Here is a 45,127-nt window from a genome sequence, read left to right as displayed (position 1 = left end):
TGTTACATCTTCAGCTGTTGGCGTTACAGCTGTTACAGTTGGTGTGTACTTAGCTGTTGCTGGAGTTCCGTTCGCGTCTTTCGCTTGAACAGTAATTCCATCTGGAGTTCCAACAAAGTCTTTGTTTGGTGTGAATGTTACTTCACCTGTTAATGGGTTAATTGTGTAAGTACCAACTTGTTTACCATCTTTCATCGCTGGTAATTCAGTCGCATCTGTTGGTTCTCCTGTGGCTGGATCAATGAATTTAGCTGGTTGATCAGCATCGATCTTCATTGGTACTTCAGAGTCGCCTTCTGTAAACTTAGGAGTTTCTTTTTGAGTTTGTCCTTGTTTACCTGTTGTAGTCTTATCTTCACCAGTTGGAGTTACTGGAGTAACTGTTGGTGTGTACTTAGCTGTTGCTGGAGTTCCGTTCGCATCTTTTGCTTGAACAGAAATTCCATCTGGAGTTCCCACGAAGTCTTTGTTTGGTGTGAATGTCACTTTACCAGTCGCAGGGTCAATTGTGTACGTACCTACTTGTTTACCATCTTTCATTGCTGGTAATTCAGTCGCATCTGTTGGTTCACCAGTTGCTGGGTCGATGAATTTCGCTGGGTTTTCAGCGTTCACAACCATAGGGATTTTTTCTTCTGCACCAGATTGTTGTTTAAATGTTACTGTATCAGATTGTGGTTGCCCTTGTTTACCAGTTGTTTCTTTGTTTTCACCTACTGGAGTTACAGGATTTACAGTTGGAGTGTATTTAATTCCGGCTAAAGAACGGCCAGTCGCTTCGTCCACCACTTGGATTAAGATTGGATCTGGAGTTCCAATAAAGTCTTTATTTGGCGTAAATTTCACCGTTCCATTTACTGGATCAATCTCATATAATCCAACTACCTTACCATCCTTCATCGCTGGAGCTTCATTACCAATGAGACCACCCGTTTCCGGATTCACAATAACCATTGGTGTTGTAGCAGAAGGTTTTACTTCGCCTTCTCCATTTGTAAATGTAAGTTTTTTGTCGTGTTCTAACCCTTGTAAATCTTCTGTAGTTACTTCTTCAGACAATGGAGTTACTGTTGGGATATAACGACCATCCATTGTGTTCGTTTGATCGCTGATGACAGGTTGAGAATTATCTTTTGTATTCCAACCAGTATCTACAGCATTGTTGTCAAGACGACGGATTGTAATACCCGCTGCAGTTCCAACAAAGCCGTTTTCTGGAATGAATTCCACTTGAACGTCTTTACCAGCACCTGTTACACGGTATTTACCTTCACCTGGTACTACATAAAATCCGTCAGCGTCTAATTCAACTTTATTTCCTTGCTCGTCAACAATATATGGAGCCACAGTTTCATCAATCACTGCATCTTCAGTTCTTGAGTAACGTTGTTTACCTTGAGCTGTGAATTCCACTGTTGCAGTTTGTTTCACGCCTTGTAGATTTGTAGTTTCTTTTTTGCTTCCTTTTGGTGGGAAGATTACTTGTGTTTCAAAGTCTTCTACTTCCCCTGACATTGACATACCTGTTGGGCTTTCAATATCTGGAGCATAAGTAGATACACGAACACGCACGCCTAGTTTATCTAATTGAAGATCGCTTAAGATTGGACCGTTGTTAAATTGTAATGTTACATTACCATCTTTAGTGATTGTTGCTTTTTCAGAGCGTTCGTTTTCGTCAAATTTACCATTTTGGTTAAAGTCAACCCATGCGTAAGCATAAGCTTCAGGAGCTCCACCAGTGTTTGCTTGTACTGTTAACGTATAGTTACCTGGACGTGTACGATCTAATGCGATCATTCCGTTTGTGTTGCCTTTTAAGTCTGTTGGTAAGATTTGGTCGATACCTTCATCGCCTGTACCGTCCTTATCGTCACCTTTCCAGTCTGTACGTTCTAAGTTTTCATCCATATCTGGACGAGTATCTCCAAAGTATGGTTGGTTAACGGCAGCGCCTGTTACCCCATTGACTTGGTTCATCGCGTGAGTTGCGATTCCGTATGAATCAGGTGCATCCCCTTCATCTAACGGTAAGAAACCAAGCATTGCGGATTGTTTACCTGAAGATGCGATATATAATCCAATTTCAGAAGCGCCACGTGTCATTACCATTGGGACTGCAAACAAGCTTGAAGAAAGGTTAGGACCGAATACACCAGTTCCTAAACCACCAGTTGTTGTATCTGGATTACCATAATACTTCCATGCAACAGTTTTTCCTTCTTCTCCTACAGCTGTTGCTCTACGTAGCAAGTTTAAGTTATTTGCGTATAGATTAATTCCATCTACCTTTACAGTAGTATTAGGTTTTGTAGGATCAAATAAGTCATTTGTATTTTGAGGAGCATAGTTTTTAGTTTTGGTGTTATTATTTTTTAACCATTCCCCGACATGTTGCCATCCTGTACCGTTAGTTGTAAATAAGGCTAATTCTCCTGGGTTCGCTGATTCACCATCGGCCATTACAATCGCTGGTTTTACAGTTTTACCTTTATATGTTGCTGAAATATCGTATTGAACCCCAATATTTCCTCCATCGTATTCTGATGAAATCGTTGTACTCTTCGTTCCTGTATCAATTCCTTCTGAACGAATTTCAGTCCAACGGTTTTGAGGGTCGGCAATTACTCGTGCTTCATCTCCATTTCTAAAAGCAGCATTTGTTTTTGCATTTGATGTCGAGTTAATATAACCATTTTTTGCGTTTGGATCATAAGTCGCTTTTTCTTCAGCTGTTGCGCCTTGATTTTCCATACGGTTCTTATAAATCTCTGTTGCTTGGAATGGTTTTAAAGATTTAACTTTAATTTTTACAATATAACCAGGCATAACTTCTTTTGTATAAGTTGCACCGACTGTTAATGCTAAGTGTCCATCGGCTGTTGTTTCAGCACCTGTCCAGTTTGCTTTATCACCAAAGTCTAACCATGAAACTTGTTTTAATAATTGTTCTGCTAAAATTTTTGGTGTGAAACCAGGTTTTTCTACTTTAGGAGTAGAAGTTGCGTCTACAACATCTTCACCAACTTTATCATCACTTGCAGGTGCAGCTTCACCTTCAGCAACTGCACGTCTTGAACGAGTACGTGGTTTGTTTTCTTCAGCTACTGTAGTTTCTTCTTTTTTCTCTGGAGCTGCAGTTGTTGCTTCTGCTTTCTCTGGAGCTGCTGTTGTTGCTTCTGCTTTCTCTGGAGCTGCTGTTGTTGCTTCTTTCTTTTCAGCAGCTGCAGTTGTTTCTTCTGTTTTTTCTGCTGGAGTTACTCCTTCAGCTGCAGTTGTTGCTTCTGCTTTTTCTACAGCAACTTCATAAACTGCTTTGTTGTCTTCGACAGTATCTTTCTTCTCTTCTGCAGGTTTTGCTGTTGCTTCTGCTGCTGTTGCTTCAACAGTGTCCGCATGTACAATTGTTTGCCCTTGTACAAACATAAATCCTAATGCTACAGCTACAGATGCTGTACCCATGCTTAATTTCTTGATTGCGTAGCGTGTTACTTTAGAACCGTTTTTACGCTCATTCATTTGAATATTTTTTGAACTAAACATCTTCTACCTCTTTTCTTTTTTCTTATTTTCTACTTCGATAATTTGTGATTTTTCACTGAAAAGGAAATAATTGCACCCTTATTCAGCTAAACATATTACCATATCTAATCGGATTTTCCAACTATTTCTACTCGAATCTCATTACAATTGCATTACATTTTTCTTGTGAATTGATTACTCCAAATTCTGAGAATTCAATTGTGAACAAAATATGAACACTATATCTAGTGTTTTCATTTGTTTTCATTATATCCACTGTGGTTTTTCTTAAAATTAGTACAGATATTTTTTAAAACTAATACAGATTCTACTTTTGCCTTCTTCTTAACCGCTCCTTTTTTCTTCTAATTCTTTTCTTTATTTTTAAAATCATGACTACAATGAATAGAACTCCTAACAACCCCAGCCAAACGATAAACGGAACTCTCAATAAGAAACGAAGTATTCCTTTGAGAATCTGCTTAGGCGTTTTTTCTTCTACTTGAGTAGTTTCGATATACGTTGATTCCACGGCATCATTGGCGGCTGGCTCTACTGTTACTGCGTACTCTTTATCATACAGCGTACCATATGGGGTTTGAACTTTTAATGTATTTCCTTCTAGCGTGTACTCAGGTTCTTTCCCTTTTTCTACGTATACATCAACCGTATGCTCTACTGTTACTTTTTGTCCATCGATTGTTTGAGTACCTGGGTTGAATACTGTCTTATGCTCGTAGTTCTTAAAAATATATTGCAATAATGCATTCCCGATTTTATGACGATTATACTCGCCGTGATGATCCGCGAATTGTCCGACTCCCAGAATCACTTCAACCAGCTCTACTCCATCTTGTTTGTAGATTCCAATATAATTAAATCCATCTCTTTCACTCGTCCCTGTTTTCAATCCAACGATTCCAGGAAAAGCCAACAAGTCCCCTTCAACCGAATGATTTGTATTCGTAATGGTTTTTGAATAAGGTGTTCCACTCATGACGGTTAATTCTTTATTCTTCGTAATTTCTGTTATTTCTGGATGCGCCTTTAGCATCGCTACAACCATCTTCGCTAAATCTCTAGCCGTTGATTGATTCGTTTCCGTTGAAGGATATCGTTGAACTGTATATAACCCTTCAAAATCATGCGTAACTGCGCCTGATGCTCCAACAAATTTTGTATTCGTCATTCCTAGCTCTTGTGCTTTTTGATTAATTAAATCTACGTAATCATCCGTATTTGGATTGATCAGATTTGCCAGCATTAAGACTGCAGCGTTTGACGAAGGAAGTAGCGCCATCTTAATCAGCTCACTTACTGGATATTCCACTCCTTCTACGATGGGCGAATTACTAAGGTTTGTCAGATTCGATATCGCTTGGTCATTCTTTGTCGCTACGACTTTATCCTGCAACGTAAATTTCCCACTCTTAATCGCGTCATACACCAAAAAGATTGTCATCAGCTTGCTCAAACTTGCTGGATCCACCACTCTATCTGGGTTCTCCTGGAAGAGGATTTCTCCATTCGAGAAGTTCACTACAATGTCTCCTTTAGGCGTATCTGCCTCGGATACAGAATTCCCTTCATTCTTTGTAATCGTAATACTTGATTCTTGTGCCAATACAGTCGTGATAGGCGCCAACATTCCAGTGAGCACCACACAACTCATTACAATTTTGAATAATTTTTTCACCATTTTTCCTCCTAATGTCCTACTCTCATCATATGAAATCCTTTCCAAAACTTCAATACTTTCAATATTAAAAAATCTTTACATTTCTTCGAAAAATGTCTAACCTTAGAACTAGAGGTGACAATATGAGACATTTAACTAAAAGTGCTGTTTTTCTTTTCTTTACCAAAGGAAAAAAGGTACTTCTTCAAAAACGAATGAACACTGGATTTATGGACGGCTATTACGATGCCACTGTGAGCGGTCATATTGAAGCCAATGAATCCATTACACAAGCAGCATTGCGTGAAACACGTGAAGAAATTGGCCTAGAAATTCCATCAAGTGCCCTTAACTTCTACACGACACTTCATATGCATTTTGACGAACATAATTATTTCTATTTCTACTTCCATGTAGATGTAACCACTCTTCCGAACTTTGAAATTCATAACGGCGAGCCTGGAAAAATTGAAGAATTCAAATGGTTCCCTTTAGCGAAACTCCCCAAGAAGATTTCAGATTTTAATAAAGCTGCTCTCGAAAACTATCAGACGGGTAAACCTCTTTCTGAATTCGGTTGGCCACAGATCCCTGAAAAATGTTCCTGGGCCTATCACTCACAAAAGATGATGGATTACCACGATAACGAATGGGGTGTCCCTTGCCACGATGACAAAGCTCTCTTCGAACGTCTCACACTAGAAACGATGCAAGCAGGCCTTAGCTGGGCAACCATTCTCAATAAGCGCGAAACCTTTAGAGAGGCTTTTAACAACTTCGATATCCAAACCGTTGCTACCTATGACGAAGCTAAAGTCCAATCTCTTCTTCAAAATGAAGGCATTATTCGCAATCAACTGAAGATTCGTGCTGCTATCGCAAACGCCAAAGCAATTCTTGCTATCCAAGAAAAGTATGGTAGCTTTGACGCTTTTTGTTGGAGCTTTGTTGACAACAAACCTATCATCAATGAATACACTACTATGGCAGAAGTTCCAGCCTTCACGCCCCTTGCCGAAAAGTTCCGCAACGCTCTTCTCAAAGAAGGTTTTAAGTTTGTCGGATCAACGATTGTCTACTCCTTTATGCAATCTATTGGTATGGTAAACGACCATTTAACAACTTGTCCATGTAAATAAAAAAATATCGTTATACCTTATACGGTATAACGATATTTTTTTAATCTAAGATTGCTCGACTCAATAAGTCTGTCATTTCACTCTCATCGTCGCACATCGCTTTAAATCCAACAGCAAACTTCTTCACTGCTTCCACATCTTCTGACCCGATTGAGAACAAACCCGCTTCCGAATCAAATGACAATGAGTCTAGTAATTCTGGCATCTTTTCTTCTAAAAAGACAGTCGCTAGCGAATTCCAATCATAGCCATTTCCAAGGAACCCCTCTTCTTGCCTAGTATCAAACACATTTTGTTTATAATCTTCATTTAACCAGAGCACGAGTGTTGCCCATACATCTTCAGTTCCCTCATCGAACACCATGAGTTTAAAGGGCTCTAATTGTTTATTGATTTCTTCGTATGACATCCCTTAACGACTCCTCCATTCATTTCCCTCTATTCTACCCATCATCACACCATTTGTCGAGCCTCCCCCATGAGGCGCGCACTCTCTGTCATAGAACCGGTTCATTAACGAGGTTGTTGAAGCTTGGATATGAACACACCAATAGACTTATTTCATCAAACAGATTCCTACATTACCATATTTGGTAATCAAAAACACGAAGCTAAGTAGAATTGAGACCGAGACTCAATCCTGTGAGTAGCACACACTCTATCTCAGCACCTCTCCATTGACCAGTGTGTTGAAGTTTGGATATGAACACTCCAATAGTTTTACTGCACGAAACAGATTCTAAAATACCCTGCTTTTTAAGGTAAAACACAAAGAGCCTCGGATACCAATAATCATAAGAATAACGTGCGTAACCAATGTGAATTACACTCTCTTGAAAATTTATTTTCTAGAGAGTGTTTGAAGCTTGGTAGCCTCAAGACCTTGGCTTGAGGCGATACAGTTATTCTTATAATTATTGAACGTAGCCGAAGGCTTTAAGTGTTTTACCTTTGCACAAACAAAAAAACAGGCTCCTTTTTAGGAACCTGTTTGAGTTGAAATCACAACCATTTTGTATAGTCTTCGTCATCCATTGCTTCAACACTACCGAGTAGGTACCCATTTCCGACCTGCGAGAAGAAGTCATGGTTACTTGTACCAGTTGAAATCCCGTTCATCACAATCGGATCCACATCTTCAGCAGTATCCGGGAACAACGGATCGAACCCTAAGTTTTGAAGCGCCTTATTCGCGTTATAACGAATAAACACTTTAACTTTTTCAGTCCAACCAACTTGGTCATAGATAGATTGTGTATACTTCACTTCGTTTTGGTAAAGTTCCAAGCATAAGTTGTATACCCACATCTTCATTTCTTCTTGTTCTGGCTCAGATAATTCGTTGTAGCCTTGTTGGAACTTGTATCCTGTATAAGTTCCGTGAACTGACTCGTCACGAATGATTAACTTGATGATTTCAGCTACGTTCGCAAGCTTGTTGTTTCCTAAGTAGTAAAGTGGTGTAAAGAATCCACTGTAGAATAGGAATGTTTCAAGCATTGTAGAAGCCACTTTCATCTTCAAAGCATCTCTACTTTGATAGATTTCGTTAATCTTTCTTGCTTTGAATTGTAAGTATTCATTGTTGTTTGTCCATTCGAAAATGTCTTCGATTTCTGCTTTTGTATGCAAAGTACTGAAGATTGTTGAGTAACTTTTCGCGTGAACAGATTCCATGAATTGAATGTTATTCCATACGGCTTCTTCGTGTTGAGTGCGCACGTAATCTTTCATTAAGCTTGCACCTTCTTCTGATTGAAGCGTATCTAATAATGTTAATCCACCGAATACTTTCCCCACTACATCTTTTTCTTCTGGAGATAATGTTCTCCAGTCGTCCAAGTCGTTTGATACTGGAATACGTGTATCTAACCAGAATTGCTCTGTTAGTTTTTCCCAAGTTAATTTATCAATCATGTCTTCAACTTGGTTCCAGTCAATCGCTTTATAGTACTCTACTGGTTGAGTAGAATTTTGAGAAAGAATCTCATTAAAATATCGTTTTGTACTCATGAGCTTTTGTCCTTTCTTTCGTATTCCCATTAAATGCTGCAGCTTTCGCAAGCATTACTTCCGATTTCATCGTTGTTTTCTGTAAATGTACGTACATAGTAGATTGACTTGATGCCTTTATTCCACGCGTAGTTACGTAAAATGTTTAAGTCACGTGTTGTCATCTTGTTCGTACGTCCTTCTTTCCATTCGTATAATCCTTCAGGAAGTTCTGAACGCATGAATAATGTCAAGCTCATTCCTTGGTCGATATGTTTTTGAGCTGCTGCGTATACATCGATGACTTTACGCATATCGATATCGTACGCTGATTTGTAGAATGGTAAAGTTTCGTTTGATAAGAATGGAGCTGGATAATAAGTCTTACCAGTCTTCTTCTCTTGACGTTCTTCAATTAAACGAGTGATTGGGTGTAATGAAGCACTTGTTTCGTTTACGTAGCTGATTGAACCAGTTGGCGCAATTGCTAAACGGTTTTGGTGATATAATCCACCGCTCATCACATCTTCTTTTAATTGTTTCCAATCTTCTGCAGTTGGAATTGGAAGTTTCTCGAAGATTTTCTTCACTTTTTCAGATTGAATTTGTACATCTTCCGCAATGTAGCTGTCGAAGTATTCACCTGTTGCGTATTTAGAACGTTCGAAGCCTTCGAATGATTTACCGCGTTCTTTAGCAATCTTGTTACTTGCTTTCAATGTGTAGAAGTTTAACATTCTGAAGTATAAATCAGTGGCTTCGATAGACTCAGGTGAGCCGTATTCCATTTGATTTAATGCAAAGAATGTGTGTAATCCCATCGCTCCAAGACCGATAGTATGTGCTTTGTTGTTTCCGTTTTTAACAGTTGGTACAGCATCGATACTTGAGTGGTCTGTTACGAATGTTAAAGCACGAACCGCTACATCTACAGAACGTTCGAAGTCAGGAGATTTCATTAAGTTCACGATGTTTGTTGAACCTAAGTTACAGCTGATATCTGTTCCTAAGTGTTCATATTCTTGAGCATTGTTGATTACTGAAGGCTCTTGAACTTGTAGGATTTCAGAACATAAATTACTCATGATAATCTTTCCATCAATTGGGTTTACACGGTTTGCTGTATCGATATTCACCACATATGGATATCCAGATTCTTGTTGTAATTTACTAATTTCGTTTTCTAAGTCACGCGCACGTAATTTAGATTTACGGATTTCAGGGTTGTTAACCATGTTGTCATATTCTTTAGTGATGTCCACATATGAAAATGGTACGCCGTAAATACGTTCCACATCATATGGGCTGAATAAGTACATAATGTCGTCGTTTTTGATTAATTCGTAGAATTTATCTGGGACAACTAACCCAAGTGATAATGTCTTCACACGCACTTTTTCGTCCGCGTTTTCTTTTTTAGTAGATAAGAACGATACGATATCTGGGTGGAATACGTTTAAGTAAACCGCACCAGCACCGTTACGTTGACCTAATTGGTTAGAGTAACTGAAACTATCTTCTAATAATTTCATAATTGGAACAACACCGCTTGATGCGTTCTCAATTTTCTTGATTGGGTCACCTGCTGCACGAACGTTAGACAAGCTTACCCCTACTCCTCCCCCAATTCTTGATAATTGAAGAGCTGAGTTGATTGTACGACCGATACTGTTCATGTCGTCTGTTGTTTGAATTAAGAAGCATGAAACGAGTTCCCCACGACGTTTTCTTCCGGCATTCAAGAATGTTGGTGTTGCTGGTTGGTAACGTTGTGTAATCATTTCTTCTGCTAAATCATGTGCTAATTGCTCATCACCATCTGCTAAGAAAAGAGCGTTAAATACAATACGATCTTCAAAACGTTCTAAGTAACGTTGACCATCGTTTGTCTTCATTGCATATTGTTTGTAGAATTTGAACGCAGACATGAATGAACGGAAACGGAATTTTTTCTTGTACGTTTCTTTCATTAATTTCTTAACGAATTTACGGTTGTATTTCCCTAAAAATTCTGCTTCTAAATAATCGTGTTCGATTAAGTAATCGAGTTTTTCATCTAATGTATAGAAGAAAACTGTATTTGGGTTAACGTGTTCTAAGAAGAACGCACGAACCGCTTCACGATCTTTATGCAATGGAATTTTCCCATCAACTGGACGGTTTAACTCATTGTTTAATGCGAAGTATGTAACTTCTTGAGTCTTGTTTATTAATTTTGGACTATCCAATCTCTCTCACCTTTTCTATTAGTATTTGTACATCTTTATCTGTACCTTGATTTTCAAAGCAATGCAGCAATGGAATTTGGTATTTAGCCGCTAACGCTCTGGCATTGGAACAAAAGCTCGTATTGAAATTGCGATTCCCTGAACCGGCAACCCCTTTTAATAGCGCGCGATTCTCGCCAAAATCAATAAATTCATAAAAAAAATTCGCCACTTGCTCTCCATAAGTTGGTGTAATGACGATATAAGGTTCTTCCATTTGTACTGTAGAATTTTTCTTAGAAATCTCAATAAAATCCCAGTTCAATTTTTTTACGAATTGTCTTGTCTTTCCAGTTAGCGATAAATAAACGACTTTCACGAATACTCCATTTCTGAATTCGAAATACACCTTCATGCATTTCTAGCTCACTTTAAACTCACGAAATTAATTATAGCCAGCCTAGAAGTTTTTTGCAACATTTTAACAACATTTTGTATTGTTTTTTTTACGAAACACAAAATATAGTGACTCCACCTACCTACCCCCGACATTTAGTGTACGCAAAAAATCAAGTAAAATGATTGACAGAAACGGTTGACGACTGTAGACTAAACATATAGAAAGGAGTTCTATTTATGACAGAATTTCAACCAATGAGCCCTTCTGAACGTCAAATTATGCGTGTCTTATGGGCCAATCCAAACAGCACAAGCGGATATATTATCGAGCAATTGCAACGCTCATTTTCATGGAGTGACTCGACGATTAAAACCCTCATTATCCGTTTAACCAAAAAAGGATATATCCAAATCGATAATCGAAAGAAACCATTCCACTACTCTGCGACGATTTCTGAGAAAGCACAACTCGACCAAGAGACCGATGTGCTTCTAGAACAAGTTTGCCATAAACAGAATGGAAATTTAATACATACACTGATCGATAAGGCCACTTTGAGCCAAGATGATATTCAAGTATTAGTGAACGCCTTAAAGGAGAAAGCAGCCACTGCTCCAACATCTGTTGCATGTAACTGCCTACCAGGACAATGTAATTGCCATCACCATCACAACTAACATAAAAACCTATTGCTTAAAGCCATAATGACTTTAAACAATAGGTTATTTTTATTTTTAATTATCTCACATCTTAATTTTTAAGATAGTCCTTCGCGTCCTTAAAGAAGCTAGCAATAATCATGACGATAATAATCCCAATTGGAAGTGCCGCAATAATTGCAACGGACTGTAAGTTATACATTGAGTTTTCTGAGAAAATCAATGCGATTGGGAACAAGATAAATACGAGTGACCAGAACATGCGGACACGTTTATCACTACCATGTGTGTGCTCTAATTCTTTGTATGAATAAGCAGACACCACAAGTGTTAAGGCATCGAATGTTGTCGCGTAGAAAGCAATCATCGTAACTGCTAGTAATAACAATCCAATGTTAGCTAAAGGCATTGTATCAAAAATTTTCAAAATTGCTCCAGCATAATCCGCATTATTACTTAAAATACCAGTAATATCCACCCCATGTTTTAATTGTTGGGCTAAGCCATAGTTTCCAAGAATGATAAACGCTGTAAACGTTCCAGCAATCCCCCACGCGTATCCACCAAGAACTGTATTTTTAATCGTGCGTCCTTTTGAAATACTACCGATAAAGAACGGCGTTGCCACACACCAAACCATCCAATATGACCAATAATAGATGGTCCATTTTTGTGGGAAGCTTGTTTCACGAAGCGGATCAAGCCACGTAGACATTCCGATAAAGTTTTGGATAAGGTTCCCAATAGCGCTAAACCCTGTTTCTAAGATATAAACTGTTTCTCCACCGAAGAATAAGAAATATCCGAGTAAGGCAAAGAATAAATACGTACAGATAGCAGCTAGTTTAGAAACGGCGTCCATCCCAAGCATTACGGTACTTGTATATACGGCTGCAATTAATAATAGGACTACAATCGTAATAATTTTCGAATTTTCAATCCCGAACACTTGGCTCATCGCTGCTGAAAGAAGCGGAGTCGCAAGTGAGAAAGTTGTTGCTGTCCCGGCGATCAACGCAAAAATAGCAATCAAGTCGATTGTTTTTCCCATCCATCCGTCAACTTTGTCTCCAAGGAGTGGACGACAAGCTTCAGAGAATTTTTGTTTCTCTACTTTACGGTTATGCAACATAAATCCAAAGGCCACTGCAAGCATGATGTAGAATCCCCATGCGATTGGTCCCCAGTGGAATAATGGGAATGTTGACGCCCATTTTTGAACACTACCGAGTTCACCAAGGTAAGATTCTTGCGCATATAATGCCCATTCAATCATCGCGTAGAATACGATATCTGCTGCCATTGTAGAAGTAAAGATCATTACACCCCATTGGAAGCTAGAATACTCAACTTTACTATCTTCTCCCCCGAGTACGATATGGCCGTATTTTGAAAAAGCCACATACACACTACAAAGAAACACACCAACTGCAAGCATCGCATAGTAAATACTGAATTGGTCGCCTAAGAAGCCACGAACACCTTCAAGAACAGCTGAACTTGCATCCGGGAACATCATAAATAGAATTCCTAAAACGACTACTCCAAATAGCGGTACAAGCGTTGCGACCCAGTCAATCTCGTCGCGAAGATTTTTCTTTTCTACTTCATTATTCATGATTTGCCTCCTCTAGAACACTCTTGTAAGAGTCATCTACTGCTACTAATTCTTCTAGGCTATCGATTTCAACGATATCCCCTTCTTGCATTGGATAAATGCCCATTTCATATTCATCTGGGTAGCAGAACATCGCCACATCATCCCAGTAAATATCATGGTTTTTCTTTTCCTCAAATTCGATTTCAAGATGACGTTTTAACTGTTGACCGTCTTCTTTCGTCCAACGAGAGATGCTAAATAATTGCCATCCCTTCTGTCCTCCAGTACGGCTACAACTCGTAACGACTCCATCGTCATCCACTTGCATCAACCATTCGTCGGTGCCATTTTCTACCGGAATACACGCATATCCTGAACGTGTAAACTCTGGATGTAATATTTCACTGTTGTAGATTAATTGGTCGCCATCTAGAATAATCACTTCTTCTAAATGGTCACGAACTACATACAGTGATGAAATATTATTAGCGACATCAAAGTATGGATTTTCAACGATGTTAATTTCTGGATAGTCCGCTTTAAGTTCAGCAAACTTCTCTTTTAGATAACCAACCACGACATAAATTTCATGGATTCCTTGTTCATGAAGTGCACCAATGACGGTGTCAATCATTCGTTTCCCATTTACTTTTACAAGCGGTTTTGGAATGGTATTTGTAATCGGACGCATTCTTGTACCTTTACCCGCAGCCATAATAATCGCTCGTTTTACTGTATTTGTCATTATTTTTCCTCTTTTGCTAATTCTTCTTGCACAATGCGGTAGAAATCTTTGGCATAACGGTATTGCATTAATGAGTACTCACCAAAGTCAACGCCGAGTGTGCGTTTGTACTCGCACCAGTTACTCCACAGCATACCGCTAATCGCCATATACGCATAGACTTTCAAGCGTGTCATCTTCTCACATTTTCCTTCGAAATAAAGGTCGATGAGTGCATCAGCCTGCTTGCGGTCATACCCTGCATAAATACAGAACATTGCAATATCAATATGCGGATCTTGCATTCCAGAGTATTCCCAGTCAATCAGACGAATGTCTCCCTCTTTTGTAAATAAGAAGTTGTCATAGACTGAATCGATATGACTCAATACGGGCTCTGCTTTATATTTTTCAACGAAACTCTTGAGCCCAAGAATCTTCTTCTGAATTTCAGCATGGTCTTTATAATAAGAAGATTGACCATTCCACAAGCTTTGATAAAACTCAATTTGCTTAAATGGATCGAAAGTATGCTTCACTTTTAATTTTGACTGATGGAACTCGCGTAATTTTGCCATACAGCGCTGTAAGTCTTTTTTATTCGTGCTATCGCATGAACGCGCTCCTTCCAGATACGCCGTAATCTTATATCCATTGTCTGGATTCATATACACCACATCATCGCAAATTTGCTTACCTTCTAAGACACGATACACATCTGATTCTTCCTTACGATTGATGAGATGGTCAGTTCCTTCTCCTGGAATACGCATAATGTATTTTTGACCCTTACAAGTAAATAGGAAACTACGATTCGTCATCCCTTTTTTCAATACTTCGATATTGACGATTTCGTCAAGCGTTACTCCTAGAGCCTTCGAGATTTGCTGCAAGGCATCCGTTTCTAAGTGCGAGGATGACTTATCGAGTTCACGGAGTTGTTCATACGTATTGATTTCAAAGACGGTTGCGTCATCCATTAGTTTAGGATAGACTGTATATTTCCTATTCTCGTCTTCAAGCGTTACTTCCCAGAACGACTTCTCATGTCTTTCTTCTGCAGCAGCAGCGTTTAATTGTTTTGCCACTGCCTTAGCGTCTTTTTCTGTTAAATAACAGATGCCATATGGACGATTTCCTTTCCCTCTTTTATCGCTAGTAATGATTTCTTGTTTCTTATTCACTCTAAAGAAGCTTTGTTCCACCTCTTCTTGGCCAAGTAAATACCATGAATACAATTCATCTGTATCAAATGGAGATTCCTTACACCATAAGTCACAAGGAACGATATACGTATTGCCTAGAATTCCTGCAACACGTTGTAATGAATAGAAATTATTTTTTGTCGCATAGTCTCTATTCACCGCAAGTTTCACTTGATAGTCATCCATTAAGTACTCGTATTGCTCTTTCATAAAGCCAACGACTACAGTAATGTCCGTAATCCCTACTGCTTGTAATTGCTTAATCAAGCGTTCAATCAGCGGCTCTTTCTTCACTTCAAGAAGCCCTTTTGGCGTTTCAGTATTAATTGGAACCATACGCATTCCAAATCCAGCAGCCAAAATAACAGCATTCTTTGGTTTATTTTTCTTAAAGAGCGCCTTTGCTTTACTTGTCAGATTAAATTTAGCATCCACAAGTTCCAGTTCTCGTAGTCGTTTTAATTCACGATTCACGAGACCAAGCGAATAGCCTGAAAGCTCTGCTAACTCTCTTTGATTTTGAATATCTTGTTGTTTAATAAGTTTTAGTAAATCGAGATTTGTTTTGTTCATATTATTTACCTCTCGTGTTTTTGTGAACAACATTAGTATACTTTGTTCCGTATCAAACTGCAAGTTTTTAGTGGTAAAGAAAGAGTTAAGAACATAAAAAAAGACTAGAGAAGAATTTCTCTTCCCTAGCCAACGAAATCGATATTCAGTTGCATCGATAATATCCCTGCTTCACTCTTCAGATAGAAGCCGTATTTATCCACGCTATAATCAATCACATTATGTTGATCAAACATCATCGCATAGTGACTTGCAAAAGCCATTTCCCCAATATTTGTCTCAAAAATTTGGTCATACTTTGGAGGCAGAATCTCATTTTGCTCTTTTTTTAATACCACTAAATGATATTTATCGTACACTTGGCAATGGCATCCAACCATCCCTTCATAAAAAGGACTATCTCCATCGACATAATCCATGACAAAGAACACATCTGTTAAGCCGCGTTCTTTTTGCATTGCATCTAACTTATTTTTTGCTGCTTCAGTGACTGTAAAGTCCATAATCATTCCTCTTCCTATCAAAAAAGGAGACCAGTGTCCCCTTCAATGATTATTGTTCTTTTGATTCTTCGTTTTCAGAGTTTTTAACACGATCTTTGATAATAGCATCAAGTGATGGTGGTGTCACTTCGATGTGAGTTGGTGTATTTAATACGATATCCCACTCTTCGTTTTTAATCATGTCTAATTGTGTTTGTGTTAAGATTTGAAGACGTTGACGGAAAATACGTGTTTCTTTCTTAATTAAATCTGTTTCACGGTTAATTTCTGTTGCTTTTTCAGCCGCTTCTCTCAACATTGCTTGTGCTGCTTTTTCAGCTTCAAACACGATGATTTCAGCGTCTTTACGTGCGTTTTCGCGAAGACGATCTGCTGCTTCTTGGGCAACAAGGATTGATTTATTCAATGTTTCTTGAATTGAATTAAAGTATTCTACTTTTTCTTCGTTGAATTTGACGCGTTTTTCTAAATCTTTGTTATCACGAATTAACGTTTCTAATTCTTTCTTCACTTCTTCCAAGAAGTCATTTACTTCTTCTGGATCGAAGCCTTTGAATTTTGTTGAAAAGTCTTTGTTATGAATATCGTTTGGTGTAATAGCCATTGAAAAATCCCCTTTATTTTTTATTCTTTTCTAGTAATCCTAGTTCTACTTTAATCTTATCTTTCTTTGTACGCCCTTCAATCTTTTGAATTTGAAGGCGACCATATCCACGAATGGATACAATATCTAAAATTTCCAGCATAAAGTCAGGTCTGTTCTCTTCGGTCCAGTTCACCTTTACTTTACCACTTTCAATCATTTCTTTTGAACGCTGCCTTGACACATTAAATACGGAAGCAATCACCGTATCGAGTCGAAGCGAACTAACGACCGTTTGTACCGCAGTCCAATGATCCACCGGTACAATCAACTTCGTATAGTCGACTTCTTCAAGTCGGACAGCCACTTTCCCAATCTTTTCTAACTGTTGTCTGATATATTCCTTCATATTTTGAGCGCAGAATAATTGCCAGTCTTCTCCGTTTGAAATAATATCGCCAATCAAGCTACGGTCAAAGCCAAGGCTCATCAGTGACCCTAGAATCTTTCCATGCCCAAGTGTCGCAAATTTCTTCGGATATTGAATATGAAATAGAGCATTTTCGAAATCCTCTGATGTTGGCTCATAATATTCCGGACAAATCATACAACGTTTCCGTTCAGCATCAATATACCCGCCATCAAAATAATAACGAACATCGTCATATTGACCTACAATCGCCTCCACAATAAACTGTTGGCGCGGATCAAGATAATTCGTCAATACAGGCGCGTATTGCAAACGGACCTCTTCTACCCATTCTTCCACTTGTTTAAGAAAAGACAATTCCTCTTTTCTAAAGTGTTGTTCTACACCATTTCCCATTTTTTATACCCCAAAAATTTTTGCGACAATAAATAATAGTACTCCTACAGAAACGTAAATCGTTAAAATAGACGTTACTAATGCTAAACTATATTTTCCAAATCGTACATCTTTAAATAATGACACATACGGACGGCAACAAGCATCTAATAAGTCCGCCAAGAACATTGGAAGATATAGATGCCAATAAATATTTAATCCATAAAGGATTAGCATAAATTGATAAATTCCTGCTACTGTTATTATCATTCTAATAATTTCTAAGCCCACTAAGTTACACTCCTCTAAAATTCAGTGTGATGGAAGGTTTCAACCATCTCGTCATCAAAATTTCCTTGTACTTGGAAATTTGCAGGAGAACAGATGAAGATTTCATCTCTCACCTTTTGTACGTCTCCATTAATAGCATACGCCACACCGACTACAAAATCAATGACGCGTTTAGCATCTTTTGGTTCCATACGTTTAAAGTTAATCAGCACGGCTTCTCCCTTTAAAAGAGCATCTGCAATGCGTTCCGCTTCAGAATACACGCTTGGTTCCATTACATAAATCTTAGAAGTTTTCTTCACTCCAGGACTTTGGAATGGAACAACATTTGACGTATTTCTTGAACGTGTTTCTGGAGCTGTCTGTGTTACAGGTTCTTCATAGTAATCCATTTGATTGTCTTCTTCGTAGTAGTCACCTTCTGGACTTAAGAAGTTTTTTAAACTATTCATGAATCCCATTAATCTTCCTCCCTTTCAAACCAGCTTGTACCAATTCGAATATGCGTCGCACCACATTCAATCGCAGTTTCAAAGTCTCCGCTCATCCCCATGCTGAGGTATAACGGTACTTCTAATTTTTCTTCTTTCTCGATTGTTTTAGCCATTTGTGCTAAACGCGAAAAAAAGAAGCGAATTTCTTCATCGCTTGCGTCAAATGGTGCCATCGTCATCAAACCAACAATACGAATCTTCTCATATTGTTTGCTTGATCGGTAAGCATCCAGTGCCTCTTCGGGTGTGAATCCATGCTTAGACTCTTCCCCAGAGACATTAATTTCTAGCATACAATCTAATGGGTGCTCGAGGCGTTTCTCAATCTCATCCATAATCGAAAGACGGTCAATAGCATGAAATAAATCGATACGATTTATAACTTGCTTCACTTTTCGTTTTTGGAGTGGCCCGATTAAATGCCAGATGATGTCCTCTTGCGGAAATTGTTCTTGTCGTTCTAATAGCTTTTCGACACGATTCTCCGCAAAATGTCGAAATCCTAAATCGTACATTTCTTGAACCTCGCGAGCGGTACGATTTTTCGTTACAACAATCGGACAAACTTCCGTAGATAGTCTATGAACTTGGTTACAAGAAGATGCAACCAAGTTCATAATACGACTTACATTCTGTTTAATGATACTCATTAATTTCTGTTTCTTTTTCTGAAGAATGGCGGAGTATCTAATCCATCATTTTCAGTTTGTTTTGGCTCAACTGGAGCTTCTACGAAGTTGCTTTGTGCGAATGGTGAATCTGCTTCTGTTGAAGAAGTAGTTTCACGTACAGTTGTTTCGCGACGGATATCCCAGTCTCCAAACAAATCTTTTTCAGGTTTCTTTTCTTCCACTGGTTGTGGTTTAGAAGGAACTTGTTTTTCTTGGAAAGTTTGAGGGTTATTTCCTAAATCTTTGCGAGTCGCTGTGCTATTCGCGAATGGTGAACGACTAGCGCGCGTTGCTGACTTTTTTTCGTGCTTACGCTCCTCGTCAATTCCTGTTGCGATAACAGTAACGATTACTTCATCACCTAAGTTTTCATTGATAGAAGTACCGAAGATAATGTTTACTTCACTTGTTGAAGCTGCTGCTACGATATCTGAAGCATCTTGCGCTTCGAATAATGTTAAGTCAGAGCCACCAGTGATGTTTAATAGGATTTGTTCTGCTCCATCGATAGATACTTCTAATAATGGTGAAGAAATAGCTTTCTTCGTAGCTTCTGCAGTACGGTTTTCACCACTTGCAACACCAATACCCATTAATGCTGAACCTTGATCTTTCATCACTGTCTTCACGTCAGCGAAGTCCAAGTTTACGTAACCTGGTGCAGTGATTAAGTCAGAGATTCCTTGTACCCCTTGACGTAATACGTTATCTGCTTCACGGAAAGCTTCTAACATAGGAGTCTTTTTATCAACGATTTCTAATAAACGGTTATTTGAAATTGTTACTAATGTATCTACGTTTGCTTTTAATTGTGCAACACCTTCTGCAGCGTAGCGACCACGTTTTGGTCCTTCGAAGCTAAATGGACGTGTAACAACACCCACTGTTAATGCACCTAATTCTTTTGCAATACGAGCAACAACTGGTGCAGCACCTGTACCAGTACCGCCACCCATACCAGCAGTAACGAAGATTAAGTCTGCTCCAACTAAAGCTTCGCGAATTTGTTCTTCACTTTCTTCAGCTGCTTTAAGACCGATTTCAGGTAATGAACCTGCACCTAAACCTTTAGTAAGTTTTGGTCCTAATTGAATTTTTGTTTCTGCTTCTGAGTTTCTTAAAGCTTGAGTATCTGTGTTCGCTACGATGAACTCTACACCTTGTACTCCTTCTGAAATCATACGGTTAACAGCGTTGTTACCAGCACCACCAACACCAATGACTTTAATGACTGCGCCATCTAAATTTGTATCGAATTCGAAATCCATTATATTTCCTCCTTGGTTCTCATCTTAATTTTCGTCAATAAACATTTTAAAGAAGTTCTTCACTTTCGCTCCAAACCCTTGTTCTTCACCAGTTGGTTCTTGTTCATACTCTTGTGGTTGTTGAACAGGAGCCGTTGGTTGCACTTGTACAGGAGCACTTTGTGGAGTGCTTTGTACTGGGCGAGGTTCTGTTACCGGTTTACCCTTTTGAGCAATACGGTGAACATCATCTAAGCTTGCAGCGTATTTGATTAACCCCATACTTGTTGCGTAAATAGGATTTCTCATTCCCATTTGCTCTGGAATATAAGTTTTCACTTGTACTCCGAAAATTTCTTGTGCTAACTCTTGAACTCCTGCAAGTGAAGAAGCTCCACCTGTTAACACAATTCCTCCTGGAAGTTTTAATGCATCCACTTGGTCTAGTGCACGTTTTACAGTTTCAAAGGTTTGAACCACACGTGCTTCGATGATTTCTGATAAGTAATGTTCATCTACTTTGACTGGATCCTTCTTACCAATTGTTTCTACTGGGAAGAATTCATCCGCACTCGTTTCTGATGAAATTGCATATCCGTATTCACGTTTAATACGTTCTGCATTTTCAAAGCTTGCATTCAAGATGATTGAGATATCTTTAGATACGAAATCTCCACCTTCTTGGTCCACGAATGAGAATTTTAATTGGTTATCGTGCATTACTGAAGCACTTGTTTGTCCACCACCCATATCGATAAGGACAGTACCAAATTCTCTTTCACCTGGTGTTAATGCGACTTGGCTAATCGCTAATGGTTGGATAACCATTTCTTCGATATTTAAGCCAGCTTTGTCAATACAACGTTTAATATTATGTACGATCGTCTTAGGACCGGTAATCATGCTCGCAAACAATTCAAGACGAACACCAATCATTCCGCGTGGATCTTTAATGCCATCAAATCCATCCACGATGAATTCTTCTGGAATTACAGAAATGATTTCACGCTCAGGTGCTACTGAACGAACTTTCGCTGCGGAAATAACGTTGTATACATCCACATCTGTAATCTCTCTATTTTCACTTGATACGGCAATCATACCGTGGCAAGGTTCAATTGAGATTTGATTACTTGGAATCCCAACGATAACATCTTTGATTTGGATGTTTGATTTTTGTTCTGCTTGACGAACTGCTTTGCGAATAGATTCAACTGTTTCGTCAATATCAACGATGACTCCACGGCTTAATCCTTCTGATTTTTCATTGCCGACTCCAATAATATTTAATTGCCCTCTGACATATTCAGCTACTACAACCTTTATTGAAGTGGTTCCAATATCTAAACTCACATAAATTCCCTGATTTTTCACGTTTATTGAAACCTCCTATACGATTCATTTCTATTTCATTTTTTAAAGTTTATTGATAAGTGATACTCCCTATATTTTAACATAATTTTGTTCACTTAAAAAAACATATGAGCGAGTTTTAAGACTTTTTTATTGAACTGTCGTATCTGGTGTAAAATAGATTCCCACTTCCATATCCACAGTTCCCTTTTTGCCATTCAATTGTTTCGTAATTGATGGATAATACCCTAATTTATCTCCAATATCTTTCAGATTTCCGATGACTCGATTGCCGTCTTTCATCTTCAGATAAATCTTTTGGTGATTTTTCGAATCGTTTGTATACTGAATCTCTACGATTTCACGAATTACACTTGCTGGAACTTTCTCCAGTTGCTTTGCAAGTGCTTGATATTGCGTATCATCTGTAAATAAAGTTAATAAAGGATAATCCTTTGGTGTCGCATCTGATTCCACTTCGATGATTTGACCATCCGATAAAAGCTCATAGGTTTTATCATCACTTTGGTAGTATCCGATTGCTGGATTTTCTTCAATATTCAAACGCATTTTATTCCATGCCACTAATTGTACGGAAGCATCCTTAATTTTTGGACTAGCATTTTTTAACAAATTAGCTGTACGATAACGATTCGCTAAAATGGTCCAGACGCTTTGTCCCTTGGTGATACCGTCGTTTTCTTGGACCAATTCCACTGGAACTTGATTCAACCCTACAACTTCAATATCAGACACTTTCGAAAGTGGTGAAATAAAGTAAATACTCCATCCCGCACAAACAATAAAAATCCCTTTTAAGAGTGTTGCATTCGTAATGCCTTGTGACTTTGGTTTTGTCTTTTTAGGCTTAGGTTCCTTTTTCTTTTTCACCTTTTTTACAGGTTCTTCAGGAACAGTTTGCTCTACTCTTGGAGAATTCTGTTGCGCTAACTCCCAAGGTGTTAGTTCACGTGGAGGAGTTTGTTGTGGTTTCTTTCGATTAAACATATTCTCCTCCTTAATCCTTATTTCACTAGAGAATGAATAATTGTTTCAAGTCGACTTGACGCATCTGTAATTCCCAAGGCTTTTGAATTTTCAGCCATTTCTTTACGTTTGGCTTCATCATTCATAATACGATCGATTTCTGCGACTAAACTTTCACCGTTTAAGTCTTTTTCTAAAATCATCGTTGCGGCGTCTTTTTCTACTAATGACATCGCATTTGCTTCTTGGTGATTTTCAGTTACGTATGGACTTGGAATTAAAATACTTGGTAAGCCAAGCGCTGTTAATTCAATCAATGTTGTTGCTCCACTTCTGCAGACAACAAGGTCTGTATTTTGGAACATTTGCACCATATTATTAATATATGGTAAAACTGTGATATTTTGCAATGGTTTTTTCAAACTTGTAATGAGATTGTTGATTTTGTCATTATGCACTTGTCCAGTGACCATGACTACTTGATAATCTTTTTTCTCGAATTCTTCAAGTGCTTCGATAAATGATTCGTTCATACGAAGCGACCCACGGCTTCCTCCGAAAATCAGTACGATTGGTTTTTCTTTTTGAATACCGATAGATGCTAAGTAAGAATCATCTTTTTGGGCATTGGCTAACTCTTGTCCACGAGGGTTTCCTGTCATAACCACTTTATCTTCATACTTCTTAAAGTCTTTACGAACCGCATCAAAGCAAATTGCAATTTTAGAAACCTTACGTGCTAAAAATTTATTTGTAATTCCTGCTAAGCTGTTTTGCTCATGAATAATCGTTGGAATTCCCATGTTTGCTGCAGCATATAATACAGGCGCGCATACATATCCCCCAGTACCGATAACGATATCCGGCTTGAACTCTTTCACGATTTCTTTTGCTTTAAAATAGCTTGTACAGAAATACCATAATGTTTTAAAGTTTTCTAGCGACAATGAACGAACGATTCCTTGAATCTTGATCGTTTTAAAATCATATCCCGCTTTAGGAACGATAGTACTTTCTAATCCACGTTCAGTCCCTACATAGAGAAACTCTGTTGAAGGGTCTTGTTCTTTCAAATAATTCATTAAGGAAAGAGCTGGATAAATATGACCACCCGTTCCTCCTCCTGAAACTAATACTCTCATCTTTTTTCTCCTATATATTACAGTTTTTCTACTGCGTCAATGAAACAATCACCGCGCACTTCAAAGTTGGCAAATTGATCCCAACTTGCACATGCTGGTGAAAGTAATACAATTTCTCCTTCACGACTAGCTGCATACGCTTTTGGCACTGCTTCTTCTAATGTTTCTACTACGGTTACTGGAATAGATAGTTTTTCAGCAGTAGCTCTTAACTTCTCTTTTGTTTCCCCGTAAACGACCATTTCACGGACATTTCCAAGAGATGGTTCTAATTCTTCAAAACCATTTCCACGATCAAGTCCGCCAGCAATTAATACAACAGATTGATTTGTAAAACTACGTAACGCTGTTTGTGTTGCAATGATATTTGTTGCTTTTGAATCGTTGTAGAATTTACGACCTTCAATAGTCTTCACATATTGTGTACGGTGTTTTACTCCATGGAATGAACGAACCGCTTTTTCGATTCCTTCGTTTGTTGCACCTTGTAATTTACTAATGGCAACCGCCGCCAACACGTTCTCCACATTTTGAACGCCCGGTACTTGAATCGCTTCAAGTGGCATAACTGCTTCTCCATTAAAGTAAATCGTAGTTTCATCAGCATAAGCTCCGTGTTCTAACACAGATTTGCGGCTGAATGGAACTAATGTTGCTTTTGTATGATCTTTAATAAACTCATATAACTCTGGGAAATCCGCATTATAAACGAGGAAATCCTCTTCGGTTTGATTTTTAGTAATTTGTAATTTTGCTTTTACATACTCTTCACGCGTTCCATGATAGTCCAAATGTGCGCTAAAGATATTCACTATACACGCTACTTTCGGACGAAATGCTTCAATTCCCATTAATTGGAAACTTGATAATTCAGTGACATAAATATCTGATTCTTTTGATTCCCCTGCAAGTAGTGATAAAGGAACCCCAATATTTCCGCATGCGAAAGTTCTTCTTTCAGGGAATGATTCCTTCAACATTAAGTTTGTTAATGTTGTAGTAGTCGTTTTCCCATTTGAACCAGTGATTCCAAGTACGGTTCCTTCCATGACACGTTGTGCAATTTCGATTTCCGTATAAACTGGTAACCCCTTTTCGACTGCTTTTGCTACTAATGGATTTGTATAAGGAATCCCTGGGTTTTTCACAACGAAATCAACGGGCTCATCGAGTAGTTCTAGCGGATGTCCTCCTGAGACTACTTTAATCCCTTCGGATACTAATCCTTGTGCGTCTACACTTTCCTCAAGTGGTGTTCTATCATTTACTGTCACATCCGCGTGTAACTGGTGTAATAGTTTTGCTACACTCACTCCACTCTTTGCAAGTCCGATGACTAGTACTTTTTTATTTTCAAATGCATGTGTATTCCGCACAATGATTCCTCCTATTTTTTGTTTTGAATATGTATATGGAGAAAGGCTGGGCAAAAATGACCAGCTCTCCTAATAAAATATGTTAATTCTCTTAAAAGACAAATGCAACGATTAAACCTGCAATAAGTCCGATTGCACTAAATACAGAAACAATCTTCACTTCTTTCCAACCACTCATTTCAAAGTGATGGTGAATTGGACTCATCTTAAAGATACGTTTCCCTGTCAGTTTAAATGAACCGACTTGTAAAATAACGCTAAGTGTTTCCAAAACAAAGATGATCCCTACAAGCAATAATGTCCATTCCTTATGAAGCATAATCGAGATAATCGCAAGACCTGCTCCAAGTGCCAATGAACCAACATCTCCCATGAAGACTTTGGCTGGTTTCCAGTTATATACTAAGAATCCAAGAAGACCGCCGACTACGCAGAAACAGAACGTTGCGATTGAACGTTGACCTGATTCATAGGCAATAAATCCATAAATCCCGTAAGCAATCGTATTTGTTGAAGCTGCTAAACCATCTAGTCCATCTGTTAAGTTTACAGCATTTGAAAATCCAGTAATCCAAATAATCGTGAATAATGCAAAGAAGATAATACTGTTTACTTCGCCAAAGAATGGAATATAAATTAATGGTGCATTGCCACTAAGCAGGTATAACCCCACAAAAATAGCAGATCCAATCAATTGTAATCCAAATTTTTCGTGACTCTTTAACCCTTCGTTTTGTTTTTTAAACACTTTAATAAAGTCGTCTAAGAAACCAATTGTTCCGAAGAAGGCAAACCCAATAACGCCACTTAATAAGACGAAATTGAAGTGTCCAAATACGGCTCCGACAATTAAACTAGAAATACTGATCATACAAAGGAACACAAGCCCACCCATTGTTGGAGTTCCACTTTTAGCTTTATGCCATGATGGACCTTCATCTAATGTAGTTTGACCTAATTGTTTCATCTTCATATATTGAATGAAATGTGGTTCGGCAATGACCGTCGCAAGGAACGCTAAGCCGACTGATAAAATGACTTCGATCATAATCTTCTCCTTCTTCTACTCGTGATGTTGAAAGCCTAATGCTTCTAAACTTGCAATAACTGTTTCTACTTCATTATATGGAAAATACTCATCACCGATTACTTGGTATGGTTCAACACCTTTACCAGCAAATAGTAAGATATCCCCTTCTTGCGCGATTTCAAGCGCACGTTTCACCGCACTTTCTCGATTATCGATGCATTCATAAGCAGTTTGTTCATCTTTTCTTCCTGCTAGAATTTCTGCATAAATCTTTTCAAGTGGTTCATGTCTTGGATTATCCGCTGTTAAAATCACATAATCGGACTTATCAAACGCAATTTCTCCAAGCTCAGGGCGCATACTTGAATCACGGTTACCACCGCTATGACCCATGATTGTAATCACTCGATTTACTTTCACTTTTTCAAGCGTTTCAAGCACATTTTGTAGCCCATCAGGTGTATGTGCAAAGTCGATAATCACTTGGAATGGTTGCCCTTGTTGAATCAACTGCATACGACCACCCACACCAGGGAATCGTTTCATTCTGCTTACAGCACGTTCAAGCGAAATACCATTCACGACCGCTACTGCTAAAGCAGCCAAAACATTATAGACATTAAAGAGTCCAATCATCGGAATTGTTACTGGAAGCTCTTGTCCATTAATTGTTACTGTAAATGAAGTTGTCGCTCCGTTTGTTTGAACATCCGTTGCACGAATATCCGCTTTTTCACTAAATCCATATGAAATCACTTCGCAAGGAGTTGAGTATGCGAATTGTTCATAGTGCTCTTCATCAATGTTTAGAATTGCAACACGTGGTTTTCCATTTTTAGAATGGTTTCCTAATTGTGAGAATAATAAGCTTTTCGCATGCGCATAGTTTTCCATTGTTTTATGCAAATCTAAATGTTCATGCGTCAAGTTTGTAAATACTGCCACATTATAGTCGATTCCCCACACACGACCTAATTGAAGGGCGTGAGAAGAAACTTCCATAATACATGTGTCTCCACCGATTTCTTTCACCTTTTGCAATGTTTCATGCACCGTTAAGATTTCTGGCGTTGTATTTCTTGTTTCGATACGTTCCTCACCAATTTTACGATACATCGTTCCAATCAGTGCAGTTGGTTTCCCTAATTCTTCTAATAAATAGTCCACCATATGCGTTACAGTCGTTTTCCCATTCGTTCCTGTAACTCCAATCATATTTAATGATTCAGATGGATACCCGTAAAAATGATTTGCAAAGAGTGTCATCACACGTGTCACGTCTTTGACATAAATCACAAGTGAATCTCCCACTTGTTCTTTGATAGATTTCGAAGCCACGAACACACTCGCTCCTAGCTCTTTTGCTTTTCCTGCAAACTGATGCCCATCTACCGTTACACCTTCGATACAGAAAAACATAGTATTGGGCACAACTTTGCGCGAATCTTGTGCTAATTTTTCTACAGTGATGCCCTCAAGAGAACCTTCCACTTCTTTAATGACTAACAAGTCCGCTAGTTCTTTCGCAAACATGTTCTTCCTCCTTCTTTTACTCTGAGAGTCTAGAATATTCTAAACTTCTCTTCATTAATGGATTGAAAATTTCTTTAATAATTTGGTTACCAGTTACAGCTACACGCGGTTGTTTCACCGTGATATATAGGATATATTTTGGATCATCATATGGTGCAAACCCTACAACAGAGAAAATATAGTTATTTCCGTTTGAGTAGTATTTACCTGTTTCCGGATTGATGAATTCAGCCGTCCCTGTTTTAGCTGCGACTTTTTCTCCATCAATATTAAAATCATAGGCTATTCCGTTTTTCATACGAGTTGCTTCATATAAAAACTGAAGAGTTTTCTTCGCAGTTTCTGGACTAATGACTTTTCCTAAAGCTGTTGTTGGATTTGGGGTTTCTTTTCCAGTATCAGGATCTGTTAAATGGTCAACCAAACGTAACTTCTGCATTTGACCACCATTGGCAATGGCAGTGAAAGCTTGCATCATTTGATAAGGTGTGACCGTAATCCCTTGTCCAAAACCGGTTGATAATTGTTGTAAGTAAGAGTTGAATGGGTTTGACCCTGAAACTTCATTTGCAAAACCTGAGTTCGTTGATTTCCCAAAGCCAAACGCTTCTAAATATTGCTTCCACTTTTCGACACCAATTTTTTGGATGATGTGAACGAAAGCAACGTTACTTGAATGGGCTAACCCTTCTAAGTATGTAATGGTTCCCCAACCTACTTTATTATAGTCTCGAACTAAATCGGTATAAATTTTTACACTTCCTGATTTGTATTTTTCATTTGGATCAAAGACCCCTTCATTAATCGCTGCAGCGAGTGCCAACACTTTCATTGTTGAACCAGGCTCAAAAGCTTGGTCCATCAATAAATTGTTCCATTGAACATTAATACCCTCTTTTGTTGTTGAGTTATATGTTGGACGTTGTGTTGCCGCAATAATGTTTCCCGTTTTAGGATCAACAAGCATTGCCGTCATTTGTACCGGTTGATAGTTTTTATCGGCTTGGCTAACAAGTGATTCCAAATAAGTTTGCAATCGTTTATCAATCGTTAAGGTAAGGTTCATCCCGTCTTTAGGTTGTTTTGTAACTTTTTCTGTATCGGTAATCACATATCCATTTCCATCTACAGAATATTCGACTTCGCCCGCAGTCCCCGTTAATTGTTCATTATAAAGACCTTCAAGCCCAGTCTTCCCTACTAGAGTAGTAACTGTTTTGTTATCGACTGTTTCTTCAACAGTATCTGTATACCCGATTAAATGAGAAGCAAAGATTCCATTAGGGTAGTAACGAGCTGGACTTTCTGAGAACTTAACTCCAGGAAGTTTTTCAGCTTCAATCGCTTCCTTATCTTGAACCGACAAATTCTTACCGGCGCTTCCAAACTCTACTTGAGAGACATCTTTTTGACTTAACAATTTTACAATTTCTTCTTTAGATAAAGAAATGTGTTTTGAAAGAGCTTCTGCAGTCTTATTAACGTCTGTTACATAATCAGGGTTATCTGAATCCTTACTCCACTCCGAAGTTAAGACGGCATATAAAGAATAATTCGTCGCATCTACCGCAATTGGGCTCCCACTAGCGTCGTAAATAGTACCGCGTTTTGCAGCAAGCGTGCGTTTTTGATGGATTTTATCATTGATTTCTGCACGTAAATCCACACCATGGATATTCCCTACAACCATGATTTGAAAGAACTGTACAGAAAAAATGAGAAATAAAACACCTGCGAGTCCTACTAAAATCCGGCTCGCTTGATGCCTATTTCCCGCAATGTTATTGTTTTTCGTATTTCTCATCGTCCAACATTCCTAACATTTTCTTCGTTCATCTTCAAGCCTTGTTCGTTAGCGATACGATTAACTCGGTCGTACTGAGACAATTCTTGTGTTGCCTGAAGCAATGTATTGTTTTCACGTTGAATTAATGTTGTTTGTGATTCGATATCTTGTAATTGTCTATTTTTGTTAGCCACGATCATGCTCGCTACAATTGTGATAACCGCTAAAGCTGCAATAACAAAACCAGAAACTGCTAAAAGTCGAAGTAAATCTGCTTTTTGTCTTTCTTGCGGAATTGATGTTACTTCGCGGTCTCCACGAACTAGAGGCTTTTGCGTAGGTACCGCAACATTCATTGTATCTACATATTTTTCTGCTAATGCCACTAGAATTCCCTTCTTTCTAAATTATCCTTTTATTTTACTCTTTCGATGACTCTCAATTTCGCACTTTGTGAACGAGAGTTTTCTGTAATTTCTTCAATGCTTGGTAAAATTGGCTTTTTATTCACCAATTGGAACGGAGCTTTTTCTTCCTCCGTTGGTAGAATCGGCAAGTTCTTTGGTGCCTTTTCTACTGTGCTTTGCTGTTTGAACATTGTTTTGACAATGCGGTCTTCCAAAGAATGGAATGAAATCACACTGATTCGGCCTCCCACGCCAACAACTTCAAAAGCTTGCTCAAGCGAATCTTCAATCGCTGCTAATTCATCATTTACCGCGATACGAATCGCTTGGAAAATTCTTTTAGCAGGATGTCCCCCTTTTCGTCTTGCAGCAGCTGGAATGCTATCTCGAATGATATCCACTAATTCACCTGTTGTTTCAATACGGTGTTGCGCGCGAATACGCTCAATATTTCGAGCGATTTGTTTCGAGAACTTCTCTTCCCCATATCGATAGAAGATACGAACTAATTCGTCATATCTCCATTCATTTACAATCTCTTCTGCCGTTAATGGAGCACTTTGATCCATACGCATATCGAGTTTTGCATTTTGATGGTAACTAAAACCACGTTCAATCTGATCGAGTTGTGGTGAAGATACTCCTAAGTCGTATAGAATTCCGTCTACTTTAGAAACACCTAGTTTTCCAAGTTCTTTCTTCAATTGACGGAAGTTTGCGTGAATAAACGTCACTTTTCCTTCTTCGACTTCTTTAGCAAGGCGAACCTTCGCGTGATTAATAGCTTGCATATCTTGGTCAAAGCAATAGAGATGACCTGTTGTTAGTTGGCTAAGCAGGTATTGACTATGTCCAGCACCACCAAGCGTACAGTCTACGTAGATTCCGTCTGGCTTAATGGATAATGCATCTACCGTTTCATGTAGCAATACAGTGATATGTTTAAACATGGTCCCTTCCCTTTCTAAAAGCCAAAATCAATCATATGTTCGGCCAATTCTTCAAAATTCTCTTCAGTTTCAGCAATATATTCTTGCCAACGATCTTCGTTCCAAATCTCAATACGATCATTGTTCCCGATGATACGGCAATTTTTTTCTAATCCCGCATACTCACGTAATGTTTGCGAGATATTCACACGACCTTGTTTGTCGAATTCTACTTCAATCGCAGCAGAGTTCATAAAACGTGTAAAGGCACGTGCATCTTTTTTCGACTGTGGTAAGTCTCTTAATTTATTTTGAATGAGCTCCCATTGTTCGAGAGGATAACCGTATAAACAGCCATCAAGTCCGCGTGTCACGATAAAGGTGAAACCTAAATCTTCACGAAACTTAGCAGGCACGATCATACGTCCTTTTGCATCAATTGTATGTTGATATTCACCGATTAACATGCAGACTCCTCCATTCCAATAATTTTAGTAACCATAGTGTACCACATCCCACCACTTTTCACCACTTTTTTACCAAAAAAAGTTAAAAAAAGTTTTTTCGCCCCCATTTTTTGTTTTTGAAGCACAAAAAAAGCTCTCTACGATTCAATCGTAAAGAGCTTACTATCATTGATATAATGCGATTATTTAAAGAATCTTCCCACCTGAACAAGAATTACGAGTACACCGAAGTATAAAAACGCAATCGAGAACAATTGGTGGAGGAAAGGTCTAAGGATGAGCTTCCCTGTTTTTAATTTATAAAATAACAATGCCAACCCAATAAGAGCAAATCCAAGTGTGGCAAAACTAAACCAAGAATACCCAAACACATTCACACTTGTTGTATGCAAGATTAATAATAGCATTGGTGTCATAATTTCACGAATTGTTATGAAGCGAGTCTCATTATAGAAGATTCGATTCCCAAAAACGACCGTAAAGCCGACAAAACTAAAAATAAATACTAACCATAGCGAGATTTCAAAAAATAACATTGACTCACCTCCATCACTACTAGTTTACAATAGATTTCTTAAAACTCATAATATTTTTAAATGTATCATTTATGATACGTATCATTTTTGATACATCTTTACTTTTTAATCTTAAAAAAGAAAAAACCTTAGACAACTGTCTAAGGTTTTGTAACGTTTATGATTATGCTTCTTTAGAAACAACTTCTTTTCCGTCGTATGAACCACACTCAGGACAAACGTGATGGCTCTTTCTTAATGCTCCACATGATGGGCATGCGCTCAAACCTGGAACTTCTAATTTGAAGTGAGTACGACGTTTTGCTTTTCTCGCTTTTGATGTTTTACGTTTTGGTACTGCCATTTTTGTACACCTCCTAATCAATCTTCTTTACATAATGCTTTTTACTTCTCAGTCTCATCCTTTTCGAAGAAAGACTGTAAAGACGCTAGCCTTGGATCAACCGATTGTTCTTTTTGTTGTTTGCGTCGCTCTTCAAGAGCTTCTTGCGTTACAACCTCCCAATCGTTTCCAGAAGGCATTTTATCTTCACTCAATTCCTCTTGCGATAAGACTTGTAAAGGAATTGAAAGTAAAATATGATCTTCCACAGCGGGTTCTAAGTCAACCCAATCACCATCAAGAGGCATCACAATTTCTGTTAGCTCTTTCTCATCAACTGAGTAATGGGATGGGACATATCTTTCCACAATATCAATGTGGAGTGGAACTACCACTGGCTCTAAAGACCTGGATGAAGGAAGTGTGATATCAACATCGCAAGTAAATTGCGCTACAACTGATTCGTTTTGATAAACAAGAAATCCTTTGATGTGTGCTGGCGAAACAGCAAGAATCGAATCATCTCGTCGTTTTAATGCCTCTTCCACATTAATTTCTGTATCAAAGTAATTTGGAATCCCTTGAGAATCCTGAAGTTGTTTAACTGATATTTTCACAATTTTCACCCCTAAAGCAACATACTGAATTATACTAGTTTATTGAAAGTTTGTCAAAGCTTTTTACTTTACAAGCTTGAAAAAACAGAGATTAAAATCCTTCCTCTTTGTTCACTTGAACAGGCTTAAAGACCGTTGCAGAAATTTGCTTGGATGGATTCCAAAAATCATACAATAAATCCCAACTTTCTTGGCGTTCATCTTTATGCGCTGCGTAATTGGTAATTAAATGGAATGACTCTACTTCTCTCATATTCTTCAACCATTCTTGGCCCTTTACTGTAAAACCAAGAACTGTCCCTTGCTCAATTGGACTGCTCCAATAGTCTTCCATTTCCGCTTTGGTTACACCAAGTAAAACATAAACGAGAAGCCGTTGCAACCTTGCCCAACTCCATCGTTTGTTTTTGAGATGTTTGAGACACTCCTCAATCGTTGAAGAAGTTCGAACAGCTTCCTTCAAGCGATTTTCGATACCTTCTTCCATTTGATAAATAGCGCATAACTCTTCGTCAGTACTTCTTAAAACGATACTCTTCAAGAGTGGCCAATAGTAGCTCCAATCGTTTTTGTACTCTTCTTCATCGAATTGTACATAGGAAAGTTGTTCTCGTAAAACTTTTTCTTCGCGATTCTCTTTCAGCGCTTTTCGTAAGGCTGTTCCACTGGCAAAAGCGGTTTTGTCTAACGCATCATCCAAATGTCCACTTCCTACTCGGGTAATCGGAACAATCTGCATTGGATGTTCACCCTTTGCATTTTCAACGGCGTACGCTAATCCCAATTGTTGATTTGGAGATTGCAAGGCTTCTACCAGGGCACTGTCTTCTCCAAACTCTTTCACAGCAAGCTGCGTTAATTGGCTTGCAAAAGTTAGTGACCGGTTCTCTTCTACAAATCGGCTAATTTCTTTTTCGATCGCTTGTCGCTGAGATACAGCTGCTCCGAAAAAAGCCTCATCCCCACCTTCAGAGCCGAATGCTAAAGAATCGCATCCCACCTTTTGCAAGATTTCTACAGCACCCCTTGCAAAAAGATCTGTTGCTTGACAGCTCACCGCAGTTGGCATCTCAATCACAACGTCGGCTCCGTTTTGAAGCGCGACTTTTGCACGGCTCCATTTCTGCTCGATGGCAGGTTCGCCTCGTTGCACCCAGTTTCCGCTCATCACCACTACAATGACATCAGCCCTCGTTTTTTTGCGGGCTTGTTCTAAAAGATAAGCATGGCCTTGATGAAATGGATTAAATTCTGCGATTACTCCACATACCTTCATACACAAGCCTCATTTCACCGCTTGGAAGAACCAACGCGGACTCGTTTCTTGTACTTCGCTTTGCCCGAATTCAGCCTTCACTTTGATATTTGTAAAACCAACCATTTCCAATGCTGCTTTGTACATTTCAATTGGAAAAGTTTGTTCTTCATGTACTTCTTGGAAATGCTCATACAGGTTGCCGTCTTCTTGTTTAATATACATATCAATCACATGCTCTACACTGCCTGGCTCGTCTAATTCATAGCTTTGCCATAGGAATGCAAAATCGTCTTCCACGAAATGATATTGGTATCCTGGAAAGACTTCTTGCATTTGATAGAGAGAATGCACATCAAAAAGAAAAATTCCACCCTCTTCTAAATGGTCGTACACTGCTTCAAAAACTGAAACAACATCTTCAAAGTCTGTTAAATAACAGAGTGAATCTGAAAAGAGCGTTACTGCGTCGGTCGTTGGCACATCTTCCAACACGCGCATATCCGCTTGAAGCCATTCGATAGGTCTACCTTGAGCTTTCTTTTCGGCGATTTCTAACATATTCTTGGACAAATCAACGCCAATCACTTCGTATCCTTTATCGTCAAGACGCAAGGATACTTCACCTGTCCCACAGGCTAGTTCCATTACTTTACGAACCGGTCTTTTGGCACTATGCGAAAAAGAACGAACTGCATAGTCCGTCCATTCTTCGTAGAGTTGTTGATCCATCACTTGGTCATATACATGAGCAAATTTTTGATAGTTCATTAGTTTTTACTCACAATATTCACGATTGGTGCATCGCTCCATAATTTTTCTAAATTATAGAATTCGCGATCTGCATAATAGAATACATGGACAATCACATCGTTTAAGTCCATCAAAATCCATTTGCCACCATCTTTACCTTCGATACTGCGCACTTCGAAGCCTTCTTTTTCAACCGCTTCTTCAACAGCATCGACAATCGCTTGTACTTGCTTTTCGTTTTTACCGTGTGTAATCACAAAGTACTCTGCAACTGGTGTAAGGCTTGCTACATCTAGTGCAACCACTTCTTGTGCTAACTTGTCTTCGCAAGCATCTAAAACAACTTGTAATAATTTTTTACTTGTATGTTCCATTCTATTCTCCTTTTCTTTGTTTCAAATAATGATTATAAACTTCAATTGTTTTTGGAAAAATAGAGACTTCTTTTTCCAATAAGAATTCCAATGTATGCTTCAATAAATAAAAGACCGCATCATCGATATTTTTCGCTGCAATCTCACGAGCAGTATCCACACCTGGATAATCTCTTCCATCTTCGATTGCATCTGCCACAAAGAGACACTTCGAAAGAAGACTCATTTGAAGTCCTCCAATCGTATGCTCACGAATGGCATCTAACAACGCTTCGTCTTTTACTCCGCATAGATTTGAAATCAAATAAGCTCCAATAGGTCCATGTAGAATTTCAGAACCTTCATGATGATACATTTCAGGAAGTCCGATTTCTTTGGCGAGTGCTTGCTGCTCTTCCACTGGGATTTCTTTGGCATAATCATGCGCCAATCCCACAAAGGAAGCAGCTTTTTCATCGATGCCGTAAAGCTTTGCTAATTCTAATATTTTTCGTTCGACACGTAGGCAGTGTTGATATCTCTTGTCACTCATATTTGATTGAACATGCGACAATAACTCTTCTCTTGTCATCGTTGTATAAGGTTTAAAGCTTTGTACTTCGCTCATTCTAAATACAACCCCTTTTCCGCAATATAAGCTTCTACTAATTCCGGCACCAAATATTTAATGCTTTGTTGGAACATAACATTTTTTCGAATTTGAGTCGAACTAATATCCATCTTCGGTGCGGTAATCCATAACACTGGATATGGTGTTTCTTTTTCATATCCTGGACGTTCAACGCCGACAAATTGAACCTCATGGACTAATTCATCAACACGGTGCCATGTTGGTAAGTAATCCACCATGTCTCCACCGATGATAAAGTAATATTCCGTATTCGGATTTTGTCTCTTTAAGAGCTGAATCGTATCATACGTATAACTCTTCTCATTACGCTCGAGTTCAATCGTCTCGATATCAAAATAAATATTATCTTGAATCGCAAGACGTGTCATCTCCACACGAGTACTCGCATCAATGGTCTTTTTCTCATCCACATGCGGCGGAATATGACTTGGTAAAAAATACACCTTGTCTAATCCTAATTGCACACGCGCTTGTTCAGCCATAATTAAATGCGCAATATGTGGTGGGTTGAAACTACCACCGATAAGCCCGACACGTTCTACCGGTAGCTCGTCACCGAATTTTTCAGTTTTGTTTAATGTCTCAGAAAAAATATTGAGTTCAGCAACCATCGTCTATCGACCTCTTTTTTTGAATTCTGCAAATCGTACTGAAAGATCTCTATGTTTTGGATTTCGTGCTTCTTTATATAACACAATCGTATGCCCAATCACTTGAATGATGGTACTTCCAGTCGCTTCTGCAATCGTTTCTGCAGCTTCTTGTGGTTCCTCTAATGTGTTTTGTAATAAAGTCACTTTAATCAATTCGCGTTTCTCAACAGCGTTTTGAATTTGATGAATCATCTCTTCGCTAAGTCCGCCTTTCCCGATTTGGAAGATTGGCTTCAACGAGTGTGCTTCTTTTTTGAAGAACTGTCTTTCTTTCCCTTTTAATTCCATGAAAGCTCTCCTTTCTTAAATAATCGATTGACGTTGAATCACGTCGACTTCTTTTGGACTCCATACAGATACGGTACCTGGTTTTTGAATCGTTACCCAGCCAAGACCTGCAATCACTAAGTCCGTTTTCTCTTTAATCGTAAATGTCTTCTTCACTAGTTTTGGATACAACTTCATATTGTCTCCTGTTGGTGGAGTTAGAAGTGTTCCTGCATGTTTTTCGTAAAACTCTGTCGCCTTTTCCAACTTCGTGCGATGCAAGTCGATTGTTTGCGGTGTATAGAAGGTAAATGAATTCCGTTCTCCTTGTTCGTAATCAACACGAATCAAACCACCGATAAAAATCGTTTGCTCGCTATTTAATTGGAAAGTCTTCGGTTGTAACTCTTTTTGCGGTAAGACTTTCTTCATTTCTTTTTCCGCTAAGTAGTGAGTAATTTGATGACGGTGAATAATTCCTGGTGTGTCCACTAATGATGAATGTTCATCGAATGGAATATCAATTTGCCCAAGAGTTGTTCCTGGATATTGAGACGTCGTAATCACTTCGCCTGTTTCACCAATACTTTGAATCAACTTATTAATTAGCGTTGATTTTCCTACGTTTGTTACCCCAACGACATATGCATCTTTCCCTTTACGGTACTCGTTAATCTTCTCTAACAACTCATCAATTTGAATACGTTTATGGCCACTCACAAGAAGGGTGTCGACTGGTTTAATACCGTACTCTTTTGCATGACGTTCAATCCACGCTTTCAGACGATTACGGTTCACCGATTTTGGATATAAATCCACCTTGTTAGCTACGAATAAAATCGGGTTATCTCCCACAAAACGTTTCAAACCAGAAATCATACTTCCATATAAATCGAATAAGTCAACTACAAACACAACTAGCGCATCTTCATCCGCGATACTACTTAACATCTTTAAAAAGTCATCGTCTGTTAGAGATGCCGGTTGTAACTCATTATAATTGCGGAGTCTAAAACAACGTTGGCAATAGAGAGGGCCTTCACTTTCCAGCATTTTATTTAATGCACTTTGCGGTGTGTACCCCGTTCCCTTTGGATCTTCCGTTTGGATTGTTGCTCCACATCCAATACATACATACTGTTCCATGATTAATCCTCCTCCCATTTCTTATGATAAGACACACCTTGTGTCACTACAAAAATTCCTTTTTCAAAGAAACGATTGATTTTTGTTTTCCAAGCATCGCTCTCTTTTCTAGGTTTTACGATAATGGTTCTAACTCCAAATGTATTCGCTCCTAGAATATCTGTCAATAGTTGGTCGCCCACCATTACCGTCTTCGCTTTATCAAAATCCAGTAATTGTTTTGCCGCTTTGAACCCCTTGTGCAGTGGCTTCAAGCCAGGATACACATATGGGACATCCAACTTTTCAGCAGTATCTTTGATACGATGTTCATTATTATTCGATACAAGAACAATCTTAATGCCTGCTTCTTTTAATGAACGTACCCAGGCAAGTAAGTTTTCATCGATTTCTTTTTCGTCCCAGCCAATTAGCGTATTATCTAAATCGGTTAAGACAACTTCGATTCCATTCTCTTGTAAGAAAGGAACGGTAATCTCTTGAAAGGTCTTTTTAAACCACGTTGGTTTGAATAGTGCCATAGTTCTCCTTCTACTTTACGTAAACGCCTTGTGCATCAATTTCGAGCACACGAATCGCGCAATCTTTCAGCGTTGTTTCTAAATACTTTTCTAATGTTTGTACAAAACGATCAACTTGTTCTTTATGAACAAACGTCATCACCGTTGGGCCTGCTCCACTTAGGTAAGTTCCGCATGTATCAAGGCCTTCCTGCTTTGTAATCGTACGAACCTCTTCCATCCAAGGAACAAGGGTTGAACGATACGTTTCATGGAATAAATCTTTTTCAACAATTGAAGAAATGACTTTCCAATCTTCGACCATTAATCCTGCCACTAAGACATTACTGCGGCTACTTGCTTCGACTGCCTCACCGTATGCTAGCGAACTTGGTAGTACACCACGGCTCTTCTTCGTTGATAATTGAACGTTTGGAATCACAGCGACCATTGCAATCGGTGCTTCCACATTTTTATGAACCGTCAACACTTCTTGCGTGTGGTGATCATAAGTTGCGACAACGACGCCCCCTAAGATTGCCGGTGCCACATTGTCAGGATGTCCCTCGAAAAGAGTTGCCCATTTGACTTTCTCGTCGTTTGTTAACTGTAAGTTGCCTAATACATTAGCTAATTCGATTCCAGCAACAATCGCGCTTGAACTACTTCCAAGTCCTCTTGTTAAAGGAATCTCACTTTCGCATACGAGTTTATGCGGTGCTAATGTTGGGCAAACTTTTAAAGCCGTCTCGATAATTAAGTTTTCTTCATTCGTAGGGATTTCTTCTCCAAACGGATGTGCAATCACCCATTCGCTAGAAGGTTCTCCTACGTGAAGTGTTAAATATAAATTCACTGCAATCCCAAGCGAATCGAATCCAAGTCCGATATTGGCTGAAGTTGCTGGAACTTTAATTGTTACTGCCATTATGCTTCCTCCAAGATTGGATAAATAGCGACTTCATTTAGATGAGCAAAAGCTTCTTTTACTTTGGCTAGCTCACTTACAGTTAAAGCTGTATAGCGAACTCCGAATTCACCTTGGCTGTTTGATACAATTTCTCCATTAAACGGAGCTTCTTCCAAGTTTCCTTTTCCATAGACGAAATAAGAACTTGTCGCAGCCTCTGGACTGAATTCCACTAATGGGCTGTCTACACGGCCAAATGTTTCCACCGCACTACCATTAACTTTGCGGCGAAGTACTTCAACCACGTCTGCTAAGACACTTGTTGCTGTTGGAAGTGAGCCTGCTCCTTTTCCGTAAAATAGAACTTCATCCACTGCATTTCCTGTTACAGAAATCGCGTTGTTTTCATAATGAACTTGCGCTAATAAATGATTTGCTGGTACGAAAGTCGGTGCCACTTCAAGCGAAACTTTTTCGCCATCACTAAGAGCTTTGGCTAGAAGTTTAATCGCATACCCATTCTCAGAAGCCATCTTCATGTGAGCAGTAGTGACTCCAGAAATTCCTGTTTTAACAACTTCTTCAAAAGTCACGTTCACACCGTAAGCTAAACGCGTTAAAATCATTAATTTATAAGCTGCATCGTGACCTTCTACGTCGCTTGTAGGATCCGCTTCAGCAAATCCTTTTTCTTGAGCAATCTTTAATGCTGCTTCGTAGCTGAGTCCTTCTTTTTCCATAGAACTTAAAATGAAGTTTGTTGTTCCGTTGACGATACCAACAATCGATTCCACTTCATTGGTTTCAAAGTGTTGCACCATCGGACGAAGAACAGGAATTCCACCGCCGACACTTGCTTCATAGTACAAGTACACATCTTCTAATTTGGCTAGTGTTGTTAATTCAACGCCGTGAACGGCAATAAGATTTTTATTGGCTGTAACAACAGATTTTTTAGCGAGTAAACAAGCTCGCACATATTCATAAGCCGTTGTAATGCCACCCATCACTTCGACCACTAATTCAATTTCAGGGTCATGAACGATGTCATTAATATTGTTTGTAAATACAACATCTGTTTGTTCCATCAATTCTGGGTCTCTTACTAACGCTGTCTTAATTTCAATTTCTTCTGGTAGAACGCGTTCTAATTTTGATGCATTTTTCTTTAAAATATTGTATACACCACTACCAACTGTTCCAAATCCTAATAACGCAATTTTCATTTATTTCAATCCTCATCTAATATATTGAAAAGCCACAGCACAGACACTCTGCGCCGTGGCTTTACTCACAGTTATTATTTTAATCTTGTAACATTTCAAAAATTTCAATTGTCACTAAATCAATATCATCAAATTGGAATGTTTGATTTGTTTCTACATCTACTAATTCAAAACTACTTGTTTCTTGATTAAAAGTAACGATAGCTTTTTCAACGCCATCTTTTTCGAAGCGACGCACCTCGATATCTGAATCTTGTGCCGCCATTGTTTGTAAACGTTGGACAATTGCCACCAATTGTGAAGGTTTCATATCATTACTACCCCTTTCAAACTTTCTTTCACTATTCTACCATAAAACCCATCTCTGATAGTAAGAATAACCACTCTATTTAAGAGTTTTTTATTCATTTGGTAGGTTACAATATAATTTGATTAAAGCTTGAGTTCCATCGTCTGCAAAGCCATCATCACAAAGCGTTTCATATAGTTTTTTCGCTTGTAGTGTTGCTGGTAAAAATAGACGCATTCTTTCAGCCTCATCAAGTGCAATTCCTAAGTCTTTTAGGAAATGTTTTGCAAAGAAACCTGGTGAATAATCTTCTTTTAAAATACGAGGTCCGTAATTTGAAAGCGACCAGTTAGCCGCACTTCCTGCACCAACAGTTTGTAGCACTTTGTCCATGTCTAAGCCTGCTGCTTTTGCATAAACGAGCATCTCTGTTAATCCTGTCATCGTTCCTGCAATCATAATTTGGTTGGCCATTTTCGTATGTTGACCAGCGCCAGCAGTTCCTTGAAGTGTAATCGTCTTAGAGAAGCAATCCAATACTGGATATACTTTTTCTAATGTTTCCTCTGTCCCACCAACCATTGTAGAAAGAGTTCCGTTTTTAGCACCAAGGTCCCCACCTGATACAGGTGCGTCTAGCGCTTCCCAAGAGCGTGCTGCAGCTTCTTCGTCGATGCGTTTTGCAAGTGTTGGTGTACTTGTGGTAAGATCCACCACTACAAGATGTTCTTTAGTTGACTTGAAGATCCCTTGGTCACCAAAGTAAACTTCTTCCACATCTTTTGGATAACCAACGATGGTTAACACCACATCTGCAAGATTAGCAACTTCTGTAGGCGTATCGGCCCAAGTTGCTCCTTCTTCTAGAAGGTCTAACGCTCTTTCCTTTGTGCGGTTGTACACTACGACATTATATTTTTTTAGTAAATGACGAATCATGGATTTCCCCATCACGCCTGTCCCGATAAATCCAACGGTATTAATTTTCATTTTCTTCATCCTTTAACTCGTTCGTCGATAAACGTAAAAATTTCATGAGGTTCATAATATTATGCGAATGTTCTTGATTCCATTGATAGCCGTTAATTGCAGCCTCATAGAAATCTACAATTCTTTCGCCAAATGTTTCAGAAGAAATTTCAGCTAATAACTGATCTTGCAACGCTGATACTTCTGCTTCATTGCCTAATTGGTTTTCAATATAGCCTATGACACAATCCGCAATATCCGCATCTGTTTCAAATAACATTCCTAAAGCATCTGCAGTAATCAGGCTGCTTAAGTAATCGTTCTTCTTAGCGATAACTGGCACGCGGTTTACAAGTGCCTCTAGGTAAGTTAATCCTTGGCTTTCAGATTCAGATGCATTCACATAAAGGTCCGCCATTTGATAGTACTTATAAACCATTTCATTTTTGATTTCACCCACAAATTGAACAAAATCGGTTATGCCAAGTTCTGCTACTTGTGCTTCCAATTTTTCTCTTTCAGGTCCACCACCAGCAATACATAAGCGCACATTTGTCTTACTTTCTACAATGGCTGGTAATGCAGCAATCACAGCAGCGATATTTTTTTCTTGTGACAAACGACTAAGAGATAGTAGCACCACTTCATCATCTGAATAGCCAAGTTCCCTTCTTAACGCACTGGCAACTTCTGGTTCTTGTGGAGGAACAACGACTCCTGTTGGAATCACTCGAACTTCCTGAAGCACTCCATATTCAATCAGCTTATCTTTTGTCATTTGACTTGGAGCAACCACTCCACTTGTTTGATTACAAAATGCTTTCGAGATATACGCCACATGACTTGGACGTAGCACTTTCCCTTTTGCAACATAGTGTAAATATTTTTCATACATTGTATGATACGTATGAATCGTTGGAATCTTCAACATCGCAGCAATTAATTTACCTGCCAACCCAAGACTAAACTCCGTCTGAGTATGAATGATATCCAATTCATTTTCTTTCGCAATTCGGTAAGCTTTCCCTAGGCCTTGAATCGCCACACGACGATCCTTGAACGCAAAGAAAGGAATACTTCCTAATCGAACAATATTCTCTTCCGGTTCCGTTACCTTTGGATCCGTTGTTGTAAAAATAATTACCTTATACCCTTGTCTTTCTAAGTCTTCTTTTAATACACGTATTGAAGTCGCAACTCCACTCACTTGTGGAAAGTACGTATCTGTAAATATACCGATTCGCATACTTACCTCCTTAAATTTGAAATAAACAAAATTATTTCTATTATCCTTTCCATTATAAACGATACACGCTGTAGTGTCACTAATAGCATATAAAAAAAGGAAGCTCACTTAGTTGAACTTCCTTACTTTCTATAGATTATTATGAAATTAATCATCGAATGTAGTAACATCGAATTCAAAACGGAACCTGATTGCATCCTTAATCCAAATAGAAGAAAAGCTATACAGAAAAAATAAACAATACTTTTAACATCAAATGCAAAATGAAAAACAATAAAAATAATTGTTCCAAGAATAAATGAAAAGAAGAGATTTTCAGGATTATAAGCAATCTCTCTACAAATCACTTCCTCAACAATTGGTGTCAATAGAATAGCAGAAACCTTTGTATGTAAAACAAATTCATTGTTTTCTTTTTTAGTCAAAACTAAAAGAAAAACGATTGCTATAACTCCATATACGATAAGAAGTGGCAAATCAAGCACAAAAGACATAGAAGTGCTTATTTGAAAAGTTACAAGAATCGCTAAAAACAAAGTTGTCTTAAAGATATCCCTTGCTATTTTTAAGTATTCTTCTGACTTAATCCATTTTTTCAGTAAATGATATAGCCCATAAGACAAGAGGACTACTAAAAAATAAATAAGAATTGATATTACTGTATTTTGTATTGTCGAGAGCATAATTTTCTCCTGTATGATTTTTAAAGTTTATTCACTTATTTTACTAAATAAGAATGCACTATAAATTGATTATTATAGAAATTTCTAGTAACTTTTAGCATCTATAAAGTTCAAAATAAAAAAAGACAAGGCCTTAAAAACCTTGTCGTTACGCGTATACCGGCGGCCGGGGTCGAACCGGCACGCCCTCGCGGGCACTGGATTTTGAGTCCAGCGCGTCTGCCAATTCCGCCACGCCGGCATATCAGGAAGGCGGTAACCGGATTTGAACCGGTGATGAAGGTTTTGCAGACCTCTGCCTTACCACTTGGCTATACCGCCACCAAAATATAAAAAAACTGGGGTAGCTGGATTCGAACCAACGAATGACGGAGTCAAAGTCCGTTGCCTTACCGCTTGGCTATACCCCAAGATAGGCGACCGAGGGGAATCGAACCCCCGAATGTCGGTGCCACAAACCGATGCGTTAACCACTTCGCCACGGTCGCCATAATAATATTTAAAACAGGGGTAGCAGGAATCGAACCCACACTAACGGTTTTGGAGACCGCTGTTCTACCTTTAAACTATACCCCTATATAGTTTTTGAAAATTCAATTCCAAATAATGGAGGGGGGCAGATTCGAACTGCCGAACCCGAAGGAGCGGATTTACAGTCCGCCGCGTTTAGCCACTTCGCTACCCCTCCAAATGGCTCGGGACAGAATCGAACTGCCGACACCTTGAGCTTCAATCAAGTGCTCTACCAACTGAGCTACCGAGCCTAGCTAATTAAATTTTACGGTCCCGACGGGAATCGAACCCGCGATCTCCTGCGTGACAGGCAGGCATGTTAACCCCTACACCACGGAACCTAATTGCGGAGGTAGGACTCGAACCTACGACCTTCGGGTTATGAGCCCGACGAGCTGCCAACTGCTCCACCCCGCGATAATATTAAGGAGGATAAGGGATTCGAACCCTTGCACGCTTTTACACGCCTGACGGTTTTCAAGACCGTTCCCTTCAGCCGGACTTGGGTAATCCTCCATAAAAAAAATAATGACCCGTACGGGACTCGAACCCGTGTTACCGCCGTGAAAGGGCGGTGTCTTAACCGCTTGACCAACGGGCCATGGTAATTAAATCAATCATATAAATGGAGAGTAAGGGATTCGAACCCTTGAGACAGGGTTAACCGTCTACACGATTTCCAATCGTGCTCCTTCGGCCAGCTCGGACAACTCTCCGAGTTTCCAAACATTTATATGAATGAACTCCGCCAGTAGGACTCGAACCTACGACATCATGATTAACAGTCATGCGCTACTACCAACTGAGCTATGGCGGAAAATTAATAAAGCGTGGCAACGTCCTACCCTCGCAGGGAGAAACCCCCAACTACTATCGGCGCTAAGAAGCTTAACTTCTGTGTTCGAGATGGGAACAGGTGTATCCTTCTTGCCAT

General features: G+C 38.8%; 45 protein-coding genes, 13 tRNA genes, 1 rRNA gene and 1 pseudogene. 3 read left to right on the top strand and 57 right to left on the bottom strand.

Annotated elements, in window-relative coordinates:
* Positions 1 to 3,543: CshA/CshB family fibrillar adhesin-related protein (locus O3793_RS06770; protein ID WP_371446360.1), on the bottom strand; the 3,543-nt coding region annotated here is incomplete at its 3' end.
* A gap of 307 nt (positions 3,544 to 3,850) precedes the next feature.
* Complete coding sequence (locus tag O3793_RS06765; RefSeq protein ID WP_371446359.1) at positions 3,851 to 5,221, bottom strand: serine hydrolase; 1,371 nt, start codon at positions 5,219 to 5,221, stop codon at positions 3,851 to 3,853.
* A gap of 92 nt (positions 5,222 to 5,313) precedes the next feature.
* Between O3793_RS06765 and O3793_RS06760 the strand changes: the two are divergent.
* Both O3793_RS06760 and O3793_RS06755 read left to right on the top strand, forming a co-directional pair.
* Positions 5,314 to 5,724: pseudogene (locus O3793_RS06760) on the top strand (NUDIX domain-containing protein); the annotation flags it as partial.
* A 63-nt stretch (positions 5,725 to 5,787) separates the two neighbouring features.
* Positions 5,788 to 6,339, top strand: a complete 552-nt coding sequence (locus O3793_RS06755) for a DNA-3-methyladenine glycosylase I (protein WP_371446362.1) — start codon at positions 5,788 to 5,790, stop codon at positions 6,337 to 6,339.
* Between the two features lie 40 nt (positions 6,340 to 6,379).
* On the opposite strand, the gene O3793_RS06750 is transcribed toward O3793_RS06755, so the two are convergent.
* From O3793_RS06750 to nrdI, 4 genes are all read right to left on the bottom strand, one after another.
* On the bottom strand, positions 6,380 to 6,748 hold the full coding sequence (locus O3793_RS06750) for an Imm51 family immunity protein (protein WP_371446358.1): 369 nt from the start codon (positions 6,746 to 6,748) through the stop codon (positions 6,380 to 6,382).
* A gap of 593 nt (positions 6,749 to 7,341) precedes the next feature.
* A complete protein-coding gene (nrdF, locus tag O3793_RS06745) occupies positions 7,342 to 8,352 on the bottom strand; it encodes a class 1b ribonucleoside-diphosphate reductase subunit beta (RefSeq protein WP_371446357.1) in 1,011 nt (336 codons plus the stop codon).
* 29 nt (positions 8,353 to 8,381) lie between these two features.
* A complete protein-coding gene (nrdE, locus tag O3793_RS06740) occupies positions 8,382 to 10,559 on the bottom strand; it encodes a class 1b ribonucleoside-diphosphate reductase subunit alpha (protein WP_371446356.1) in 2,178 nt (725 codons plus the stop codon).
* Positions 10,552 to 10,917 carry a class Ib ribonucleoside-diphosphate reductase assembly flavoprotein NrdI gene (gene nrdI, locus O3793_RS06735; RefSeq protein ID WP_371446355.1) on the bottom strand — a complete coding sequence of 122 codons (366 nt, stop codon included), beginning with the start codon at positions 10,915 to 10,917 and terminating at the stop codon, positions 10,552 to 10,554. The genes nrdE and nrdI overlap by 8 nt, the downstream gene beginning before the upstream one ends.
* Positions 10,918 to 11,174: 257 nt before the next feature.
* Here nrdI and O3793_RS06730 point away from each other — a divergent pair, with 257 nt between their 5' ends.
* Positions 11,175 to 11,615: a CopY/TcrY family copper transport repressor gene (locus O3793_RS06730; RefSeq protein WP_371446354.1), complete on the top strand. Its 441-nt coding sequence runs from the start codon at positions 11,175 to 11,177 to the stop codon at positions 11,613 to 11,615.
* 73 nt (positions 11,616 to 11,688) lie between these two features.
* Here the strand turns inward: O3793_RS06730 and O3793_RS06725 are convergent, their stop codons facing one another.
* The 51 genes from O3793_RS06725 to rrf form a co-directional block, all read right to left on the bottom strand.
* On the bottom strand, positions 11,689 to 13,215 hold the full coding sequence (locus O3793_RS06725) for a BCCT family transporter (RefSeq protein ID WP_371446353.1): 1,527 nt from the start codon (positions 13,213 to 13,215) through the stop codon (positions 11,689 to 11,691).
* Complete coding sequence (locus tag O3793_RS06720) at positions 13,208 to 13,942, bottom strand: sugar phosphate nucleotidyltransferase (protein WP_371446352.1); 735 nt, start codon at positions 13,940 to 13,942, stop codon at positions 13,208 to 13,210. Before O3793_RS06720 ends, O3793_RS06725 begins: the two co-directional genes overlap by 8 nt.
* Complete coding sequence (locus tag O3793_RS06715) at positions 13,942 to 15,699, bottom strand: NTP transferase domain-containing protein (RefSeq protein ID WP_371446351.1); 1,758 nt, start codon at positions 15,697 to 15,699, stop codon at positions 13,942 to 13,944. The genes O3793_RS06720 and O3793_RS06715 overlap by 1 nt, the downstream gene beginning before the upstream one ends.
* Before the next feature lie 125 nt (positions 15,700 to 15,824).
* Positions 15,825 to 16,202 carry an iron-sulfur cluster biosynthesis family protein gene (locus O3793_RS06710; RefSeq protein WP_371446350.1) on the bottom strand — a complete coding sequence of 126 codons (378 nt, stop codon included), beginning with the start codon at positions 16,200 to 16,202 and terminating at the stop codon, positions 15,825 to 15,827.
* A gap of 49 nt (positions 16,203 to 16,251) precedes the next feature.
* A complete protein-coding gene (locus tag O3793_RS06705) occupies positions 16,252 to 16,806 on the bottom strand; it encodes a DivIVA domain-containing protein (protein WP_371446349.1) in 555 nt (184 codons plus the stop codon).
* A gap of 13 nt (positions 16,807 to 16,819) precedes the next feature.
* Entirely contained in the window at positions 16,820 to 17,611 is a 792-nt protein-coding gene (locus O3793_RS06700) for an RNA-binding protein (protein ID WP_285251830.1), read from the bottom strand.
* A 3-nt stretch (positions 17,612 to 17,614) separates the two neighbouring features.
* Positions 17,615 to 17,881, bottom strand: coding sequence for a hypothetical protein (locus O3793_RS06695; protein ID WP_371446348.1), 267 nt, complete (start codon positions 17,879 to 17,881; stop codon positions 17,615 to 17,617).
* Positions 17,882 to 17,895: 14 nt separating this feature from the next.
* On the bottom strand, positions 17,896 to 18,342 hold the full coding sequence (locus tag O3793_RS06690; protein WP_371446347.1) for a cell division protein SepF: 447 nt from the start codon (positions 18,340 to 18,342) through the stop codon (positions 17,896 to 17,898).
* Positions 18,342 to 19,025, bottom strand: coding sequence for a YggS family pyridoxal phosphate-dependent enzyme (locus O3793_RS06685; RefSeq protein WP_371446346.1), 684 nt, complete (start codon positions 19,023 to 19,025; stop codon positions 18,342 to 18,344). Before O3793_RS06685 ends, O3793_RS06690 begins: the two co-directional genes overlap by 1 nt.
* Positions 19,025 to 20,314, bottom strand: a complete 1,290-nt coding sequence (ftsZ, locus tag O3793_RS06680) for a cell division protein FtsZ (protein ID WP_285251826.1) — start codon at positions 20,312 to 20,314, stop codon at positions 19,025 to 19,027. The genes O3793_RS06685 and ftsZ overlap by 1 nt, the downstream gene beginning before the upstream one ends.
* A 24-nt stretch (positions 20,315 to 20,338) precedes the next feature.
* Entirely contained in the window at positions 20,339 to 21,667 is a 1,329-nt protein-coding gene (ftsA, locus tag O3793_RS06675) for a cell division protein FtsA (protein ID WP_371446345.1), read from the bottom strand.
* A gap of 129 nt (positions 21,668 to 21,796) precedes the next feature.
* Positions 21,797 to 22,654 carry a cell division protein FtsQ/DivIB gene (locus O3793_RS06670; protein WP_371446344.1) on the bottom strand — a complete coding sequence of 286 codons (858 nt, stop codon included), beginning with the start codon at positions 22,652 to 22,654 and terminating at the stop codon, positions 21,797 to 21,799.
* A gap of 17 nt (positions 22,655 to 22,671) precedes the next feature.
* Positions 22,672 to 23,775 carry an undecaprenyldiphospho-muramoylpentapeptide beta-N-acetylglucosaminyltransferase gene (gene murG / locus O3793_RS06665; protein ID WP_371446343.1) on the bottom strand — a complete coding sequence of 368 codons (1,104 nt, stop codon included), beginning with the start codon at positions 23,773 to 23,775 and terminating at the stop codon, positions 22,672 to 22,674.
* Between the two features lie 17 nt (positions 23,776 to 23,792).
* Positions 23,793 to 25,151 carry a UDP-N-acetylmuramoyl-L-alanine--D-glutamate ligase gene (murD, locus tag O3793_RS06660; protein ID WP_371446342.1) on the bottom strand — a complete coding sequence of 453 codons (1,359 nt, stop codon included), beginning with the start codon at positions 25,149 to 25,151 and terminating at the stop codon, positions 23,793 to 23,795.
* A gap of 91 nt (positions 25,152 to 25,242) precedes the next feature.
* Complete coding sequence (mraY, locus tag O3793_RS06655) at positions 25,243 to 26,199, bottom strand: phospho-N-acetylmuramoyl-pentapeptide-transferase (RefSeq protein WP_371446341.1); 957 nt, start codon at positions 26,197 to 26,199, stop codon at positions 25,243 to 25,245.
* A 15-nt stretch (positions 26,200 to 26,214) separates the two neighbouring features.
* Positions 26,215 to 27,714, bottom strand: a complete 1,500-nt coding sequence (locus O3793_RS06650; protein WP_371446340.1) for a UDP-N-acetylmuramoyl-L-alanyl-D-glutamate--2,6-diaminopimelate ligase — start codon at positions 27,712 to 27,714, stop codon at positions 26,215 to 26,217.
* A gap of 16 nt (positions 27,715 to 27,730) precedes the next feature.
* Complete coding sequence (locus O3793_RS06645) at positions 27,731 to 29,518, bottom strand: peptidoglycan D,D-transpeptidase FtsI family protein (RefSeq protein WP_371446339.1); 1,788 nt, start codon at positions 29,516 to 29,518, stop codon at positions 27,731 to 27,733.
* Positions 29,515 to 29,886, bottom strand: coding sequence for a cell division protein (locus O3793_RS06640; protein WP_048712035.1), 372 nt, complete (start codon positions 29,884 to 29,886; stop codon positions 29,515 to 29,517). The genes O3793_RS06645 and O3793_RS06640 overlap by 4 nt, the downstream gene beginning before the upstream one ends.
* Before the next feature lie 29 nt (positions 29,887 to 29,915).
* Positions 29,916 to 30,857: a 16S rRNA (cytosine(1402)-N(4))-methyltransferase RsmH gene (gene rsmH / locus O3793_RS06635; protein ID WP_371446338.1), complete on the bottom strand. Its 942-nt coding sequence runs from the start codon at positions 30,855 to 30,857 to the stop codon at positions 29,916 to 29,918.
* Between the two features lie 14 nt (positions 30,858 to 30,871).
* A complete protein-coding gene (gene mraZ, locus O3793_RS06630; protein WP_048783305.1) occupies positions 30,872 to 31,303 on the bottom strand; it encodes a division/cell wall cluster transcriptional repressor MraZ in 432 nt (143 codons plus the stop codon).
* A 182-nt stretch (positions 31,304 to 31,485) separates the two neighbouring features.
* Positions 31,486 to 31,839 carry a hypothetical protein gene (locus tag O3793_RS06625; protein ID WP_371446337.1) on the bottom strand — a complete coding sequence of 118 codons (354 nt, stop codon included), beginning with the start codon at positions 31,837 to 31,839 and terminating at the stop codon, positions 31,486 to 31,488.
* Between the two features lie 163 nt (positions 31,840 to 32,002).
* Positions 32,003 to 32,182 (bottom strand): 50S ribosomal protein L32, encoded by a 180-nt coding sequence (gene rpmF, locus O3793_RS06620; protein ID WP_005605990.1) that lies wholly within the window; start codon positions 32,180 to 32,182, stop codon positions 32,003 to 32,005.
* Positions 32,183 to 32,223: 41 nt separating this feature from the next.
* The gene (locus O3793_RS06615; protein ID WP_065422348.1) at positions 32,224 to 32,778 is read right to left on the bottom strand and encodes a DUF177 domain-containing protein; all 555 of its coding nucleotides are present in this window, start codon (positions 32,776 to 32,778) and stop codon (positions 32,224 to 32,226) included.
* Positions 32,779 to 32,869: 91 nt separating this feature from the next.
* Positions 32,870 to 34,054, bottom strand: coding sequence for a nucleotidyltransferase (locus tag O3793_RS06610; protein WP_371446336.1), 1,185 nt, complete (start codon positions 34,052 to 34,054; stop codon positions 32,870 to 32,872).
* Positions 34,055 to 34,063: 9 nt separating this feature from the next.
* Entirely contained in the window at positions 34,064 to 34,804 is a 741-nt protein-coding gene (locus O3793_RS06605) for a class I SAM-dependent methyltransferase (protein WP_371446335.1), read from the bottom strand.
* Positions 34,804 to 35,160 (bottom strand): ribosome silencing factor, encoded by a 357-nt coding sequence (gene rsfS, locus O3793_RS06600; protein WP_371446334.1) that lies wholly within the window; start codon positions 35,158 to 35,160, stop codon positions 34,804 to 34,806. The genes O3793_RS06605 and rsfS overlap by 1 nt, the downstream gene beginning before the upstream one ends.
* A gap of 1 nt (position 35,161) precedes the next feature.
* A complete protein-coding gene (gene yqeK / locus O3793_RS06595; RefSeq protein WP_371446333.1) occupies positions 35,162 to 35,767 on the bottom strand; it encodes a bis(5'-nucleosyl)-tetraphosphatase (symmetrical) YqeK in 606 nt (201 codons plus the stop codon).
* On the bottom strand, positions 35,764 to 36,402 hold the full coding sequence (locus O3793_RS06590) for a nicotinate-nucleotide adenylyltransferase (RefSeq protein WP_371446332.1): 639 nt from the start codon (positions 36,400 to 36,402) through the stop codon (positions 35,764 to 35,766). The genes yqeK and O3793_RS06590 overlap by 4 nt, the downstream gene beginning before the upstream one ends.
* 3 nt (positions 36,403 to 36,405) lie before the next feature.
* Positions 36,406 to 36,732 carry a ribosome assembly RNA-binding protein YhbY gene (gene yhbY, locus O3793_RS06585; RefSeq protein ID WP_005605998.1) on the bottom strand — a complete coding sequence of 109 codons (327 nt, stop codon included), beginning with the start codon at positions 36,730 to 36,732 and terminating at the stop codon, positions 36,406 to 36,408.
* 15 nt (positions 36,733 to 36,747) lie between these two features.
* The gene (yqeH, locus tag O3793_RS06580) at positions 36,748 to 37,857 is read right to left on the bottom strand and encodes a ribosome biogenesis GTPase YqeH (protein ID WP_371446331.1); all 1,110 of its coding nucleotides are present in this window, start codon (positions 37,855 to 37,857) and stop codon (positions 36,748 to 36,750) included.
* Between the two features lie 2 nt (positions 37,858 to 37,859).
* Positions 37,860 to 38,378 (bottom strand): YqeG family HAD IIIA-type phosphatase, encoded by a 519-nt coding sequence (locus O3793_RS06575; RefSeq protein ID WP_371446330.1) that lies wholly within the window; start codon positions 38,376 to 38,378, stop codon positions 37,860 to 37,862.
* Between the two features lie 10 nt (positions 38,379 to 38,388).
* Positions 38,389 to 39,285, bottom strand: a complete 897-nt coding sequence (gene thrB / locus O3793_RS06570) for a homoserine kinase (RefSeq protein WP_053087857.1) — start codon at positions 39,283 to 39,285, stop codon at positions 38,389 to 38,391.
* The gene (locus O3793_RS06565) at positions 39,285 to 40,493 is read right to left on the bottom strand and encodes a homoserine dehydrogenase (RefSeq protein ID WP_053087858.1); all 1,209 of its coding nucleotides are present in this window, start codon (positions 40,491 to 40,493) and stop codon (positions 39,285 to 39,287) included. The genes thrB and O3793_RS06565 overlap by 1 nt, the downstream gene beginning before the upstream one ends.
* A 79-nt stretch (positions 40,494 to 40,572) precedes the next feature.
* Positions 40,573 to 40,803, bottom strand: a complete 231-nt coding sequence (locus O3793_RS06560) for a YkuJ family protein (RefSeq protein WP_371446329.1) — start codon at positions 40,801 to 40,803, stop codon at positions 40,573 to 40,575.
* 90 nt (positions 40,804 to 40,893) lie between these two features.
* Positions 40,894 to 41,766 (bottom strand): NAD(P)-dependent oxidoreductase, encoded by an 873-nt coding sequence (locus O3793_RS06555; RefSeq protein ID WP_371446361.1) that lies wholly within the window; start codon positions 41,764 to 41,766, stop codon positions 40,894 to 40,896.
* Entirely contained in the window at positions 41,762 to 42,997 is a 1,236-nt protein-coding gene (locus tag O3793_RS06550) for a glycosyltransferase family 4 protein (protein ID WP_371446328.1), read from the bottom strand. The genes O3793_RS06555 and O3793_RS06550 overlap by 5 nt, the downstream gene beginning before the upstream one ends.
* 122 nt (positions 42,998 to 43,119) lie before the next feature.
* Positions 43,120 to 43,680, bottom strand: a complete 561-nt coding sequence (locus O3793_RS06545) for a CPBP family intramembrane glutamic endopeptidase (RefSeq protein ID WP_371446327.1) — start codon at positions 43,678 to 43,680, stop codon at positions 43,120 to 43,122.
* 157 nt (positions 43,681 to 43,837) lie between these two features.
* Positions 43,838 to 43,921, bottom strand: a tRNA-Leu gene (locus tag O3793_RS06540).
* A 9-nt stretch (positions 43,922 to 43,930) separates the two neighbouring features.
* Positions 43,931 to 44,001 (bottom strand) — tRNA-Cys (locus O3793_RS06535).
* A gap of 17 nt (positions 44,002 to 44,018) precedes the next feature.
* Positions 44,019 to 44,090 (bottom strand) — tRNA-Gln (locus O3793_RS06530).
* A 5-nt stretch (positions 44,091 to 44,095) separates the two neighbouring features.
* Positions 44,096 to 44,168, bottom strand: a tRNA-His gene (locus tag O3793_RS06525).
* A gap of 17 nt (positions 44,169 to 44,185) precedes the next feature.
* A tRNA-Trp gene (locus O3793_RS06520) sits at positions 44,186 to 44,256 on the bottom strand.
* Between the two features lie 31 nt (positions 44,257 to 44,287).
* Positions 44,288 to 44,368: transfer RNA gene (locus O3793_RS06515), tRNA-Tyr, on the bottom strand.
* 3 nt (positions 44,369 to 44,371) lie between these two features.
* A tRNA-Phe gene (locus tag O3793_RS06510) sits at positions 44,372 to 44,444 on the bottom strand.
* A 17-nt stretch (positions 44,445 to 44,461) separates the two neighbouring features.
* Positions 44,462 to 44,534 (bottom strand) — tRNA-Asp (locus tag O3793_RS06505).
* A gap of 3 nt (positions 44,535 to 44,537) precedes the next feature.
* Positions 44,538 to 44,610 (bottom strand) — tRNA-Met (locus O3793_RS06500).
* A 9-nt stretch (positions 44,611 to 44,619) separates the two neighbouring features.
* Positions 44,620 to 44,709 (bottom strand) — tRNA-Ser (locus O3793_RS06495).
* A 13-nt stretch (positions 44,710 to 44,722) separates the two neighbouring features.
* Positions 44,723 to 44,794: transfer RNA gene (locus tag O3793_RS06490), tRNA-Glu, on the bottom strand.
* 25 nt (positions 44,795 to 44,819) lie between these two features.
* Positions 44,820 to 44,909, bottom strand: a tRNA-Ser gene (locus O3793_RS06485).
* A gap of 27 nt (positions 44,910 to 44,936) precedes the next feature.
* Positions 44,937 to 45,010, bottom strand: a tRNA-Asn gene (locus O3793_RS06480).
* 11 nt (positions 45,011 to 45,021) lie between these two features.
* A 5S ribosomal RNA gene (gene rrf / locus O3793_RS06475) occupies positions 45,022 to 45,127 on the bottom strand; the annotation flags it as partial.

The sequence above is a fragment of the Granulicatella sp. 20925_1_28 genome (assembly GCF_041433575.1).
In the GTDB taxonomy this organism is placed as follows: domain Bacteria; phylum Bacillota; class Bacilli; order Lactobacillales; family Aerococcaceae; genus Granulicatella.
Note: the sequence above shows the minus strand (reverse complement) of the source record. Positions and strands in the feature narration are given on the sequence as shown.

Coding starts and splice junctions, on each gene's coding strand:
- O3793_RS06765 (WP_371446359.1), bottom strand. CDS start 5,221: ATGGTGAAAAAATTATTCAAAATTGTAATGAGTTGTGTGGTGCTCACT.
- O3793_RS06750 (WP_371446358.1), bottom strand. CDS start 6,748: ATGTCATACGAAGAAATCAATAAACAATTAGAGCCCTTTAAACTCATG.
- nrdF (WP_371446357.1), bottom strand. CDS start 8,352: ATGAGTACAAAACGATATTTTAATGAGATTCTTTCTCAAAATTCTACT.
- O3793_RS06730 (WP_371446354.1), top strand. CDS start 11,175: ATGACAGAATTTCAACCAATGAGCCCTTCTGAACGTCAAATTATGCGT.
- O3793_RS06725 (WP_371446353.1), bottom strand. CDS start 13,215: ATGAATAATGAAGTAGAAAAGAAAAATCTTCGCGACGAGATTGACTGG.
- O3793_RS06720 (WP_371446352.1), bottom strand. CDS start 13,942: ATGACAAATACAGTAAAACGAGCGATTATTATGGCTGCGGGTAAAGGT.
- O3793_RS06715 (WP_371446351.1), bottom strand. CDS start 15,699: ATGAACAAAACAAATCTCGATTTACTAAAACTTATTAAACAACAAGAT.
- O3793_RS06710 (WP_371446350.1), bottom strand. CDS start 16,202: ATGGACTTTACAGTCACTGAAGCAGCAAAAAATAAGTTAGATGCAATG.
- O3793_RS06705 (WP_371446349.1), bottom strand. CDS start 16,806: ATGGCTATTACACCAAACGATATTCATAACAAAGACTTTTCAACAAAA.
- O3793_RS06700 (WP_285251830.1), bottom strand. CDS start 17,611: ATGGGAAATGGTGTAGAACAACACTTTAGAAAAGAGGAATTGTCTTTT.
- O3793_RS06690 (WP_371446347.1), bottom strand. CDS start 18,342: ATGGGATTCATGAATAGTTTAAAAAACTTCTTAAGTCCAGAAGGTGAC.
- O3793_RS06685 (WP_371446346.1), bottom strand. CDS start 19,025: ATGAGTATCATTAAACAGAATGTAAGTCGTATTATGAACTTGGTTGCA.
- ftsZ (WP_285251826.1), bottom strand. CDS start 20,314: ATGGATTTCGAATTCGATACAAATTTAGATGGCGCAGTCATTAAAGTC.
- O3793_RS06670 (WP_371446344.1), bottom strand. CDS start 22,654: ATGTTTAATCGAAAGAAACCACAACAAACTCCTCCACGTGAACTAACA.
- murG (WP_371446343.1), bottom strand. CDS start 23,775: ATGAGAGTATTAGTTTCAGGAGGAGGAACGGGTGGTCATATTTATCCA.
- mraY (WP_371446341.1), bottom strand. CDS start 26,199: ATGATCGAAGTCATTTTATCAGTCGGCTTAGCGTTCCTTGCGACGGTC.
- O3793_RS06650 (WP_371446340.1), bottom strand. CDS start 27,714: ATGTTTGCGAAAGAACTAGCGGACTTGTTAGTCATTAAAGAAGTGGAA.
- O3793_RS06645 (WP_371446339.1), bottom strand. CDS start 29,518: ATGAGAAATACGAAAAACAATAACATTGCGGGAAATAGGCATCAAGCG.
- rsmH (WP_371446338.1), bottom strand. CDS start 30,857: ATGTTTAAACATATCACTGTATTGCTACATGAAACGGTAGATGCATTA.
- mraZ (WP_048783305.1), bottom strand. CDS start 31,303: ATGTTAATCGGTGAATATCAACATACAATTGATGCAAAAGGACGTATG.
- O3793_RS06625 (WP_371446337.1), bottom strand. CDS start 31,839: ATGTTATTTTTTGAAATCTCGCTATGGTTAGTATTTATTTTTAGTTTT.
- rpmF (WP_005605990.1), bottom strand. CDS start 32,182: ATGGCAGTACCAAAACGTAAAACATCAAAAGCGAGAAAAGCAAAACGT.
- O3793_RS06610 (WP_371446336.1), bottom strand. CDS start 34,054: ATGAAGGTATGTGGAGTAATCGCAGAATTTAATCCATTTCATCAAGGC.
- O3793_RS06605 (WP_371446335.1), bottom strand. CDS start 34,804: ATGAACTATCAAAAATTTGCTCATGTATATGACCAAGTGATGGATCAA.
- rsfS (WP_371446334.1), bottom strand. CDS start 35,160: ATGGAACATACAAGTAAAAAATTATTACAAGTTGTTTTAGATGCTTGC.
- yqeK (WP_371446333.1), bottom strand. CDS start 35,767: ATGAGCGAAGTACAAAGCTTTAAACCTTATACAACGATGACAAGAGAA.
- O3793_RS06590 (WP_371446332.1), bottom strand. CDS start 36,402: ATGGTTGCTGAACTCAATATTTTTTCTGAGACATTAAACAAAACTGAA.
- yhbY (WP_005605998.1), bottom strand. CDS start 36,732: ATGGAATTAAAAGGGAAAGAAAGACAGTTCTTCAAAAAAGAAGCACAC.
- yqeH (WP_371446331.1), bottom strand. CDS start 37,857: ATGGAACAGTATGTATGTATTGGATGTGGAGCAACAATCCAAACGGAA.
- O3793_RS06575 (WP_371446330.1), bottom strand. CDS start 38,378: ATGGCACTATTCAAACCAACGTGGTTTAAAAAGACCTTTCAAGAGATT.
- thrB (WP_053087857.1), bottom strand. CDS start 39,285: ATGGCAGTAACAATTAAAGTTCCAGCAACTTCAGCCAATATCGGACTT.
- O3793_RS06565 (WP_053087858.1), bottom strand. CDS start 40,493: ATGAAAATTGCGTTATTAGGATTTGGAACAGTTGGTAGTGGTGTATAC.
- O3793_RS06560 (WP_371446329.1), bottom strand. CDS start 40,803: ATGAAACCTTCACAATTGGTGGCAATTGTCCAACGTTTACAAACAATG.
- O3793_RS06550 (WP_371446328.1), bottom strand. CDS start 42,997: ATGCGAATCGGTATATTTACAGATACGTACTTTCCACAAGTGAGTGGA.
- O3793_RS06545 (WP_371446327.1), bottom strand. CDS start 43,680: ATGCTCTCGACAATACAAAATACAGTAATATCAATTCTTATTTATTTT.